The organism is Hydrogenibacillus sp. N12, from assembly GCF_019645935.1.
GTDB lineage: Bacteria > Bacillota > Bacilli > Thermicanales > DSM-22653 > Hydrogenibacillus > Hydrogenibacillus schlegelii.
The window spans coordinates 1,838,073-1,895,526 of sequence record NZ_CP080953.1 but is presented as its reverse complement, the minus strand read 5'-3'; the positions used below and the strand labels follow the sequence as shown (position 1 = coordinate 1,895,526).

Annotated in this window: 49 protein-coding genes and 1 pseudogene (2 of these 50 only partly in view); 39 read left to right on the top strand and 11 right to left on the bottom strand. The window is 67.9% G+C overall.

The window, feature by feature from the left end:
- From K2M58_RS08875 to K2M58_RS08860, 4 genes are all read right to left on the bottom strand, one after another.
- Positions 1-278, bottom strand: the 5' end (the start) of a protein-coding gene (locus K2M58_RS08875) for a b(o/a)3-type cytochrome-c oxidase subunit 1 (RefSeq protein ID WP_220677268.1). Its footprint begins 1,384 nt before the window's first position; 278 of the gene's 1,662 nt are visible here — the first part of the coding sequence; its start codon is at positions 276-278; the stop codon falls past the left edge of the window.
- The gene (locus K2M58_RS08870) at positions 275-739 is read right to left on the bottom strand and encodes a cytochrome c oxidase subunit II (protein WP_220677267.1); all 465 of its coding nucleotides are present in this window, start codon (positions 737-739) and stop codon (positions 275-277) included. Before K2M58_RS08870 ends, K2M58_RS08875 begins: the two co-directional genes overlap by 4 nt.
- Positions 740-810: 71 nt before the next feature.
- Positions 811-972 carry a DUF4366 domain-containing protein gene (locus tag K2M58_RS08865; RefSeq protein ID WP_220677266.1) on the bottom strand — a complete coding sequence of 54 codons (162 nt, stop codon included), beginning with the start codon at positions 970-972 and terminating at the stop codon, positions 811-813.
- Positions 973-1,264: 292 nt separating this feature from the next.
- A complete protein-coding gene (locus tag K2M58_RS08860; protein ID WP_220677265.1) occupies positions 1,265-1,924 on the bottom strand; it encodes a peroxiredoxin in 660 nt (219 codons plus the stop codon).
- Positions 1,925-2,204: 280 nt separating this feature from the next.
- Here K2M58_RS08860 and K2M58_RS08855 point away from each other — a divergent pair, with 280 nt between their 5' ends.
- The 5 genes from K2M58_RS08855 (at position 2,205) to K2M58_RS08835 (ending at position 10,182) form a co-directional block, all read left to right on the top strand.
- Entirely contained in the window at positions 2,205-2,633 is a 429-nt protein-coding gene (locus tag K2M58_RS08855; RefSeq protein ID WP_220677264.1) for a universal stress protein, read from the top strand.
- Positions 2,634-2,827: 194 nt separating this feature from the next.
- A complete protein-coding gene (gene polX, locus K2M58_RS08850) occupies positions 2,828-4,597 on the top strand; it encodes a DNA polymerase/3'-5' exonuclease PolX (protein ID WP_220677263.1) in 1,770 nt (589 codons plus the stop codon).
- 51 nt (positions 4,598-4,648) lie between these two features.
- The gene (locus K2M58_RS08845) at positions 4,649-7,051 is read left to right on the top strand and encodes an endonuclease MutS2 (protein ID WP_220677262.1); all 2,403 of its coding nucleotides are present in this window, start codon (positions 4,649-4,651) and stop codon (positions 7,049-7,051) included.
- 334 nt (positions 7,052-7,385) lie between these two features.
- Entirely contained in the window at positions 7,386-8,684 is a 1,299-nt protein-coding gene (locus tag K2M58_RS08840; protein ID WP_220677261.1) for a nucleotide sugar dehydrogenase, read from the top strand.
- Between the two features lie 13 nt (positions 8,685-8,697).
- Positions 8,698-10,182 (top strand): glycosyltransferase, encoded by a 1,485-nt coding sequence (locus K2M58_RS08835; protein ID WP_220678867.1) that lies wholly within the window; start codon positions 8,698-8,700, stop codon positions 10,180-10,182.
- On the opposite strand, the gene K2M58_RS08830 is transcribed toward K2M58_RS08835, so the two are convergent.
- On the bottom strand, positions 10,149-11,333 hold the full coding sequence (locus K2M58_RS08830) for a glycosyltransferase (protein WP_220677260.1): 1,185 nt from the start codon (positions 11,331-11,333) through the stop codon (positions 10,149-10,151). The genes K2M58_RS08835 and K2M58_RS08830 overlap by 34 nt on opposite strands.
- 87 nt (positions 11,334-11,420) lie before the next feature.
- On the opposite strand from K2M58_RS08830, the gene K2M58_RS08825 reads away from it, so the two are divergent.
- On the top strand, positions 11,421-11,705 hold the full coding sequence (locus tag K2M58_RS08825; protein ID WP_220677259.1) for a hypothetical protein: 285 nt from the start codon (positions 11,421-11,423) through the stop codon (positions 11,703-11,705).
- Between the two features lie 72 nt (positions 11,706-11,777).
- Here the strand turns inward: K2M58_RS08825 and K2M58_RS08820 are convergent, their stop codons facing one another.
- From K2M58_RS08820 to csaB, 3 genes are read right to left on the bottom strand one after another with little or no spacing between them, the layout of a single operon-like run.
- Positions 11,778-14,372 (bottom strand): hypothetical protein, encoded by a 2,595-nt coding sequence (locus K2M58_RS08820; protein ID WP_220677258.1) that lies wholly within the window; start codon positions 14,370-14,372, stop codon positions 11,778-11,780.
- Complete coding sequence (locus tag K2M58_RS08815; RefSeq protein WP_220677257.1) at positions 14,369-15,592, bottom strand: O-antigen ligase family protein; 1,224 nt, start codon at positions 15,590-15,592, stop codon at positions 14,369-14,371. The genes K2M58_RS08820 and K2M58_RS08815 overlap by 4 nt, the downstream gene beginning before the upstream one ends.
- Entirely contained in the window at positions 15,589-16,728 is a 1,140-nt protein-coding gene (gene csaB, locus K2M58_RS08810) for a polysaccharide pyruvyl transferase CsaB (RefSeq protein ID WP_220677256.1), read from the bottom strand. The genes K2M58_RS08815 and csaB overlap by 4 nt, the downstream gene beginning before the upstream one ends.
- Before the next feature lie 245 nt (positions 16,729-16,973).
- On the opposite strand from csaB, the gene K2M58_RS08805 reads away from it, so the two are divergent.
- The 4 genes from K2M58_RS08805 (at position 16,974) to K2M58_RS08790 (ending at position 21,554) form a co-directional block, all read left to right on the top strand.
- Entirely contained in the window at positions 16,974-18,881 is a 1,908-nt protein-coding gene (locus K2M58_RS08805) for a long-chain-fatty-acid--CoA ligase (RefSeq protein WP_220677255.1), read from the top strand.
- A gap of 242 nt (positions 18,882-19,123) precedes the next feature.
- Positions 19,124-19,813 carry a fatty acid metabolism transcriptional regulator FadR gene (locus K2M58_RS08800; protein WP_252393430.1) on the top strand — a complete coding sequence of 230 codons (690 nt, stop codon included), beginning with the start codon at positions 19,124-19,126 and terminating at the stop codon, positions 19,811-19,813.
- A complete protein-coding gene (locus K2M58_RS08795; protein WP_220677253.1) occupies positions 19,779-20,537 on the top strand; it encodes an electron transfer flavoprotein subunit beta/FixA family protein in 759 nt (252 codons plus the stop codon). The genes K2M58_RS08800 and K2M58_RS08795 overlap by 35 nt, the downstream gene beginning before the upstream one ends.
- A 42-nt stretch (positions 20,538-20,579) precedes the next feature.
- Entirely contained in the window at positions 20,580-21,554 is a 975-nt protein-coding gene (locus K2M58_RS08790; protein WP_220677252.1) for an electron transfer flavoprotein subunit alpha/FixB family protein, read from the top strand.
- Between the two features lie 195 nt (positions 21,555-21,749).
- Here K2M58_RS08790 and K2M58_RS08785 read toward each other — a convergent pair whose 3' ends face one another.
- The gene (locus K2M58_RS08785; protein ID WP_220677251.1) at positions 21,750-22,808 is read right to left on the bottom strand and encodes a DctP family TRAP transporter solute-binding subunit; all 1,059 of its coding nucleotides are present in this window, start codon (positions 22,806-22,808) and stop codon (positions 21,750-21,752) included.
- Between the two features lie 89 nt (positions 22,809-22,897).
- On the opposite strand from K2M58_RS08785, the gene K2M58_RS08780 reads away from it, so the two are divergent.
- The 16 genes from K2M58_RS08780 to acs all read left to right on the top strand — a co-directional run bounded on the left by K2M58_RS08780 (position 22,898) and on the right by acs (position 42,613).
- Positions 22,898-24,613: an ATP-binding protein gene (locus K2M58_RS08780; protein WP_220677250.1), complete on the top strand. Its 1,716-nt coding sequence runs from the start codon at positions 22,898-22,900 to the stop codon at positions 24,611-24,613.
- A gap of 134 nt (positions 24,614-24,747) precedes the next feature.
- On the top strand, positions 24,748-25,470 hold the full coding sequence (locus tag K2M58_RS08775) for a response regulator (RefSeq protein WP_220677249.1): 723 nt from the start codon (positions 24,748-24,750) through the stop codon (positions 25,468-25,470).
- 122 nt (positions 25,471-25,592) lie between these two features.
- Positions 25,593-26,855 carry an ABC transporter substrate-binding protein gene (locus K2M58_RS08770; protein WP_220677248.1) on the top strand — a complete coding sequence of 421 codons (1,263 nt, stop codon included), beginning with the start codon at positions 25,593-25,595 and terminating at the stop codon, positions 26,853-26,855.
- Between the two features lie 340 nt (positions 26,856-27,195).
- Complete coding sequence (locus K2M58_RS08765; RefSeq protein ID WP_220677247.1) at positions 27,196-28,089, top strand: branched-chain amino acid ABC transporter permease; 894 nt, start codon at positions 27,196-27,198, stop codon at positions 28,087-28,089.
- A 1-nt stretch (position 28,090) separates the two neighbouring features.
- The gene (locus K2M58_RS08760) at positions 28,091-29,038 is read left to right on the top strand and encodes a branched-chain amino acid ABC transporter permease (RefSeq protein WP_220677246.1); all 948 of its coding nucleotides are present in this window, start codon (positions 28,091-28,093) and stop codon (positions 29,036-29,038) included.
- Complete coding sequence (locus K2M58_RS08755; RefSeq protein WP_220677245.1) at positions 29,025-29,747, top strand: ABC transporter ATP-binding protein; 723 nt, start codon at positions 29,025-29,027, stop codon at positions 29,745-29,747. The genes K2M58_RS08760 and K2M58_RS08755 overlap by 14 nt, the downstream gene beginning before the upstream one ends.
- Positions 29,740-30,456, top strand: a complete 717-nt coding sequence (locus K2M58_RS08750; protein WP_220677244.1) for an ABC transporter ATP-binding protein — start codon at positions 29,740-29,742, stop codon at positions 30,454-30,456. The genes K2M58_RS08755 and K2M58_RS08750 overlap by 8 nt, the downstream gene beginning before the upstream one ends.
- A gap of 201 nt (positions 30,457-30,657) precedes the next feature.
- Positions 30,658-30,981, top strand: coding sequence for a thioredoxin (gene trxA / locus K2M58_RS08745; protein WP_220677243.1), 324 nt, complete (start codon positions 30,658-30,660; stop codon positions 30,979-30,981).
- Positions 30,982-31,342: 361 nt separating this feature from the next.
- Positions 31,343-31,606, top strand: coding sequence for a hypothetical protein (locus tag K2M58_RS08740; protein ID WP_220677242.1), 264 nt, complete (start codon positions 31,343-31,345; stop codon positions 31,604-31,606).
- 62 nt (positions 31,607-31,668) lie between these two features.
- Complete coding sequence (locus tag K2M58_RS08735; RefSeq protein WP_220677241.1) at positions 31,669-33,312, top strand: solute symporter family protein; 1,644 nt, start codon at positions 31,669-31,671, stop codon at positions 33,310-33,312.
- Positions 33,312-35,126: a histidine kinase gene (locus K2M58_RS08730; protein ID WP_220677240.1), complete on the top strand. Its 1,815-nt coding sequence runs from the start codon at positions 33,312-33,314 to the stop codon at positions 35,124-35,126. The genes K2M58_RS08735 and K2M58_RS08730 overlap by 1 nt, the downstream gene beginning before the upstream one ends.
- A 13-nt stretch (positions 35,127-35,139) precedes the next feature.
- Positions 35,140-35,874, top strand: a complete 735-nt coding sequence (locus K2M58_RS08725) for a LytR/AlgR family response regulator transcription factor (RefSeq protein ID WP_220677239.1) — start codon at positions 35,140-35,142, stop codon at positions 35,872-35,874.
- A 461-nt stretch (positions 35,875-36,335) separates the two neighbouring features.
- Positions 36,336-36,701 (top strand): DUF485 domain-containing protein, encoded by a 366-nt coding sequence (locus K2M58_RS08720; RefSeq protein ID WP_220677238.1) that lies wholly within the window; start codon positions 36,336-36,338, stop codon positions 36,699-36,701.
- Positions 36,702-36,705: 4 nt separating this feature from the next.
- Complete coding sequence (locus tag K2M58_RS08715) at positions 36,706-38,238, top strand: solute symporter family protein (protein ID WP_220677237.1); 1,533 nt, start codon at positions 36,706-36,708, stop codon at positions 38,236-38,238.
- A 235-nt stretch (positions 38,239-38,473) separates the two neighbouring features.
- Positions 38,474-40,453: an acetate--CoA ligase gene (locus tag K2M58_RS08710; RefSeq protein ID WP_220677236.1), complete on the top strand. Its 1,980-nt coding sequence runs from the start codon at positions 38,474-38,476 to the stop codon at positions 40,451-40,453.
- Between the two features lie 171 nt (positions 40,454-40,624).
- A complete protein-coding gene (acs, locus tag K2M58_RS08705) occupies positions 40,625-42,613 on the top strand; it encodes an acetate--CoA ligase (RefSeq protein WP_220677235.1) in 1,989 nt (662 codons plus the stop codon).
- A 186-nt stretch (positions 42,614-42,799) separates the two neighbouring features.
- Here the strand turns inward: acs and K2M58_RS08700 are convergent, their stop codons facing one another.
- Positions 42,800-44,146: an MFS transporter gene (locus K2M58_RS08700; RefSeq protein WP_252393429.1), complete on the bottom strand. Its 1,347-nt coding sequence runs from the start codon at positions 44,144-44,146 to the stop codon at positions 42,800-42,802.
- A 162-nt stretch (positions 44,147-44,308) separates the two neighbouring features.
- Between K2M58_RS08700 and uvrC the strand changes: the two genes are divergently transcribed.
- From uvrC to K2M58_RS08670, 6 genes are all read left to right on the top strand, one after another.
- On the top strand, positions 44,309-46,315 hold the full coding sequence (uvrC, locus tag K2M58_RS08695; RefSeq protein ID WP_354667511.1) for an excinuclease ABC subunit UvrC: 2,007 nt from the start codon (positions 44,309-44,311) through the stop codon (positions 46,313-46,315).
- A 54-nt stretch (positions 46,316-46,369) separates the two neighbouring features.
- Positions 46,370-47,809, top strand: a complete 1,440-nt coding sequence (locus tag K2M58_RS08690) for an aspartate kinase (RefSeq protein WP_220677234.1) — start codon at positions 46,370-46,372, stop codon at positions 47,807-47,809.
- A gap of 216 nt (positions 47,810-48,025) precedes the next feature.
- On the top strand, positions 48,026-48,643 hold the full coding sequence (locus tag K2M58_RS08685; RefSeq protein ID WP_220677233.1) for a succinate dehydrogenase cytochrome b558 subunit: 618 nt from the start codon (positions 48,026-48,028) through the stop codon (positions 48,641-48,643).
- Positions 48,644-48,660: 17 nt separating this feature from the next.
- The gene (gene sdhA, locus K2M58_RS08680; RefSeq protein ID WP_220677232.1) at positions 48,661-50,424 is read left to right on the top strand and encodes a succinate dehydrogenase flavoprotein subunit; all 1,764 of its coding nucleotides are present in this window, start codon (positions 48,661-48,663) and stop codon (positions 50,422-50,424) included.
- Entirely contained in the window at positions 50,421-51,167 is a 747-nt protein-coding gene (gene sdhB, locus K2M58_RS08675; protein ID WP_220677231.1) for a succinate dehydrogenase iron-sulfur subunit, read from the top strand. Before sdhA ends, sdhB begins: the two co-directional genes overlap by 4 nt.
- A 9-nt stretch (positions 51,168-51,176) precedes the next feature.
- Positions 51,177-51,875, top strand: coding sequence for an acyl-CoA thioesterase (locus K2M58_RS08670; protein ID WP_220677230.1), 699 nt, complete (start codon positions 51,177-51,179; stop codon positions 51,873-51,875).
- A gap of 63 nt (positions 51,876-51,938) precedes the next feature.
- Here the strand turns inward: K2M58_RS08670 and K2M58_RS08665 are convergent, their stop codons facing one another.
- Positions 51,939-52,196, bottom strand: a complete 258-nt coding sequence (locus K2M58_RS08665; protein ID WP_220678932.1) for a hypothetical protein — start codon at positions 52,194-52,196, stop codon at positions 51,939-51,941.
- A gap of 267 nt (positions 52,197-52,463) precedes the next feature.
- Here K2M58_RS08665 and K2M58_RS08660 point away from each other — a divergent pair, with 267 nt between their 5' ends.
- The 7 genes and pseudogenes from K2M58_RS08660 to K2M58_RS08630 all read left to right on the top strand — a co-directional run.
- Positions 52,464-52,688, top strand: a complete 225-nt coding sequence (locus tag K2M58_RS08660) for a helix-turn-helix domain-containing protein (protein WP_066197859.1) — start codon at positions 52,464-52,466, stop codon at positions 52,686-52,688.
- A 128-nt stretch (positions 52,689-52,816) separates the two neighbouring features.
- Positions 52,817-53,293 (top strand): annotated as a pseudogene (locus tag K2M58_RS08655) (MarR family transcriptional regulator); the annotation flags it as partial.
- A gap of 88 nt (positions 53,294-53,381) precedes the next feature.
- Complete coding sequence (murI, locus tag K2M58_RS08650) at positions 53,382-54,194, top strand: glutamate racemase (protein WP_066197857.1); 813 nt, start codon at positions 53,382-53,384, stop codon at positions 54,192-54,194.
- A gap of 89 nt (positions 54,195-54,283) precedes the next feature.
- Positions 54,284-55,351 carry a GerMN domain-containing protein gene (locus K2M58_RS08645; protein ID WP_220677229.1) on the top strand — a complete coding sequence of 356 codons (1,068 nt, stop codon included), beginning with the start codon at positions 54,284-54,286 and terminating at the stop codon, positions 55,349-55,351.
- Between the two features lie 80 nt (positions 55,352-55,431).
- Complete coding sequence (gene rph, locus K2M58_RS08640) at positions 55,432-56,220, top strand: ribonuclease PH (RefSeq protein ID WP_220677228.1); 789 nt, start codon at positions 55,432-55,434, stop codon at positions 56,218-56,220.
- Positions 56,221-56,355: 135 nt separating this feature from the next.
- Positions 56,356-56,970, top strand: coding sequence for an RdgB/HAM1 family non-canonical purine NTP pyrophosphatase (gene rdgB, locus K2M58_RS08635; RefSeq protein ID WP_220677227.1), 615 nt, complete (start codon positions 56,356-56,358; stop codon positions 56,968-56,970).
- A gap of 149 nt (positions 56,971-57,119) precedes the next feature.
- A protein-coding gene (locus K2M58_RS08630; protein ID WP_220677226.1) for a metallophosphoesterase family protein crosses the window boundary here: on the top strand, positions 57,120-57,454 show its 5' portion. The gene runs 280 nt beyond the window's last position; 335 of the gene's 615 nt are visible here — the first part of the coding sequence; its start codon is at positions 57,120-57,122; its stop codon lies off the right edge, out of view.

The window sequence follows — 57,454 nt, the reverse complement described above, 5'->3', positions numbered from 1 at the left end:
ACGAAGCGGCGGCCGCCGGGGGAGAGGTCGCCGAGCGTCCGGCCGTTTCCGGCGAGGAGATAGGCGAAGATGAAGTACGTCGTCGAAACGAGCGCCAGCAGCACGCCGTGGGCGGTCAGGACGGCATAGTAGCCAAGCCAGGGCGGGAGCGTCATCCAGCCGGCCCGGACGAACGCCTGCACGAGGCCGAAGAGCGCGCCGACGAAGACGGCGGCGAAGGCGACGGCGAGGTGCCGCCGGGCCCAGGCGTCGGCGATGGGGGAGCGGATGGGCGTCATCGGACGATCACCTCCGCCTGCATGAACTGATGCCCGACGCCGCAATACTCGTTGCACAGAACGAGGTAGCGGCCCGGCGCTTTAAACGTGTAGGTGGCTTCGTTCGCATAGCCGGGGATGAGCATCATGTTCACCGTCGTGCCGACGATGGTGAAGCTGTGGACGACGTCCTTCGTCACGGCGTGGAACGTCACCGGTTTGCCGACCGGCACCTCGATCCGGTTGGGGGCGTAGGAAAACGCCTGGCCGACAAGATAGACGTCGACCCGGTCTCCCCGGTCATAGACGCCGGGAGCGTTCCACGGGGCGATCGTGTCGATGAGCTCCGGGTCGACGGTGAGGACGCTCCCGGGCGGCGTGTGGCCGGAGGCAAAGGCTCGAAGGCCCAGCACGGCGAGAAACACCGCGAGCGTCCCGATGCCAAACGTGAGCCACCATTTTTCATACCGATGAACCGGCACGGTTTCCCCCCCTTTGGCGTGAACGCTTCGCCGGCGAGGTTCGCCGACGGGGTCGGAGCGCGGGGCCGCCTTCAGCTCCGGAGGAGAAACAGCCAGAAGGCGGCGCCCCAGCCGAGAACGATCAAGGTGCCCAAAAGGACGCTGAAGGCAAGGGTGGCGGGAAGGGGAGGCTCGGATTCGGCCGGCGGCCGGGGTCGGACCTTCGGCGCCGGAGGAAGATCGGTGCGTGGCATCGGCATCGCCCCTTGTGACGGTTTTCACGACTGGCACTTCGAGTATAGAGTTGGCAGGAAAAACCGTCAACATATTTTGTAATAAGGTTAATGATTTGTTGAAATTCCGCAGTTATTATCGGTTACGACCGTCAAAACAGGGAATACGGCCGGCGATCGGTCAACGAAAAGACACCGGTCGACGAAAAGACATAAGAAACAACGGCGAGGCGCCGCCGGACCGCGGACAGGCGGCGACCAAATGAAACGCCCGAAGGCCGATCGGCCTTCGGGCGCAGGCTCCCTTTTCGCGTCAGGCGTTTACGTTCTTTTTGCTCAGGTACCAGTCGACGATTTCGAGGTCTTTTTCCTGGACACGCTTCTCGGCGTCTTCGACCGTCCGCGGCGGCGGGACGATGACCGCCTGACCCGGCCGCCAGTTTGCCGGCGTCGGCGTGCCGTACTTGTCGGTCGTCTGCAGGGAGTCGATCAGGCGGAGGATTTCGTCCATGTTCCGCCCGGCGGACATCGGGTAGTAGATGATCGCCCGGATGACCTGCTCGGGGTCGATGAAGAAGACGGCCCGGACGGCTTCCGTCGAGCTCTGCTGCGGCATGATCATGCCGTAGGCATGGGCCACCTTCATATCCAGGTCGGCGATGATCGGGAATTCAATCTGCACGCCGGTCCGCTCTTTGATGTTGCGCACCCAGGCGATGTGGGAGTAGACGCTGTCGACGCTGAGACCGAGCAGCTCGACGTTCCGCTTCTTCAGTTCGGGGTAGATCTCCTGGAAGGCCATGAACTCCGTCGTGCACACCGGCGTAAAGTCGGCCGGGTGGGAGAAGAGGATGAGCCACTTGCCCTTGTAATCGTCGAGCGTCTTTTTGCCGTGGGTCGTCACCGCTTCGAAGTACGGCGCCTTGTCGCCGATCTTGGGCAGCGTCGTCTGAACCGCGGTCTGGTCGGTCATCCGCCTTCCGCCTCCTTCTTGATCCGATTTGGACGGCTTTTCGCTTTTTGGGCGAAAAGCCGTCGGGTCGCTTTGGGCAAGACCCAGACTAAGTATACCGCGATCGGCAGAGATTGACAACCCCGGCCCGTCCGGCCAGCGCCTGCGAATGGCTGCAATGGATTCAGGTTGCAAGTTGTGCCCTTGGCCGACCGGTCGAACCGGCGGTATGATTCAGGTAAAAGCATGTCCAGCCGAGCCGCCGGTCATGCTTCTGAGACAAAAGAAAGGAGCCGGAGGCATGTTTGAAAAAATCTTGCTGCCGTACGACGGGTCGTCGCACGCGAAGAAGGCCGTCGAGCTGGTGAAAAAGCTCTGTGCCGGCAGCGAATCCCGCTGCCGGGTGACGGTCATGTACGTCCTGGAGCCGTATACGCCGCCGCCGGAGGCGGCCGCCCTCGACGTCGACTGGGCCGGGGTGGCGGAGCGATCCGGCCAGGCGATCGTCGCCGATGCGGTTCAGGCGCTTCGGGAACAGGGCATCGCCGCCGATCCCTTCGTCGCCGTCGGCCACCCGGCGGAGGAAATCGTCGGCGAGGCAAAAAGGGGCGGCTACGAGCTCATCGTCATCGGCCGGCGGGGGCTCGGGCTCTTCGGCGAAATCGTCCTCGGGAGCGTAAGCCACAAGGTGCTCCACCTCGCGCCGTGTCCCGTGCTCATTGCGCAGTGAGGCGCCGGCTTAAAGCCGGTCGTCGGCCCGGCCCTTCGGCCGGCAGAGGCGTGCCGGCCGCTTTTTTATGTCGCTCTTTCGGTGTGCTATACTGGAACCGATCAGGCAGCCGCCGGCCGGGTTCGCGGCCGGTCTGCGGCGGGGACTCGGGGCGCGGACGGCGCGGTCGGCGGCGGGGGTTGAGAACGCTGGGGATGGACGTGACGAACCGGTTTGTCGCCCGCATCCTGGAGAAGATCGCCGATTACAGCGAGCTTCTCGGCGAAAACGAATTCAAAGTGCGGAGCTTTCGCCGGGCGGCCCAGACGATCGAAAGCCTGGAGGCGCCGGTCGGGGAACTCATGGACCGCGGCGAGGCGATCCCCGGCGTCGGCAAAGGGATCGCCGCCGTGATCCGGGAGGTGATCGAGACCGGCGAGTCGGAGCTTCTCAAGGCGCTCGAGGCGAAGGTGCCGAAGGTCCTCCTCCGGCTGCTCGCCGTCCCGGGCATCGGACCGAAGACGGTCGGCCGGCTTCTCCGGGAGCTCGGCATCGATTCGGAGGTGAAGCTCGAAGCGGCGATCCGGGAGCAGAAGATCCGGGCGCTTTCCGGCTTCGGCGCCAAGACGGAGCGGCGGATCGCCGAGGCGCTTCGGGCGGCCCGGGACCCGAACCCCCGGCATCCGCTGGCGGAGATGTGGCCGATTGCCCGGGAAATTTGCCGCCGGATCGAGCGGCTCCCCGGGGTCGAACGGTGCGAAGTGGCCGGCAGCCTCCGGCGGGTGATGGAGACGGTCAAGGACGTCGATCTCGCCGTCGCCACCCGCGTGCCCGAGCGGGTGGCGACGGCGATCCGGGACGCCTTCGGCCCGGAGCGGATCGAGGCGGCGGGGCCGGACAAGGTCGTCTTCATCTATGACTCCCTTTGGCCGATCCCGGTCGAGGTGCGGTTTTTCCGGCCGGAGGCGTTCGGGGCGGGACTTCTTTATCTCACCGGGTCGAAGGCTCACAACATCGCCCTCCGGCAGCGGGCCAAAGCGATGGAGCTCCGGCTCAGCGAATACGGCCTCGAGACGGAGGGAGCGGAGGCCGCCGGTGACGCCGGACCGTTCCCGGAGGAGGCGGACGTCTATACCCGCCTGGGCCTGCCGTGGATTCCGCCGGAACTCCGGGACACGGCGGAGGTCTTCCATCCGGAGCGGCTCGATCGGATCGGATCGCTCATCGGGCCGGAGGACGTTCAGGGCGACCTCCACATGCACACCCGGGCGAGCGACGGCGGCAACACGATCGAAGAGATGGCCCGGGCCGCCCGCGCCCGGGGCTACCGCTACATCGCCATCACCGACCATTCGGCGTCGCTCAAGGTCGCCGGCGGCCTTTCGCCCGAGCGGCTCCTTCAGCACGTCGAGGCGGTGCGAGAGGTCGAGGCGAAGCTTCAGGCGGAAGGCGGGGAGCCCTTTTACCTTCTCGCCGGAACGGAGATGGACATCCTGGCGGACGGAAGCCTCGATTACCCTGACGCGGTGCTCGAGCGGCTCGATCTCGTCATCGCGTCGGTTCACACCGCGTTCCGGCTGGACCGGGCGGCGATGACGGCCCGGATTCTCCGGGCGATCGAGCACCCGCTCGTCGATCTCATCGCCCATCCGACCGGCCGGCTGATCGGTCGGCGGGAAGGGTACGACGTCGACCTGGACGCGGTGATCGAGGCGGCGGTCCGGCACGGGAAGGCGCTGGAGCTGAACGCGAGCCTCTACCGGCTCGACCTGCCGGCGCCGGCCCTCGAGCAGGCGGTCCGGGCCGGCGCGTGGATCGCCATCGACACCGATGCCCACAGCGTCGGGGAGCTGGAGCAGATGCCGCTCGGCGTGCGCTACGCCCGAAAGGCGTACGTGCCGCGGGATCGGGTGCTCAATGCCCTGCCGCCGGAAGCGCTGCTGGCCTGGCTCGCCCGCCGTCGGGGCCGGCCGATCCGGCGGTAGGGCCGGTGCCGTCGGGACGGCTTCGGGCGCTCACGATCGGGAGGATGGGATGTGGACGCACGAACGTTTGTTCGGCTCGATTATCCGGAGGTCCTCGAGGCGCTGGCCCGTTCGGCGGCGACGCCCCTCGGGGCGCGGCTCGCCCGGCGGCTCAGGCCGGTGGGACGGGAAGACGTCGTCCGCCGGCGGCTTCAGGCGACCGACGAAGCGGTGACGTTCGTCCGCCGGTTCGGGCCGCCGGACTTTTCCGGCGTCGGCCCCGTCGCCGACGCCGTCCGGCGGGCGAAAAAAGGCGGTCTCCTCTATCCGGATGCCCTCTACCGGGTCCTTTCTTTTTTGCGCGGGATTCGGCGCGTGCGGACGGCGGTCCGGCGTCCGGACGGGGCGGAGGCGACCTATCCGGCCCTCGTGCGGCTTTCGGACCGGCTGGAGGCGCCGGCGGCGCTTTACGAGGCGCTCGCCGGGGCGATCGCCTCGGAGTCGGCGCTCAAAGACGAGGCATCGCCGAGGCTTCTGGAACTTAGGCGGCGCCTTCGGGCGATCGACGGGGAGATTCGGGAGACGCTCGAGCGGCTGATCCGCGATCCGGAGACGCGGGGCGCGCTTCAGGAGCCGGTGATCATGTTTCGCGGCGGCCGGCCGGTGCTTCCGGTCCGGGCGGACGCCAAAAACCGCGTCCGGGGGATCGTCCACGACGTGTCTTCGTCGGGCCAGACGCTTTTCATCGAGCCGGAGGCGATCGTCGCCCTCGCCAACGTCCGGCGCACCGTCGAACAGGAGGCGGCGGCGGAAGAAGAGCGCATCCTCCGGGCGCTCACGGAAGAGGTCGCTCAGGCGGCGGTGCCGCTTTTGGTCGCGGAAGCGCACGCAGCGGCGCTCGACCTTCTGTTTGCCAAAGCGGCGTACGCCCTCGCCCACGGCCATGCCCGGCCGAACCTCGGCCCGCCGGGCGGCCCGGTGGCGCTGTACGACGCCTATCACCCGCTTCTCGGCGACCGGGCGGTGAAAAACGACCTCCTCCTCGAGGCGGGCGTGCGCCTCCTCCTCATCACCGGGCCGAACACCGGCGGGAAGACGGTGACGCTGAAGACGATCGGCCTGGCCGCCCTTATGGCCCAGTCGGGGCTGTTTATCCCCGCCAGGGAGGGGAGCACGCTGCCGGTGTTCGACGGCGTCTTCGCCGATATCGGCGACGAGCAATCGATCGCCCAAAACTTGAGCACGTTTTCCTCCCACATGACGCAGATCGTCGCGATCCTCAAGCGGGCGACGGGAAAAAGCCTCGTCCTCCTCGACGAGATCGGCGCCGGGACGGACCCGGCGGAGGGGGTGGCCCTCGCTTCGGCGATCCTCGAGGCGCTCGCCGAGCGGGGCGCCCGGGTCGTGGCGACCACGCACTTCGGGGAGCTGAAGGCGCTGGCCGGGGAGCGGCCGTGGGCGATCAATGCCAGCATGGCCTTCGACCGGGAGACGCTCCGGCCGACGTATCGGTTGCTCCTCGGCGTGCCGGGGGCGAGCCACGCCCTCGAGATCGCCCGGCGCCTCGGCCTCGATGAGGCGATCGTCCGGCGGGCCGAGGCGCGGATCGGAGAGGCAGGACGACAGGCGGCGGCGGTCGCGGCGGAGCTCGCCGATCGGTTGCAGGCGCTCGAAGCAGAGCGCCGCCGCCTCGCGGCGGAGCGGGAAGCGCTCGAGGCAAAACGGCGCCGCCTGGAGGCGGAGCGGGAGCGGGAACGGCGGCTTTTGAGCGAGCGCTTGGCCGCCGCCTACGCCCGCTACCGGCGCCGGCTGGAGGAGGTCGTCCGGAAGGGCGAGGCCATCGCCCGGGAGCTCGAGGCCCTGCATCGGGAGGCGATCGCCGCGGGGCACGTGCCGCCGGCCGTCAAGCCGCACGAATGGATCGACCGCGTCGGGGCCCTCCGGCGGGCGGCGGCGGAGGCGAAGGCGGCGGCGGACGAAGCGGCGCCGAAGGAAGACCGGGCAAGGGGCGGCCGCAAGCCGGCGCCCCCGGGCGGCCGGCTGCTCCCGGGGTCGACGGTCCTCGTCCGCTCCCACGGCCTCAAGGGAACGCTCCTCGAGCTTCGCCCGGGCGGCGAAGCCGTCGTGCAGCTCGGGGTGATGAAGCTGACGCTGCCGGCGTCCGATCTGGTGCCGGTGGAGGGAGACAAGCCGCCGGCGCCGGCCGGCGGCGTTCGGGTGACGGTGGAACGCCGGGCGCCGTTTGAGGTGGACCTTCGGGGGATGACGGTGGAGGAGGCCCGGGAGGCCCTAGACGAGGTGCTCGATCGGGCGCTCCTCGAGGGGCGGGACCGGCTCGTCGTCATCCACGGCCTCGGCACCGGCGCCTTGAAGCGGGGCGTCGCCGAGTTCTTACGCCGTCATCCGGCGGTGAAGCGTTTCAGAAGCGGTGAAAAGGAAGAAGGCGGAAGCGGCGTCACGATCGTCGAACTGTAAGGCCCGAGGCGAGTTCCCGTCTCGGCGGCCTGGGCCGCCCCCTTTCGCCGGAAAGGGGGCGGTTCGGCGGCCGGGTACCGCTTCCGGCCGGGTGGGGGGATGCGGGATGGAATTCATCGCCCGGCTGTTTCTCGTGTTGTCGACGCTGTTTATGCTCGCCGGGATCGTGTACTGGCTTTTTTTTGCCCACGGCTGAGGGGAACGCCGAACCATCGCAGCAGCGAGGATCACCCCGGCCGGAGGCCCCTCGGCCCTTCGAGGCCCGATGGCCTTCCGGTCGGTCGGACAAGCGGGGAACGGATCCCCGACCGACGATGGCGAAGGGAGACGACGCATGGAACGACCGCTGAAAGTGGCCGTCATCGGCCTCGGCTATGTCGGGCTTCCGCTTGCGCTTCTGTACGCCAAAAACGGCGCCCGCGTGATCGGCATCGACGTCGCCTCAAGCCTCGTCGAGGCGCTCAATCGCGGCGAGAGCCGGAGCATCGAAAAAGACGGCGACCGGCCGCTTCCGGATCTGCTCCAGGAAATGCTCGCCCTCGGCCGCTTCCGGGCGACGACCGACTACGAAGAAGCCCGGGCCGCGGGCGTCGATCATTATATCGTCACCGTCGGCATACCGGTTCGGGGCGGAGAGCCGGACCTCCGGCCGTTCGAGGCGTCGGCCCGTATGCTCGGCCGGGTACTCAAGGCCGGCGACCTCGTCCTCGTCCGGAGCACCGTCGTCCCGGGCGCGACGGAAGAGGTGTTTCGGCCGATTCTCGAGGCGGAAAGCGGCCTCGTCGCCGGAGAGGATTTTGACCTCGCGTATTCGTCGGAGCGGATCGCCGAAGGTCGGGCGTTTGAAGAGTTCCGGACGATGCCCCTCGCCGTCGGCGCCCTCGGGGAGCGCGGGCTCGAGCGGGCGATCCGGCTGCTCCGGTTCGTCACCGAGGCGGAAATTTATCCATCTTCGATTAAAGTCGTCGAGACAGCGAAGTTATTCGAAAACATTCAGCGGGACGTCAACCTGGCGATGGTGCAGGAATTTGCCCGCTTCACCGAGCGGCTCGGCATCGACACGCTGGAGACGATCCGGATCGCCAACACCCACCGGCGGGTGAACCTCCTCATCCCGGGGCCAGGCGTCGGCGGATACTGCGTGCCGAACGCCTTTCACTACCTCCGGCCGAAGGCGGAAGCCCTGGGCGTCCGGCTCCCGCTTCTTGCGCTGGCGCGGCAGCTGAACGACGGCGTCCCGCGGGTGCTCGTCGACTGGGTGGAGGAGGAACTTCGGACCCGGGGCGGCGGTTTTTCCGGCCGCACGGTGGCCGTCTTGGGGCTGGCGATGAAAGATTACTCGAACGACGATCGGGAGAGCCCGGCCCTCGCCATCGCCGACCTCATCGCCGCCCGGGGGGCCGTCGTTCGGGCGTACGATCCCCTCGTCGAGGCGCCGGCGATGTACCGCGTCGGGTCGTGGACCGAGGCGGTCGACGGGGCGGACGTCGTCTTTTTCCTCGTCAAGCAGCGGGCCTTCGACGCCCTCGACTGGGCCGACGTCGGCCGGCGGATGAAGGCGGACGGCCTCATCTTTGACGCCAAAGGCGTCGTGCCGAAAGATCACCGGCCGCAGACGGTGCTCCGCCTGTGACGGAGGTCGGGCGATGACGGGAAGCGAACGGCCGCTCGGGGTTTTGATCATCTCCTACCTGTTTCCGCCGGTGGGCGGGGGCGGCGTGCCGCGGGCGCAGAAGCTCGTCAAGTATCTGCCCGACTTCGGCATCCGACCGGTTGTTCTCGCCGTCTGTCCGCCGCCGTATCTCCAGCGGGACGAAAGCCGGCTCAAAGACCTGCCGCGACACGTGCCGATCTACCGCGTCCCGCATCCCCGCTGGCATCTCGCGCTGAGCGGGCTCTTTCGCGGCGGCGCCGTCGGGAAGGCGGCGCCGGGCGGTCGACCCGAGGGGGGCGCGCCGGAGGGAGGGTCGGGCGGGAAACCGGAGGGGCGGACGCCGCCCGGCGCGGGGCGCCCGGCGGAGGCGGCGCCCGCCGACGGGTCGGCCGGCCCCGCTCTGCCCCGCTTCATTCGCCGATGGCTCCGGTCGGCGGCGATGAGCCTGCGGGAGGTGCTCTTTATCCCGGACGAGGAGATCGTCTGGGCTCGCCGGGCGGTCCGGGCCGGCCTTTCGGCGATCCGGACGCACCGGGTCGACGTCTTGTTTTCCACGTCGGGACCGGTGACGAACCACCTGGTCGCGCTCCTCATCCGGCGGAAGACGGGCCTTCCTTGGGTGGCGGATTTTCGGGACCCGTGGACGGACAACATGCACTTTACGGCGCTTCCGTGGCGGGCGGCCCTCGAGCGGGCGATGGAGCGGGCGGTCTTCCGGGCGGCGAGCCGGGTGACGACGGTGACGCAGGCGTTCCGGGAAGGCTTTCTGGCCCGCTATCCGGACGCCGCGATCGAGGTCATCTACAACGGGTTTGATCCGGAGGACGTCGTCCGGCTTCGGGCCGAGGCGGGGGACCTCCGGCCGCCGGACGGGGTTCTTCGCTTCGCCCATACGGGGATTTTTTATCCGAAGCGCCATCCCCGGGCGTTTTTCCAGGCCCTTCATGACCTCATCGCCGACGGCCGGCTCCGGGCGGAGGAGGTGCGCCTCGACTTCGCCGGCCGGTTCGATCCGCCGGGGCGGGACGACAACCGGCGGGCGGCCGAAGCCCTCGGCCTCGGGGACCTCATCGTCGACCACGGGGCGCTCCCGTACGGGGCGGCCCTCCGCCTCCTCGCCGCCTCGACGGTCCTCCTCCTCGTCGGCGATCTCGATCTTCGGGCGGGGCAATACATTCCGGGGAAGCTGTTCGACTACCTCGCCGTCGGCCGGCCGATCCTGGCGCTCCTTCGCCCCGGCGAGGCCGAGGCGATCGTCCGCCGGCTTCCCGGGGCGTATGTGGCTCCCCCGGACGACGGGGCGGCGATCCGGGCGGTCCTCGAACGTCTCGTCGACGACTGGCGGGCGGGGCGGCTCGCGGCGGGGATCGACGTGCTTCGGGAGCCGGCGTTCGAGCCGTACCGCCGGGATCGCCAAGCGGCGGCGTTTGCCGCGTTGTTCCGTCAGGTCGTCTCGGAGGCGAGCAGCCGTTCGTAAAACGCCCGGTGCCTCCGGCCGAACGCCGAGAGGGAAAACCGCTCGCCGACGAGCCGGAGGGCGGCGGCGATCCGGGCGGTCCGCACTTCCGGCGGCGCCGCCATGAGGCGCCGCATCGCCCCGGCGAGGGCCTCGGCGTCGCCCGGCGGGACGAGTTCCACCGGCGGCGGATCGCAGGCTCCGGCGAGGGCGCCGACGATCGCCGGGACGGCGGTGGAGACCGCCGGGAGGCCGGCGGCGAGGGCTTCGACGAGCGCCAGAGGAAAGCCGCCTTCCTGCCGGGAGGGAAGGACGAAGGCGTCGGCGGCGGCGAGGAGCTCCGGGACGTCGTCTCGATGTCCGAGCCAGCGGATCCGCCCGGCGAGGCCCCGGCGCTCGGCGGCGGCAGAAAGGGAAGATTTTAACGGGCCGGTCCCGATGACGAGGAGGTAGGCCGGTCGACCGGCCGGCGCGGTCGGATCGCCGATGAGGCGGGCGAAGGCGTCGAGGAGAACGTCCAGCCCTTTGACCGGCACGAGACGGGCCGTCACCGCCCAGACGAACGCGTCTTCCGGAAGGGAGAGGGGGGACCGGAGGGCTTTTTTTTGCCCGGGCGCCCGGAGGGTGCGCCGGGCCGCGGCGAACGGGGCGAGGTCGACGCCGTTTTCGATGACGGTGATCCGCTCCGGCGCCATTCCGTCGGCTTCGAGCGACCGGCGAAGGGCGTCGCTGACGGCGATGACGTGATCGACGAACGGCCGGCTCGCGTGTTCCATCGCCCAGGCGAGGACGAATTCCCGCCGCAGGGGATAATCATAGCGGAGAAAACTGTGGACGGTCGTGACGATGCGCGGCACGCCGACCCGGGCCGCCGCCAGCCGGGCAAAGAGGTTGGCCCGGACGCCGTGGGAGTGGACGACATCAGGCTTCAAGGCGGCAATGAGGGCGTGCACCCGGCGGTAGAGGGTGAGGTCGAAGCGGCCGGATTGGGCGAGGATGACCGGTTCGGCGCCGAGCTCCCGAAACGACTCGACGAGCCGCCCGGGGTAAAACGTCGCCAGCGAAAAGTCGACGTCCTCCCTGAGCGTCCGGTAGAGGGCGATGAGGTGCCGTTCGGCGCCGCCGAACTCGCCGCCGCCGATCACGTGCAGCACGCGCGGTCGCTTGGGCACGCCGTTCACTTCCTTCCGGATCAGGCGACTCCGGGGCCGGCTTACGGCCGGCGCCGGCCTTCGTGTATACTGAAGGCGGATGCGGACATGCTTGCTCCGCCCGCCAACCTTTCGGACGAGGTGATCAGGGTGGCCGCGATGGACGAAGAAAAAATGCCGATCGATGAGGTGCTTCGGGAGGAACTCCTTCGGCACCTCATCCGGACCGGGTATTTGCCGTTTCACTACGGCGGCAATCCGGAGCAGTTTTACCGGGCCCTGGAGCGGTTTCACCGGGATCAGGGGCTCGAGGCGCTTTATTCCGACCGGCAGTGGATCACGCTGAAGGCGCTGAACGTCCTCCGCTCGCTCCCCGATAACATCCGGAACTGAGGCCGCGGGCCTTTCTCCGATCGGCCGCCGTCGGTCCACCGGCGCTCGGGGCATCGGCGATGTCCCTATGCCCTATGGCGCGAGGTAACGTTCGATGTCTTCCGGCGGCCGGATCGCGATCGACGGGTCGCCGTAGTGGAAGAAGCGGAAAAACACTTCCTGCAGGGCGTAGCCGGCCCCGGGCACGGGAACGAGCCAGCGCCCTTCGATCTCGCCGATGCGGGCCGGGTCATCGAGAAGCTTCACCGTGATCGTCGCCGGGAGGGCGGCGAACGCCCGAAGGGCCGCATCGTCCGGAGCGATGCCGGCCAACCGGAAGAGCGTCTCCCCGTTCACCCGGATGCGGTAAACCTTCGCCGGAAGGCCCAGCACGTCGCCGTCCGGCAGCCGTTCGGCGGCGGCGAATTCCGGCATCAGGGCTTCGAGGGAGCGAAAGAGGGCCGGCGGGTCCGCCGGCGGAAGCGGAACCCATTCCGTCCGGGCCGTCCAGAGGTAGCGGACGTCGCCGGACTGGTAGTACCGGTACGGCGTTCCGGCGAGGCGCATGCCGCCGAAGAGGCGCTCCGGCCGGATGACGGCGCCGCTTACCATGCTCGTCGTTTTTCTTTTGTGGACGCTGTTTCGCGTATAGCCGACGACCTGAAACCGGTCCGCCCCTTCCCCTTCCGAGCCGGCGAGGGCCGCCCGGAAGGCGGCCCGGGCATCGACCGGCGCCCGGGCGGCCGGCGTCTCGGCCCCGGCGCCCTCGATCGGCGCCTCGGCTTCGGGCGCTCCGGTCGCCGGACTGGCCGCTCCGGCGCGGCCCTCTCCCGGCGCCTGCTCGGCGGAGAGGTCGAGGGCCGGCTCCCCGGCGCCGGGAAGGTCTGACGCCGGCGCCCCGCCGTCTGCCCCGGAGGCCGCCAGCGCTGGGAGGACTCCCGGCGGGCGGGCCGACGGGATGCTGCGGAGGGCGACGTGGAAGGCGGCGCCGGCCAGGAGAGCGGCGAAGAGGATCGCGGCCGAAAGGCCGACCGCCCCCGCCCGACGCCGGAAGGCGGGGTCGTCTCGCTCGTTCTGGTCGGGGGTGAGGTCCTGAGGGGCCCGGCCGTCCCTCAGGCGCCGGACGAGGAGCCCGACGGCGATGAGCCCCGTCGCGGCCGCGATCATCGCTCCGACGGGGAGAGGATGCGGCGTGAGGAGAACGAGCCGGTGGTTCGGATATTCGGTCGCCACGAGCCGCCACGTGCCGTTCGGGCCGGGAAGATAGCGGACGTTGATGAGCGAGGTCGGCGCCTGCCAGAGGCGGGCGAGCCGGCCGTTTTCGTAAACGTATTCGCCGAGGAGCCGCTGGGGGTAGCCGCTCAGGCGCCCCGGCGCGAGGGCGAGCAGCACCGCCTGCCCGCCGTCGTACCGGACGTCTTCAAAGCGAAAGAGCGGATCGGTCGCCTCAAACAAAAGCCGCCACGACCCGTCCGGCTCCGGCCGGACGATCTTGGCCCGCTCCGGGGAGTCGGTCGGAAACGACAGAAGAAGCGCCGGACCGTCGGAAAACTGAACCGGGATGACTTCAGAAGCATAAATATCCGGGACCGCCTCCGGCGACAGCCGGTGGCTCACCCGAGGCGCTCCTGCCTTCGGGAAGACGGCGATCTCCAGCGACCGCCCCTGAAGGACGAGGGCCGCCTCGCCGCCGAGGGAAAACCGCCCGACGACCGCCGTCGCGTCGGTCGGCAGGCGAAACGGCCGGCCGTCGAACGTCCCCTCCAGCGCCTCACCGGTCAGCCGGAGGCCGGCAAAAGGCCCGCCGACGTCCGTGGCGGCGATCGGCCGCCGGAGGTGAAGGGCGTCGAGGCGAAGCAGGGCGCCGAACGTCCGACCGAAGTCAAAAAGCGTCTCCGCCCACGCGTCCCGCGTCACGAGGGGGCGGAGCGTTCCGTCGTCCTCGACGGTGAAGAACGGATAGCCGGGGGAATCGTTCCGCAGCTTTTCGAACCACCGCACCACCTCAGCGTCCGGTACGGCGACCCGCCGGAACGTCCCGCCTTCGGTGTCAAAGGCGTAAACATAGAGCCGCTCCGGGGCGAGCCGGGCGAGGGAGAGGCGGGCCGCCTCCCCCTCCGGCCCCGCGCTTCCGCCCGCCTCCGCCGCTTCCTCCCCTTCCGGCGGCACCTCTTCCCGGTTGCCGAACGTGACCACCCGGCCGGGGTGGTCCGGATCGAGAAACAGCGGGAAGTAGTCGATCGTCCCGGCGCCGTAGAGGGCCGGCGTCCGGACCGGCGGCAAAAAGCGGCCGAGGAGCTTGGCGTCGGGCCGGTCGATCGCCGTCGACAGGGCGGCCGCCGCGGCGAGGGCGAGAAGGGCCGGCGCCGGTAGGCGGCCGGCGGCGCGGCCGACGAGGGCAGTGAGGCCGATCACGAGCGCCGCCAGGGCAACCCGGGCGGCGGCGGGATAAAGGCCGGTGGCCGCGAGGGCCCGGTCGGCGAACAGAACGAGGAAGGCGAAGGCGATCCCCCGCCGCCTCGCCCCGGCCGGGGCGAGGCCGAGGAGGCCGACGGTTCCGGCGGCGGCAACGGCGAGGCCGGCGAAGCCGTCCGTCCAGGCGAGGGGCAGGACGGCGAGGTGGTAGGCGGCGTAGACGGTGACGGCGAAAAGCAGCCAGCCGCCAAACGTGCGAAGCTCCCGGATCATCCCCGTCCCTCCTCCGGCCGGCCGGGCGAAAGCGCGAAGGCGAGCCCGGCGGCGAGCCAAAAATACGCGTTCATAAACGGCACTTCGAAGATATTTTCCACCGCATTGTGGAGGGCGACGGCGAGGTCGGCGGCCAGAAGGCCGAGAAGGAGCGCTCCCTCCGGCCGGCCGCGGGCGGCCTGCCACCGGGCGAACAGCGTCCGAAAGACGGCGACCATCAGCCAGACGAACAGAATGAGGCCCGGAAGGCCCATCTCGGCCATCGTCTTGAAGTAATAGCCGTCGACGTACGTCGTGCCGAAGAAACGGTTCCCGGTGGCGCCGCCGTAGTGGCCGATCCCCCGGCCGAAGAGGGGGTCGAAGCGCATCTGGTGAAAGCTCCCGAGCCAGCGGGCGATCCGGCCGTCCCGGGCGCTTTTTTCCCAGTACATCGGGGAGAGGAGCGCCTCCATCCGGCGCCGGATCGGCGGAAGGAGGGCGGCGAGGGCGATCAAACCGGCGGCGGCGGCGAGGGAAAGCCGCGGCCGGAAGAAGAAGAGGACGACGAGGGCGGCGAGGAAAAAGGCGAGCCAGGCGCCCCGGGAGCCGGAAAGGACGAGGGCGGCCGCCTCCAGCGCGGCGAAAAGAAGATAGACGAGAAGCGCCCGCTGCCGGCCTTCCGCCCGCGCCCGCCAGGCGAGGGCGAGGGTGAGAAAGAGGGCGTAGGCCATGTAGCTTCCGAGGACGTTCGGGCTCACGACGAAGGAAAACGCCCGGCGGCTCGTCGCCTCCGTCACGTCGGTCCATCCCGCCGGGGTGCGGACGCCGAGGGCGACCTGGGCGAGGCCGACGGCGCCGGCGAGGGCTCCGAGCCCGGCGAGAACGGCCATGATCCGCTCGACGTCGTCCCGGGTCTTCGGGAGCCACGCCCCGACGAAGAGGGCCAGCATATAAAAGTACACCGCCCGAAAGCCGTCAAACGTCGCGGCGAAGTTCGGAAGATCGATCCCAAGATGCAGCACGCCGAGGGCAAAAAACAGCCCGAGCGGTGCGGCGAGGGGTCGAAGCCGCCGGAGCCGCTCCCGGTCCGCCTGGAGCCAGGCGAGCACGAAGAGCAGGGCCAAAAGCCCCTTGTCCCAGAGTCCGGCCAGGCCCCCCAGGCCGAGGACCCGCCGGAGAAGGAAATCCGTCAGCGGAAACAGGGCGTACAGGCCGAGCAAAAAAAGCGAAAGGCGTTTCACCGTCGGGCCTCCTTCCCGGGGCGCCGCCGGGCGCGGGACCGGTAGGCGTCGTAGACGAGGTCGGCGCTCCGGCGGGCCGCGTCGACGACCGGCGGCACCCGGTCGGCGAGCGTCCGCCGGAGCGCCGGAAGATCGTTCATCGTCGCCTCAATCCGCTCCATCAAAGCGTCCGCCTGAAGCGCCTCGATCGAAAGCGGGGGCACAAGGCCGACGCTTTCGACGAAGCGGTCGATCTTCGGGTCGTACGAGAGCGGGACGAACGGGACGCCGTGGAGCGCGGCAAAGATCAGGGCGTGAAGCCGCATGCCGATGAGGAGATCCGCCTCGGCGATGACGCCGAAGATCGCCCGAAAATCGAGGGGCGTCCGGACGACGGCCGCCGGGCGGGTCATGGCCGCCCGAACCCGAAGCGCCGGCTCGACGTCCTGCGCCCGCTGCATGGCGATGAAGACGATCTCAAACCCCCGGTCGGCGACCCGATCGAGGGCGCGGGCGAGAGGGAGAAGATGCGCCGTCCGGTCTTTCCACGGACGGACGGAGACGACGGCGAGGGGCCGCTTCGGCGTCCGGCCGTGATCGGCGAGGACCGCCCGCCCCCGCTCCCGGTCGGCGATCGCCGGATCGATGGCCAGCGCCGGGTCGGCGGTGACGGCGATCGGTACGCCCCGGACGCCGGTTTTCTCAAGCTCCCGGGCGCTTTCGGCGTCCCGCATGATGATGAGGTCGACGCCGCTTAGGACCCGCCGGATGAAAAAACGGCTCGAGGCGTGGACGATCGGACCGAACCCCTGGCCGTAGTAGAACACCGGCTTGCCGAAGCGTTTGGCGAGTTCGGTGATGCCGAGATAGTACAAGGGGCTTCGCGGGCTCGTCCGATCTTGGAGCAGCGTCCCGCCGCCGACGACGACGAAGTCCGCCGCCCGGATCGCCCGGATGATCGGCCCCGGCCGCCAGCGGTTGACCGCCCGGATGCCGAACGTCCGGGCCGTCTCCTCCGGGGCGTTGGAGAGGACCGTCGCCTGAAGGCCCGGAAATTTCGTTTTCAGCGCTTGTAAGATCCCAAACAGCACCGCGTCGTCGCCGGCATTGTGAAAGCCGTAGTAGCCGACGATGAGGACGTGCGGATGAGCGTGCATGAAGGCCCGTGTCCTTTCCCGGCGCTCGCCGGCGCCGTCCTCCGATATCATAGCAGACGGACGGCGGCCGTCCAAGGACGATTCCGCGGCGGATCGACGCCCCGCCGATCCCGATAGGCTCCGGCGCGCTGCAGTTTATTGAATGGGCGCTCATTCATTTTCCTCTGGCGCTTGGCCCGGGGGTATGTTACAATGTTTTCACAAACGCCATCGCACGAGCGCGCAGGGGAAAGGGGAGAAGGCCGATGGCGGTTGAGACGCGACCGTGGCTTCGGCACTACCCGCCGGAAGTGCCGCCGTCCGTCGAGATTCCGGACGTGCCGCTCTATGATCCGCTTTTTGTAAGCGCTTCCCGATACCCGAACCGCGAGGCGATCGTCTTTCTCGGGAAGCGCATCCCGTACCGGGCGCTTCTTGGCGACGTCTATCGGTTCGCCAAGGTGCTTAAGGCCCGGGGCGTCGGCAAAGGCGACCGGGTGGCGATCATGCTGCCGAACTCGCCGCAGTACGTCATCGCCTATTATGCGACGCTCCTCCTCGGCGGCATCGTCGTCCAGACGAACCCGATGTCCGTCCCCCGGGAAATCGAGTTCTTCATGAACGACGCCGAAGCGTCGGTCCTCATCGCGCTTGACCTGCACGTGCCGCGGGTCGTCGAGGCGATCGACCGGACGCCCCTTCGGGCGGTCCTTTTCACCAGCCTGAAAGATTATCTTCCGTTTCCGAAAAATGTGCTGTATCCCGTTGTTGAGCGGCGAAAAGGCCGGCCGCTCCCGAAGGTGCCGGCGGATCCCCGGTTTTTCCGCTGGACGGAGGAAATGCGCCGCGTCGACGCGGCTCCGGTCCCGCCGGCGCCGGTCGACCCGCGGGAGGACGTCGCCCTGCTTCAGTACACCGGCGGCACGACCGGCGTGCCGAAAGGCGTCATGCTCACCCACCGGAACCTGATGGCGAACCTCGTCCAGGCCCGCCACTGGCTCTACAAGGCCCGGGAAGGCCGGGAGAAGGTCGTCGGGGCGCTCCCGTTTTTTCACGTTTACGGCATGACGACGGTCCTCAATCTCGGCGTCACCCTCGCGGCGACGATGCTCCTTTTCCCGCGCTTTGACGCGACGGAGGTGCTCCAGGCGATCCACAAGGAGCGGCCGACGCTCTTCCCCGGCGCGCCGACGATGTATATCGCCCTCATCAACCATCCCGACATCCGGAAGTACGACCTGTCGTCGATCGAAGCGGCGATCAGCGGCTCGGCGCCCCTTCCCCGCGAGGTGGAAAAGCGCTTCGAGGCGCTGACCGGCGGCCGCATCGTCGAAGGATACGGCCTGTCGGAGACGTCGCCGGTCACCCACGCCAACCCGATGTACACCTTCCGGAAACCCGGCTCGATCGGCCTCCCGTGGCCGGACACCGACGCGGCGATCCTCGATCTCAAGACGCGCCGGCCGCTTCCGCCGGGCGAGATCGGCGAAGTGGCGATCAAGGGCCCGCAGGTGATGAAAGGCTACTGGCGGCGGCCGGAGGAAACGGCGGCGGCCTTTCACGACGGGTGGTTCCTCACCGGCGACATCGGTCGGATGGACGAGGACGGCTTTTTCTACATCGTCGACCGGAAAAAAGATATGATCATCGCCGGCGGCTTCAACATCTACCCCCGAGAGGTCGAAGAGGTGCTTTTCGCCCATCCGGCGGTCCAGGAGGCGGCCGTCGTCGGCGTGCCGGACCCGTACCGGGGCGAGACGGTGAAGGCGATCGTCGTCCTCAAGGAAGGCGCCTCCGTCACGGAACAGGAGCTCGACGCCTACTGTCGTTCGAAGCTTGCCGCCTACAAAGTGCCGCGGATCTACGAGTTCCGGACGGAGCTCCCAAAGACGGCCGTCGGCAAGGTGCTCCGGCGGGTGCTCGCCGAAGAGGCCCGCGCCGGCCTCGCGAAAGAGCCGGCGCCGATCGGCACCGAGGCGAAGGAGCCGGAAACTCCGGTTCCGGTGGGCCCTTCGGGAACCGATGCGGCGGACGCTTTAGGCCCAGCGGAGAGCGGTGCGCCGGGCGCGGCGGCGCCGCCTCCCGACGGGCCGGCGGTCACGGACGGGATGACCGGCGTGGCCGAACGCCGGTCCGCCGACGGCCGGTCGACCGGCGGAAGACTCGACGCCTGAAGCCCGTTCGCCCGTCCGGCGGTTCGGGTCTCCCCGGCGCCGTCTTCGGCCGCTTTGGGTTTCGGTGCCACGGCCTTGAGCCGTAGCCCGAGACGATGTCGTTCGAGGTTCACCGGCGCTCGGTTGACATCCGGGCCGGTTGGGCGTACACTGAAAGAGAGTCAGTCGAGTGAATGCTCATTCATCCTAGAGTTCCTTTGGCGTCGAGGCGGGAGAATCCTTTTGCGTTGAGGAGGGACGCGGTGGCGCGGCGGAGCGGCGAGAAGGGGGAAAAATACGAAGCGATCTTAAACGCGGCGATCAAGGTTTTCGCCGAAGCCGGCTATCACGGCGCCCAGGTGTCCCGCATCGCCCGGGAAGCCGGAGTGGCCGACGGGACGATCTACCTGTACTTTTCCGGCAAGGCGGATCTTCTCGTCTCCGTCTTCCGATCGTACCTCATCCGGCACGTGGAACGCCTTCGGGCGGCCCTCGCCGAGGAGCCCGACGTGCCGGCGAAGCTTCGGCGGCTCGTCTGGGAGCATTTCCAGCCGCTCAGCGAGCACTATGAGCTCGCCGTCGTGACGCAGGTCGAGCTCCGGCAGGCGGATCCCGCCCTGCGAGGGCGGATCAACGAGATCCTCCGAAGCTACCTTGACGTCATCGACGGTCTCATCGAGGAGGGCAAGGCCGCCGGCATCTTTCGCCGGGACATCGAGACGCACCTCATGCGGAAGATGATCTTCGGCACCCTCGACGAGACGGTGACGTCGTGGGTGATGGCCCGGCGCCGGCGGGACCTGATGATGCTCGCCGATCCGGTGTTTCGCCTGCTTTATACCGGTCTGAAAGCGCCGGAGGCAGAGCCGGGCGGCGCAGAGCGGGACGAAAGAAGCGGGGCAGAGAGGAGGAGCCAGGATGAAGATCGTCGTCCTCATGAAGCAGACGTTTGACACGGAAGAAAAAGTCGTCGTCGAAGGGGGCCGGATCAAAGAAGACGGCGTCCAGTTCATCATCAACCCGTACGACGAGTACGCCGTCGAAGAAGCGATCCGGATCAAGGAAGCCGGGGAGGCGGAAGTCGTCGTCTTAAGCTACGGTCCGCCCCGGGTCGAAGAGGCGCTCCGGAAGGCCCTCGCCATGGGCGCGGATCGGGCGATCCTTGTCGAAGAGGAGGCGCCGCCGGTCGACGAGGCCTTCGTCGCCGACGTCCTCGCCCGGGTGGTGGAAAAAGAAGCGCCGGACCTCCTTCTGGCCGGCTATTTCTCCGTCGACAACGGCGGCGGCCAGGTGGCCCTCCGGGTCGCCGAACGGCTCGGCCTGAACCACATCGGCGCGGTGCTGAAGCTTTCCGTCGACGGCCGGAAGGTGCGGGCCGAACGGGACGCCGAAGGCGACGTGGAGATCGTCGAGGCAGAACTTCCGCTTCTGGTGACGGCCCAGCAGGGGCTGAACGACCCTCGCTATCCGTCGCTTCCGGGGATCATGAAGGCGAAGAAAAAGCCGCTGGAACGGATTTCGCCGGCCGATCTCGGCGTCGAGCGGGCAGAAAAAACCGCCGTCGTCGACCGGTTCGCGCCGCCGAAGCGGGAGGCCGGGAAGATCCTCGGCGGCACCGCGGAAGAGGCGGCCCGGGAGCTCGTCCGGCTGCTTCGGGAAGAGGCGAAGGTCGTCTGACGGCGTCGAGCGCAAACGACAACCGCGACGGGAGGGGAAAGCATGGCGGGGAAAGCCCTCGTCGTAGCAGAAGTCAAAGGCGGCGCCCTGCGGCAGGTGGCGCTGGAGGCGCTCACGGCGGGCCGGCGCTTTGAACCGTCGGAGGTGATCGCCGTCCTCCTCGGCGCCGGCGGCCTGGATGAGCCGGCCGCCGCCCTCGGCCGGCGGGGCGCCGACCGAATCGTCATCGTCGAGCACGAATCTCTTGGCGCGTACACGCCCGACGCGTATCTCCAGGCGCTTCTTCAGGTCGTCGAGCGGGAAGCGCCGGAGGTGATCGTCTTCGGTCACACGGCGATCGGCCGCGACGTGGCGCCCCGGCTCGCCGCCCGCCTCGGCGCCGGCATGGTGAGCGACGCCGTCGACGTGCGGTCCGAAGGCGGCGAAGTCCGGATCGTCCGGCCGATCTACGCCGGCAAGGCCTTTGAAGTGCGGACGTTTACCGACCGCCCGGCGGTCCTTTCGATCCGGCCGAACAACCTGCCGCTGCCGGACGAAGCCGCCGGCCGGACGGCGCCGGTCGAGCGGCTCGCCGTCGACCTCAAAGACCTCCGCTCGATCGTCCGGGAGGTCGTGAAAAAGACGGCCCAGGGCGTCGACCTTGCGGAAGCCCGCGTCGTCGTCGCCGGCGGCCGCGGCACGAAAGGAGAGGAAGGGTTCAGGCTGCTTCGGGAGCTCGCCGACGTTCTCGGCGGCGCCGTCGGCGCCTCCCGCGGGGCGTGCGACGCCGGCTACGCCGATTACGCCCTCCAGATCGGCCAGACGGGGAAGGTCGTCACGCCGGACCTCTACATCGCCGCCGGCATCTCCGGCGCCATCCAGCACCTCGCCGGCATGTCGGGGTCGAAGGTAATCGTCGCCATCAACAAAGATCCCGAGGCTCCGATCTTCCAGGTGGCGGACTACGGCATCGTCGGCGACCTGTTCGAGGTCGTGCCGATCCTGATCGAGGAATTCAAGAAGGTCAAGGTCTCATAACCGCGGTCCCGGAAGGAGGGCATAAGAGGCCGGATTCCCAAAGAAGCCGGATTCCAACAACGGCCGGAGCCAGGCTCCGGCCGCTTTTTTCGCCGATTTCGGTCGCCCGGTCTGGCTTTCCGGTCGGCTCCCTTCGCTTCGGGCCGTTCAGGGGCAGACGAGATCGGCCGCTCGGCGCGGAAGGGTCCGAGGCGATCAGCGGGGTTTGCGCGCTTCGACGAACGCCCGCAGGGGGGGCGGCATCCGGACCGCCACCTCGTCGTAGAGCGGCGCCACCGCCTGCTCCCAGGCGGTTCGCTCGTCGGCGGTGAGCCGGTGAATGCGGAGGCCCGAGGCGGCCATTTCCTTCAGCGCCCGGGCTTCGAGCTCCCGGATGAGGCGGAGCTCATAGGCACCGGCTTCCTCGAGGGCCTTCAGGAGGATGGCCCGATCGTCCGGCGAAAGGCGGCGCCAGAAGGCGTCGTTCACGAGGACGGGGTAGCCGAGGTAACCGTGATCGGACAGGGTGAGGTCCGTCTGGACGGTGTAAAACTTTTTGCTGTAAATGTTGGTCAGCGTGTTTTCTTCGCTGTTGACCATCCCTTTTTCCAGGAGAGGAAACGTCTGATTAAACGGCGCCGGCACCGTCCGGGCGCCGAGGAGCTCGAGGTAGCGGGCGATCGTCGAGCTTTGCATGCGGCGGAAGACGAGACCGCGGAAATCTTCCGGCAAGAGAACCGGTCGGACGTTCGTCGTGATCTGCTTCAGGCCGCTGTGCCAGAAGAGAAGCGTCCGAAGGCCGTCCCGCTCCGGCGCTTCCTTAAGGAGCGTCCCGAGGGGACCGTTCAGGACGGCGTTCAGATCGTCCAGATCCCGAAAGATAAAGGGGAGGTCCAGCACCTGCCATTCGATGTACCGATCGGTCCAGTTGGACGCGGCCGGTGCGATCAGGTCGACGTCTCCCCGTCGGAGGGCATCGAGCTCCGAGATGTCGGAAAAAAGCGCCCCGTTCGGGAACACTTCAACGCGGATCCGGCCGCCGCTCAGCTCGGCGGCGCGCCGGGCAAAATAGCGGGCCGCCTGACCCTTCGGCGTGTTTTCCGCGACGACGTGGCTCATGCGGAGCGTGAGGATCGCCTCGAGCCCTTCCTGCTCCGGATCGCGGTCGAGGGCTCCGGCGGGATCGATCCGCCCGAGGAAGATGAGAAGGAAAACGGTCAGGGTCAAAGGGACCAAAACGAAAGCGGCGCCGGTGGCGAGCGTCCGTAGGCGCATGCGATCCGCCTCGCCTTTCGTCGTATAGTCGTATAATAGATAGAACAAGCGGAGAACAAAGATGGAACCGCGCGGCAGGGGGATCGGCGTTGGAGCGACGGAACCGGCGGCCTTTTTCGCTCAAATGGGAAATCACGCTGTTTGCGACGCTGATCGTGCTCGTGACCCTGCTTGCCGCTTCTTCTATCTTAACGATTCGGGCGCACCGGATGGAAGAGGCGCGGCTTCGGGAGCAGGTGTCGATCGCCGCCCGGACGGCAGCGGCGCTTCCAAATGCCGCCGCTTGGGTCGAAGCCGGGGCGGTGGGGCCGCTTTCGGAGGCGATCGAGCGGATCCGGGTCGGCCACAAGGTCGACTACATCGTCGTCTACGATATGGCGCGCCGGCGCTTGGTCCACCCGAACCCGGCCCGCGTCGGGGAAAGACTGCCGCAAGGGGTCGATGACGCCGCCTTCGCCGAGCACATCTATACCAAAAAAGCCGTCGGTCCCCTCGGCATCTTCATTAAGGCGTACTTTCCCATCAAAAACGAACGGCTGGAACAGGTCGGCGTCATCGTCGCCGGGCGTCGGCTCCCTTCGATGGGGGAAGTCTTCTGGGCCGAGGTGCCAAACCTCCTGCCGGCCATCGCGTTGTCGCTCTTTTTGGGCGCCGTCGGCGCCTTCGGTCTCGCCCTTCGGGTGAAGCGGTCGCTCCTCGGCCTGGAGCCGCAGGAGATCGCCCGCATGTACAGCGAGCGGCTGGCGGCGTTCGACGCCATTCACGAAGGGGTCATCGCCATCGACCGGGAGGAGCGGATCACGATCCTGAACCGGGCGGTCCGGGCGATTCTCCACATCGAGGGCGATGTCGTGGGCCGGCCGATCCGTTCGGTCATTCCCGATACCCGGTTGCCGGAGGTCTTGAAAGAAGGTCGGGCGCTTTTGCAGCATCAGTTCCGACTCGGGACGAAGCACATTTTAAGCAACCGCGTGCCGATCGAGTTAAACGGCGAGATGATCGGCGCGCTGGCGGTCTTTGTCGACCGGACGGACGTCGTCGCCTTGGCGGAGATGCTGACCGGCGTCCAGGCGTACGCCGAGGCGCTCCGAGCGCTCGCCCACGAGCACAAAAACGTCCTTCACGCGGTCGCCGGGATGATCGAGCTCGGGCGGCCGGAAGAGGCCCTCCGCTACCTGGAAGGCATCCGGACGACGTACGACCGGTGGCTCGGCGTCACCACCCGCCTTCGGGTGCCGGCTTTGGCCGGACTCATCCTCGGGAAGATGGCCCGGGCCCGGGAAGCCAAGATCGACTTCGATCTCGATCCGGACACCCGGCTGGAGGAGCTTCCCGACGGCATTCCGGACGGCGATCTCGTGACGATCGTCGGAAATCTCCTTGAAAACAGCTTTGAAGCCTTTTACGCCGGCGGTCCGCCGCCCCGGCCGCCGCGGGTCATCCTCTACATCGGCGACGATCCGGCCGCGCTCGTCATCGCCGTCCGCGACAACGGTCCCGGAATCCCGCCGGAAATCCGGCCGCGGCTTTTTGAGCGGGGCACGAGCAGCAAGGGGGATCCGCACCGGGGGCTCGGCCTGTTTCTCGTGCAGGAGACGGTAGAACGCCTCGGCGGCCGGATCGACGTCGAAAGCGCCCCGGAAGAAGGGACCGAATTCGTCATCGTCCTGCCGAAGGCGCCGGCCGCCGGAGCGGTTTCGCCGCATTCCGGCCAGCGCCCGGCGGATTTCGTCGGGACGGCCGCCGCGGTGGGCGAGCGCCCCGACGCGGCGGGAAAAGGCGACGGGTCGGTGGCCTCCGGGTGAAAAGACGCGGAAGCGGAGAGGCGGCGTCAGGCGGACCGTCACGCTGACCGACCCAGGAGAAGTCGCCGTGACGCCGGCAATCTGCCGCGTTTCGGTCGCCGAATCTTCGGACGGAGGATGGGGGGGCCAGCGCCGTGAAAGCGCCTGCGGACGACGTCCGCGTGCTCATCGTCGAAGACGACCCGATGGTCGCCGAGGTGAACCGGCAGATGCTCGGCCGCCTTTCGGGCTTTCGCCTGGCCGGCATCGCCGGTGACGCCCGCACGGCCGAGCGCTTCCTCGCCGCGGCGGCGGTGGACCTCGTCCTTCTCGACCTCTACCTTCCTGGCGACGGGGGGCTTACGCTCTTCGAGGCAATCCGGCGCCGCGGCGGGTCGACGGATGTCATCGTCATCAGCGCCGCCAACGAGACGGAGGCCGTCCGGCGGGCGCTGGCCTTGGGCGCCGTCGACTACCTCATCAAGCCGTTTACGTTTGCCCGCTTTGCCGCGGCCCTTCGGCGCTACCGGGCTTTGCGCCGGCTGAAGGAGGTCGAGACGGTCGATCAGGCGACCCTCGACCGGCTCCGCTTCGCCCCTTGGGCCGCCGAGGCGGAGCTCGGCGCCGCGGCCGATCCGGCCGTCGAGCCGGACCTGCCGAAAGGCCTCAACGCCGAGACGCTTCGGCGGGTGCGGACCTATCTCGCCGGTGCCTCCGGTCCGGTCACGGCGGAAGACGTCGCCGACGGCATCGGCGCCTCCCGGGTGACCGCCCGCCGCTACCTCGATTACCTCGTCGAGCGGGGGGAGGTCGAGCTTGACTTCCGCTACGGCGCCATCGGCCGGCCGCGGCATCGCTATCGCCTTCGGTGGCCGTAAGAAATGACCAAAAGGGACCGAAATGATCAAAACCCCGCTTTCCTTCGCACGACTCGCTATAATGAAGGCGCCTTCGCAAAAGGCGCCTTCTCAATTTTTAAAAAACACAAGGGGGGAGTGCGATGCGCAGCATCGGACGGCGGTGGACGGCCGGGATCGTCCTCACGCTCACGGCGGCGCTCGTCCTCGGCGGATGCGGCGGCGCCGGCGGCAGCACGGCCGACGGCGGGAAAGCGGCCAATCAGGCGGGGCAGGGAGGCGAGCCGATCAAGGTCGGCGTCATTCTGCCGCTCACCGGCAGCGAAGCGATGTTCGGCGAGATGGAGAAAAATTCGATGCTCATGGCCTTCGACGAACTCAAAGAAAAAGGGAAGACGACGATCGGCGGCCGGCCGATCCAGCTCATCTTCGAGGACGACCAGTCGAAGCAGGATTCGGCCAAGGCGGCGGCGGAAAAGCTCATCAACCAGGACCGGGTGTCGGTCCTCACCGGCGGCTACGCCAGCGCCAACACGAACGTCATCGCCAGCACCGCCCAGGCCAACCGGATTCCGTTCCTCATCGTCACCGGTTCCGCCGACGACATCACCCGGCAGGGGTGGGAGTATGTCTTCCGGGGAACGGCGGCGCCGGCGAGCCACTACACCGGCGCGATGTGGGATTTTCTCGATCAGGTCGCCCGGCCGAAGACGGCGGCGGTCATTTATGAAAACACCGACTTCGGCACGAGTTCGGCGAAGGGGTTCCGGGAGAAGGCGAAAGAACGGGGCATCGAGATCGTGTTCGATCAGTCGTACGAAAAAGGCGCCCTGGACTTTAAGCCGCTCCTCAGCAACATGAAAAAGCAAAACCCGGACATCGTCTTCGCCGTCTCGTATGTGATGGACGCCGCCCTCATCGTGAAACAAATGCGAGAAGTCGACTTCAACCCGAAGCTCTTCATCGGCGGTGGGGCCGGGTACACGATGCCGGAGTTCAAGGAAAACGCCGGCAGTGCGGCCAATTTCGTCGCCTCGACGTCCCTCTGGGTGCCGAACGTCGCTTGGGAAGGGGCCCGGGCGTACTTCGACGCGTACAAGGAAAAATACGGCAAGGAGCCGGACTACCACGGCGCCCAGGCGTACGCCTCGATGATGGTCCTCATCGATGCGCTGAACCGCGCCGGCTCCGGCGATCCGGAGGCGATCAAACAGGCGCTCAAGGAGACGAAGCTCGACACGATCATGGGCCCGATCGCCTTCGAAGACTGGGACGGCTATACGAACCAGAACAAGCCGACGACGTATCTCGTCCAATGGCTTGGCGACAGCCTGGAGGTCGTCTGGCCGAAGGAGGCCGCTTCGGCGGACTACGTCTACCCGGCACCGGCGTGGAACGCCCGATAAGTTCGGGTCGGTCCCTTCCCATCGCCGGGTGCCGGCGGTGAAAAAGCGGCCGCTCGGGACGATTCTGCCGGCGACGCCGCTCGGCGCGGCGGTCGGCGCCGGTTGCGGGCGTCGAGCTTGAGAACGGTGGAGAAACGAAAGGTCCGGCGCCTCTTCTTGCGGGCGCCGGCCGGACCATGTCCGGCGACCGGTCGATCGTCGGACGCCGAAAGGGTTGAAAACGGCCGGCAGGCCGTCCGATGCGGCCTGCCGGAACGTTTTCGAAGGCCCGGCACGGCTTGCGTCCGGCACGGCTTTGCCTTGTGATGTTTTGACCTTTTGCGGCGAAAGGAGGGAGAGGGTGGCGGAATTCGTTCAGGCGCTCGTCTGGGGGCTTCTCCTCGGGGGCATGTACGCCCTCATTGCCATCGGCATGACGCTCATCATGGGCGTGATGAAAATCATCAACCTCGCTCACGGCGCCCTCGTCATGGTCGGCATGTACGTCGTCTACGCCCTGAACGACGCCTTCGGCCTCGATCCCTACGCGGGCCTCCTCGTCGCCATGCCGGTGCTGTTTGGGCTCGGCGTAGCGCTTCAGCGGGGGCTCATCAACCGGTTGCTGGAAGTCGATGCGATTCTGCCGGAAAACCAGATGCTCCTTACGGTCGGCATCTCCCTCGTCCTCACGGAACTGATCCGCCTCCTCTTTCATTCCGACTACCGGTCGGTGAAGACGCCGCTTGCGGAAAAGAGCCTCGCCGCCGGCCCGATTTCGGTGAGCGTGCCGATGCTCGTCGGCTTTTTGGCGGCGCTCGGGCTCGTGCTGATTTTGTCGTGGTTTTTGCGCCACACCGCCTACGGCCGGATGATCCGGGCGACGGCGGAAGACCGTCAGGCGGCGCTTTATATGGGCATCCCGACGAAACAGGTGACGGCGGTCACCTTCGGCCTCGGCGCGGCGCTCTCGGCGGCCGGCGGGGGGCTCCTTCTGCCGATCTTTTACCTCTACCCGGATATCGGGCACCTGTTTACCGCGAAGGCGTTCATCATCACCGTCCTCGGCGGAATGGGGAGCATCCTCGGGGCGTTTTTCGGCGGGCTCATCATCGGCGTGTTCGAATCGCTCGGGGCGACGTACGTGTCGATGGGGTACAAGGATCTGTTCGGCCTCGTCGTCTTTTTGCTCGTGCTCCTCTTTTTGCCCGGCGGCTTAAAAGGCCTCCGTCTGAGCCGGGCGAAACGGGAGGGATAAGATGAAACGGTCGGTCGGCCTTTTCGCGCTTGCGGCGGCGGCCCTCGTTTTTCCGCTCGTCGTCTCCCATCCGTATGTGCGGCACGTCTTCATCGTCATGCTCATCTGGGCGACCCTCGGCGTGGCCTGGAACATCCTCGGCGGCTACGCCGGCCAGGTGTCCCTCGGCCACGCGGCGTTTTTCGGCGTCGGGGCGTATACGGCGGGGCTCCTCGCGACCAAGGCCGGCGTCTCGCCATGGTGGGGGATGCTGCTCGGGCCGATCGTCGCGACCGCCATCGCGCTTCCCATCGGGGCGATCGCCTTTCGCTTGCGGGGGCCGTATTTTGCCCTCGGGACGCTCGCCCTGGGCGAAATGTTTTACATCGTCTTCAATAACTGGACGGAGGTGACGAACGGCGCCCGGGGGATCCTCCTCATGCCGGCGTTTACGGACAAGCTGCCGTATGCGTATCTGGCCCTCTTTATGCTCGCGCTTGCCCTCGCCACGAGCGAAGCGCTCCGGCGGTCGAAGGCGGGATTTTACTTCGTCGCCGTGCGGGAGGATGAGGACGCGGCGGCGGCCCTCGGCATTCCGACGGCTCGGGTGAAGATGCTGGCGCTCCTCGCAAGCGCGTTTTTGACCGGCCTGGCGGGGGCGTTTTACATGAATTATGTCAGTTTCATCGATCCGGCGACGGTGTTTTCCCTCTCCGACGTGTCGATCATGATCATCCTCGTCGTCATGCTCGGCGGGGTGGCGACGCTCTTCGGACCGGTCGTCGGGGCGGTCGTCTACATCGGCTTAAACGAGCTCCTCCGCTCGAGCCTCGGATCGGCGAACGCCCTCGTCTTCGGGCTTCTCGTCATTGCGGTCATCGTGTTTTTGCCGAACGGCCTGGTCGGTTCGGTTCATTTCCGGCGGCGGCCGGCGGCGGAGCGGGAGGGGGTCCGGCATGGCGCTGCTTGAGGTGAAAAACGTCTCGAAACGGTTCGGCGGCGTGGTGGCGGTCGACGACGTGAGCTTTTCGGTCGAGGAAGGCGAGATCTTGGCCCTCATCGGCCCGAACGGTTCGGGGAAAACGACGCTTTTTAATCTCATCACCGGCGTGTTCCGGCCGACGGCAGGGGAAATCGTCTTTCAAGGAGCGCGGATCGACGGGCTTCCGACGGATACGATCATTCGGCGGGGGATCGGCCGGACGTTTCAGATCGTTCGGCCGCTCCGGCGGATGACGGTGCTGGAAAATGTGATGGTCGGCGCCTTTTTGCATACCCGCCGGCGGGAGGTGGCCGAACGGCGGGCGCTCGAGGTGCTCGCGCTCACCGGACTTTATGAGCGGCGGCATGAAGAGGCCCGGACGCTTCCGATCGCCGGGCGGAAGCGGCTTGAAGTCGCTCGGGCGCTGGCGACGGAGCCGAAGCTTCTTCTCCTGGATGAGGTTGCCGCCGGGCTCAACCCGAAAGAGGTGGAAGCGGTGATGGCGCTCATCCGGACGCTGAAAGAAAGCGGGGTGACGATCCTCATGGTGGAGCACATCATGAAGGTCGTCCTCGGGGTCGCGACGCGGGCGCTGGCCCTGAACTTCGGCCGGACGATCGCGGCGGGGACGCCGGAGGAGGTCACCCGGCATCCGGACGTCGTCCGGGCGTACCTGGGGGAGCGGCGTCATGCGTGAGGCGCTCCTTGAGATCGCCGGCCTTTCCGCCGGGTATGGGGATGTGACCGTCCTCTGGGATGTCGACCTCGAGGTGAAATCCGGCGAGATCGTCGCCCTCGTCGGGGCGAACGGCGCCGGGAAGACGACGCTTTTAAACGCCGTCTCGGGCCTCGTCCGGCGGTTCCGGGGGACGATCCGGTTTTCGGGGCAGGACCTCGGGCGGCTTTCGCCGGATGCGATCGCCCGGCTCGGGATCGCCCACGTGCCGGAGGGGCGGCGCCTTTTCCCGGGGATGACGGTGCGGGAAAACCTCGACGTCGGGGCGATGACCCGGGAGGCGAGGGCGCACCTTGCCGAGTCCCTTGAGCGGGTGTATGCGCTCTTCCCGATTTTGAAAGAGCGTTCGGCGCAGGAGGCCGGGACGCTCTCCGGCGGCCAGCAGCAGATGCTCGCCATCGCCCGGGCGCTCATGAGCCGGCCGAAGCTCCTCATGATCGACGAGGCATCCCTCGGACTTGCGCCGAAGGTTGTCGACGATATTTATGCGGCGCTGGAGGCGATCCGGAAGGAAGGGCTCACGATGCTCATCGTCGAGCAAAACGTCGCCCTCGCCCTCGACGTCTGCCACCGGGCGTACGTGCTGGAAAACGGCCGCATCGCTCTCTCCGGCGACTGCCGGTCGCTTAAGGGCGATCCGCGGGTTCAGGCGGCGTATCTCGGCGGATGAGGCCAATTCGACCTGAATGAAAACGGCCGCCCGGTCCGGGCTTCGGACCGGGCGGTGTTCGTTGGCTTTCCGAATGAAATCTGCTATCATGAGGGGCGAGCGTGCCGGTGAAGGGCCGGGTGGGCGGCGGTCGCGGCGGGTCTGCGATGGAGCCGGCATGCCGGTCGAACGGACCATGCGAGGGGGAGGCGAGGAAAGGCCATGGCCATCAAACATACGACCGATGCCGATTTTGCCCGGGACGTGGAGCAGGCAGAGGGGCTTGTCATCGTCGACTTCTGGGCCGAGTGGTGCCACCCGTGCCGGATGATCGCGCCGATCCTCGAGCAGCTGGACGAGGAGTACGCCGGACGAATTCAGGTGGTCAAGCTCAACGTCGACGAAAACCCGGACACGCCGAGCCGCTTCGGCATCATGGGCATCCCGACGCTTTTATTCTTTAAAAATGGCGAGGTCGTCGAGCGAATCGTCGGCTTTCAGCCGAAGCCGAATTTCGTCCGGGCGATTGAAAAGCACCTCGCATGAGGGAAAGCCGGCTTCGGACCGGGCGCGGGGGGCTCGCGGCGCGGTTTTGTCGTTTCTGACGGCGCGGTGTGCCGATTGGGTGGGACGTCGGGTTGTCGTTTTCGTGGCCGGTCCCGAAGGCGGCGAGGACGTTGGCCTCGGCCGGAAGCCGGCATTCGGAAGCCGTGTGCGGCTTCCGGCGTCGAAGGTGTTAACGGAAAATTGAATCCAGTCCGGCGATCCGGCGGGCGGACGACCGGCGGTCTGGCGCCTTTGTGGCGGCTCATCGGCGCGAATTTTTTCGACCGGGAGCGGAGGTTCCGGCCGAGCGCGAATGTCTTCGGCCGCATGCGGAAGATCCGACCGGGTGAGGTGGGGGATATTGACGGAAGGGGGCTTAAGACGCCGGTTTTGGCGGCGGACGGCGCTGGGCGGCGCCTTTTCCGTGATCTACGGCGGGCTTCCGTGGACCGGCGGTCGCCTCGGCGCGGTGATCGGGGTGATGGTTCTCACCGTGGGACTTTTGGCGCTGGAGGCCGCGCTGAGCGGCCGGGAAGAGCGAGCGCTCGCCGCGGCGTTGCCGGAGCCGGCGTCCACAGGGCGGTTGCCGGCGCCGGATGGGAGCGGCGGATCTAGAACAGATTGAAGGTTGACGCAAATGACGATGTGGATGATGTCGGTTTCAGGAAGCAGGTCGACGGCAGAGAGATGATCGGCGTCGGTACGGGAATCGTCGGCGGGGAAGGGTCGGGCATGGCAAAGGGGTTCGTCTTAGAGGCGTTCGGCGCATCGGCCGCCCTCGGCGTCCCGGGCGAGGTGGCGACGACGTTCGGGCTCTTTTTGGCGATGCTGGCAAGCGCCCTCGTCATCACCCACTGGGCGGCGGAACGGCAGCCGACGACGCTTCGGTTTTTCACCGCCTCTCGGCGCCTTTCGGGGGCGCAAAACGGGCTGGCCATCGCCGGCGACTACATCAGCGCGGCGTCGTTTCTCGGCACGACCGGCGCGATCGCCCTCTACGGGCACCTGGGGCTTCTTTTTGCGGTGGGGTTTCTCGCATCGTACGTCGTCTTCGGCTTCTGGATCGCCGAGCCGGTGCACCGGCTGGGCCGGTATTCGCTCGGCGACGTCTTTGCCGCCCGTTTTCCGGGCCGGAGCCTCCGGTTCGCCGTCGCCGGGGTGCAGTTTGCCATTTCCTTTCTTTATCTCCTGCCGCAGCTCGTCGGGTCGGGCCTCCTTCTCCGGCTGCTCCTCGGCCTCGATTTTCGCGTCGGCGTCGTCGTCATCGGCCTCATCATGTCCGTTTACGTCGCCTACGGCGGGATGCTGGCGACGAGCTGGGTGCAGATTATAAAAACGATCCTCCTCCTCTTCGGCTCGCTCCTCATCGCCCTCATCGCGGTCGTCCGCCTGGGCGGGTGGGCGGCGCTTGCGGCGGCCGGCCGCTCGAGCCTGGAGCCGCTCGTTCCGCCGGCGGGACTTCCCCTCGACCCGCCGGCGCAGGCGGCGCTGTTGTTCGGTCTCTTGTTCGGGACGTCCGGCCTGCCGCACATCCTCCAGCGCATGCTGACGGTTTCGTCGGTGACGGCCGCCCGGCGATCGGTCGTGTGGGCGGCGGCGGTCATCGGGGTGTTTTACCTTCTGGCGCTCGTGATGGGGCTATCGGCGCGGGGCGTCCTTTCGCCGGCGGCGCTTTCCGCGCTGGCGGAAGAGGGGGGGAACCTCGTCGCCCCGGCGCTCGCCCGGGCGATCGGCGGCGTGTTTTTGTTCGCCTTTGTGGCGGCGCTGGCGTTTCAGACGATCCTCGCGGTGGTGACGGGGCTCGTCATTTCGGCGACGACGGCCCTCGTGCACGATCTGTACGATCATGTCTTGAAGGGCGGCGTGGCGGACGAGGCGGTCAAACTCCGCCTGGCCCGGGCGAGCGCCCTTGCCGTCGGCCTCGCGGCGACGGCGGCGTCCTTCGGCGTCGGCGGGGATAACGTCGCGGTGCTGATTTCGTATCTTTTCGTCATCGCCGCCTCGAGTCTTTTTCCGGCGCTCCTCCTTCTCCTGTACTGGCGGGGGCTTACGCCGGGCGGCGCCGTCCTCGGCCTTGTCGGCGGGTTCGTCCTGGCCGCCGTCGGGTCGGGTTTTGCCTACGGACATTCGTCCGGCGGGGTTTGGGTTCCTCCGGCGGCGATCGCCGCGGGCTTTCTCTTGACCGTCGTCGGAAGCCGCCTTTTTCCCGGCGGGGCGGCGGCTCCGTGGCCGGCGTTTTTCCGGGCGGCCCACGGGCTTTGGCCGTCGGGGAAAAACTCCGGCGGTGCGGCGGAAGCCAACTCGGCGTCGGACGGGAGGCGGTCCGGCTGATGCCGCTTTTTTGGGCGCTTCTCGAGCGGGCGGCGCTCCTTCTCCTCGTCGTCCTGATGGCGCTGGAGCTTCGACCGCTTCGGCCGCTGGCGGCGCCCGTCACCGGGCGACGGCTGCGGGCGCTGCAGGGGCTTCTCTTCGGTGCCTTCGGCGCTCTCGGGACGGCCTTCGGCCTCGTCTCGGTCGACGGCCGCTGGACGCCGGTCCCGCTTTTTCTCCATTCGCCGCTTCCGCCGGAGGCGTACGTCATCGACCTGGCGCCGATCCCGGTGGCGATCGGCGGGCTTCTCGGCGGCCCGGCGGTGGGGGGAGTTGCCGGCCTCGTCGCCGCCGGCGCCGCCCGCCTTCTCGTCGGCGCCGGTGCGGAACCGCTTCAGGCGGCCGACGTGGCCGCCGGCCTCGTCGCCGGGGGGCTTTCGGTTTTTTTCGGTGGGCCGCGGCTTATGGTGCCGGCGCGGGCCTTTTTTGTCGGCATGCTGCTTCCGATCGTGCAGGTCGGCGCCGTCCTCGTCGCCCGGGGGGACGCGCCCTCGGCGGTGCGGTGGGCCGACGAAGCCGGGCCACCCCTCGTCGGGGTCATGGGCGCGGCGCTCGCGGCCTTTTCGGCGATCATCCTGGGCGCTCAGCAGGCGCTCTGGCAGGCCTCCGCCCGGAAGATGCGGCAGGCGCTTTCGGTATTGGAAAAGACCTTGCGGCACGTCGCCGGGGCGGAGCCGGCGGCCTGGGCCGAGGACGTCGCCAGGCTGCTTGCGGGGGAGCTCGGCCTCGAGGGGGCGGCGGTGGCGGACGAACACCGGGTGCTGGCCAGCGCCGGCCGGCCGCCGGCAGGGCTTCAGGCCGGCTCGGCGCTCCGGCATCCGGCGGCGGAGGCGCTTTTTTCCCGCCGGGCGGTCGTCGACGGAGCGAACGTCTTCGTGCCGGTGGAGGCCGGCGAAAAGGCCATCGGCCTCCTCGTCCTCACCTTCGGCCGGCCGGAGGCGATCGGCCCGGTGGAGGAGGCCATCGCCCACGGCATCGGGAGCCTGCTGTCGAAACAGCTTTCGGCCCTGGAGGCGGAGCGGTACCGGACGCTCGCCCGGGAGGCGGAGCTCCGGGCGCTCCAGGCGCAGATTCACCCGCACTTTTTGTTCAATACGCTGACGATGATCCACGCCCTCATCCGCCGCGACCCGGAACGGGCCCGGCGGGCCGTCGTGGATCTCGCCCATGTCCTTCGCTACGTCCTCACCGCCGACGATCGGGAATGGGCGACCCTCGACGCGGAGCTCGACTTCGTGCGGGCGTACGCCGAGATCGTCCACGCCCGTTTTTCCGGTCGCATTCGCATCGAGGTTCGGGTGGAAGCCGGCGTCGATCCGACCGCGATCGTCCTGCCGCCGGTTGTCATCCAGCCGCTCGTGGAAAACGCCGTGCGGCACGGCCTCCGCGCGAAGGACGGCGGGGGGACGGTGTCGGTTCGGGCGATGCCGGAGCGGGGAGGGGTGCTGGTGGCGGTGGAGGATGATGGGGCCGGGTTTCCGCCGAAGCTCATCGCGGCGTGGAAAACAGCTGGCGAACCCGATCCGGCGGCGGCCGCCGAAGCGCCTTTCGCCGGGTCGGCCGGCGCCGGAGGCGGGGAAAAGGAGCGGCCCCTCGGCGCCGCCGGGACGGGGATCGGCCTCAAAAATGTCGACGCCCGGCTTCGGCGCCGGCTGGGACCGGTCTCCGGGCTCCGGCTCGAAAACCGGCCGGAGGGCGGGGCCGCGGTTCGCTTCTGGCTCCCCGCCGAAAGGCCGGACGCCCGCCCGCCGGAGACGCCGGCCGCACTGCGGTGAAAGGAGGGGGACGGTGAAGCTTCGGGCGATCGTGGCCGAGGATGAGCCCCTCGCCCGGGAGGAACTTTTGGAGGTGCTCGCCCGGGATCCGGAGGTGGTCGTCGTCGGCGAGGCGGAAGACGGCGAGACGCTGTTCGATCTCCTTTCCCGACATCGGCCGGACGCTCTCTTTCTCGACATCGAGATGCCCCGGCGCTCGGGAATTCAGGCGCTGGAGCGCTGGATCGCCCGGCACGGCGCCGAAGCGGCGCCTCTCGTCGTGTTTACGACAGCGTACGAGCGGTATGCCCTCGAGGCGTTTAACCTGGAGGCGGTCGATTATCTTTTAAAGCCGTACGACGCCGCCCGGGTCGAGCGGGCCCTCCGGCGACTGAAAGCGCGGCTTCGAGAGCGGGGAATGTCGTCGGCGCCGGCGGGAAAACTCCTCGTCGACGATGGGGAACGGTACGTCGTCCTCGATCCGAAGGAGATCCTCTACGCGGAGCGGAAAGAGCGGGAGATCGTGGTTCACACGCTTCGGGGACCAATCCGAAGCCGGATGGCGCTGGCCGAACTCGAGGAGCGGCTGCAGGGCGGGCCGTTTTTGCGCGTCCACCGGAGCTTTCTCCTCAACCTCGACTACGTCGACAGCATCGAGCCGTGGGCCAACGGCGCCTACACGGTGTACCTCAAAGACGCGAACCAAACCGCCATCCCGGTGAGCCGCGGCGCAGCCAAGGCGCTGTTCGATCGCCTCGGCCGGCGGTAGGGGGCTTCGGCCGGCGGCAGCGAGTGCTTCGCCCGCGGCGGAGGCGATTCGGCCGGCGGCAGCGAGTGCTTCGCCCGCGGCGGAGGCGATTCGGCCGGCGGCGTCGTTTGGGCAGCCCCGAAGGGGCCGCGTCCGCGGCGGCCGGATTCGGCCGGAAGCGGGGTGAACCGGCAGTTTCGTCCTCCAATCCGCATGTTCCCATCGAACGGAACGCTCCTCTTCGCGCGTGGAAAAATGCCGTTGGCGCGCATCAACGGACATTTCGCGCGCTTCATGTTCACAACCGTCGGTTTTTTTGCTATCCTCTGATTAACCCTTTCCAGGGGGAAAGCGCTTTCCAGCGCAGCGGTTGTCCGGTTTTCTCGCCAAATGTCGGCCCGGTGATCTCGCCCAAACCGGTGATCTCGCCCAAAAGAGAACCGGGCGAGCATGGAAAAAGAAAACCGAAAGGAGGCGCGCCGATGTCCGACCTCGATCTTGCGTTCGGTTCCTCCGGAAGGGCGCCGGCGGAGGCCGCCGAAGCCCGCTATCAGGCGATCGCCCGCTCGGACGGGTTTCGCACCCTCGTCCGGCGCAAGATGGCCTTCGTCTGGCCGGTGACGATTCTTTTTGTCGCGTTTTATCTTCTCCTCCCTCTGCTCGCCGGCTACGCCCGGCCGCTCATGGGATCGTTCGTCGTCGGACACGTGACGTTCGGCTACGCCTACGGCCTCATCTACTACGTCGTCGCCTGGGCGCTGGCGTACGTCTACGTCCGGGCGGCCCGCTCGTTCGACGCCCGGGCTCGGGAACTGGCCGGAAGCGACCGCGGACGGAAAGGGCGGTGAGCGGATGATCCAGCTCTTCGGCGTGGCGCTCTTCGTCGCCATCGTCGCCCTCACGATGTACATCACCTACTGGGCCTCCCGGCGGGTCCGGGGGACGAGCGAGTTTTACGCCGCCGGCCGGTCGCTCACCGGCTGGCAGAACGGCCTCGCCATTGCCGGTGACTACCTGAGCGCCGCCTCGTTTCTCGGCATCGCCGGCCTCGTCGCCTTGAACGGCTACGACGGCTTCATGTACGCCGTCGGCTGGCTCATGGGCTACGTCGTCGTCCTCTACCTCGTCGCCGAGCCGCTCCGGAACTCCGGCAAGTACACGCTGGCGGACGTTCTTTCCTACCGGCTTCAGCCGGTGCCGACGCGCCTGGCGGCGGCCCTCGTGACGCTGACGATCAGCACGTTTTACATGGTGGCGCAGATGGTCGGCGCCGGGGGGATCATCCAGCTTCTCGTCGGCATTCCGTACGAGTGGGCCGTCGTCATCATCGGCGTGCTCATGATCGTCTACGTCGTCTTCGGCGGGATGATCGCGACGAGCTGGGTGCAGATCGTCAAGGCGGTCCTCCTCATGGCCGGGACGATCCTCATCGTCCTCCTCGTCGGCGCCCGGTTCGGCTTCAACCCGTCGAACCTGTTTGCCGCCGTCGCCGAGCAGCACGGCGTCGAATTCCTCCAGCCCGGGAAGCTCTACAAAAACCCGATCGACCTCGTCTCCCTCGGCATCGCCCTCATCCTCGGCACGGCGGGTCTCCCGCACATCCTCATCCGCTTTTACACCGTGCCGACGGCCCAAGAGGCCCGGAAGTCGGTCGTCTGGGCGATGGCGATCATCGGCGTCTTCTACCTCCTCATCACGTTCGTCGGCTTCGGCGCCATGGTCCTCGTCGGGCCTGATCGCATCCGGGCGGCGGACAAGGGCGGCAACATGGCGGCGCCGCTTCTCGCCGAAGCCCTGGGCGGCGGCCCCGGGACGATCGGCGGGGAGCTTTTCATGAGCGCCATCGCCGCCATCTCGTTCGCGACGATCGTCGCCGTCGTCGCCGGCCTGGTGCTCGCCGCCTCCGGCGCCTTCGCCCACGACATCTACACGAACGTCATCAAGCGGGGCGCCGTCGACGAGCGGAAGCAGTTCGTCGTCGCCCGGGTGACCGCGCTCGTCGTCGGCGCGGTGGCGATCGCCATCGGCATCCTCGCCAAGGGGCAAAACGTCGCTTATCTCGTCGCCCTCGCCTTCGCCGTCGCCGCAAGCGCCAACCTGCCGGTGATCCTCTTTTCTCTTTACTGGAAGCGGTTCAACACCGCCGGCGCCGTAAGCGGCATGATCGTCGGCGCCGCGACGGCGGTGACGCTCGTCATGATCGGCCCCAGCGTCATGGGGAAAGATGCTCTCTTCCCGCTGGCGAACCCCGGCATCGTGAGCGTCCCGGTCGGGTTCCTCACCGCCTTTTTGGTGACGCTTCTTACGCCGGCGGAAGCGGACAAGGCGGCGAAGTTCGACGAGCTCGCCGTCCGAGCCCACACTGGCCTCGGCGCCGAGCAGTGAGGGAGGGAGCGCCTTCGCGCGTTTCCGCTTTCGCCTAGGCGCCCATTCTTGATCGGCGAGGCGCCCCGTCGGCCGACCCTTTCCCTCCGGCGAAGAGACGGGCGCGCCGGCGCCTTTTTTGCGAAGCCGTTCAACCCGATCGCCCGGATCCTTGCCCCGCCGCCCGCCGAGCGGCGGGGCCGGGCGTGAAGGAGGATGCCGACCGAGACCGACCTTATAGGGGGGACGACCTGCGATGCGCATCTTTCAGCCGGAACTCGAACGCCTGAAGCGGGAAGCCGAGCGGGATTTTGCCGCCTTCTGGGGCCGGATCGCCCGGGAGGAGGCGTTCTGGTTCAAACCGTTTGAACGGGCGTACGACGGCGCGCCGCCGTCGTTTCGCTGGTTCGTCGGCGGCGAGACGAACGTAAGCTACGCCGCCCTCGACGTCCACCTCGAGCGGGGCTGGGGCGGTCACGCCGCCCTGATCGGCCTGAACGAGCGGGGCGAGCGACGGGTTCTGACCTACAACGACCTCCACCGCCTCGTTCGGCGGATTGCCCGTGGGCTCCGGGCCCTCGGCGTGGAAAAAGGGGACCGGGTGGCGATCTACATGCCGACGATGCCGGAGGCGATCGCCGCCATGCTGGCCACGACCCGCATCGGGGCGATCCACGTCGTCGTCTTCGCCGGCTTCGGCGCCGGGGCGCTCCGGGACCGGATCGCCCTTTCGGGGGCGAAGGCGCTCCTCTACGCCGACCGGACGTTCCGCCGCGGGAAGACGGTCGACCTCGAAGCGATCGTCGCCGAGGCCTTAAGCGAGCCGCTGCCGGAGCTCAAGCGAGCGGTCGTCCTGCGACGGGAGGCGGCCGCGGGCCCCCGGTCGTACGGCGCCCTCCCGGCGGAGGCCGTCCTCGACTGGGAGGCGTTTCTTCAGGCGGGAGAAGAGGAAAGCGACGCGGCGACGCCGGTCGAAGCCAACGAGCCGGCGTTCATCCTCGCCACCTCCGGGACGACCGCCAAGCCGAAGCTCGTCGTCCACGCCCATGGACCGTATCAGGTCGGCGTCCGGGCGATGGCCAAGTGGATGTACGCCCTCCGGCCGACGGACATCTGGTGGTCGACATCGGACATCGGCTGGATCGTCGGCCACAGCTATATCGTCTATGGGCCGCTCTTTGTCGGCGCGACGACGCTCGCCTTCGAAGGGGCGCTCGATCACCCCGGCCCGGAGACGTTCTATCGCATCCTGGAGTCGGAGCGGGTGACGGGACTTTTCGTCGCGCCGACGCTCATCCGGATGCTGATGAAGTACGGCGCCGACGTCGCTCGCCGCTTTGACCGCACGTCGGTCGAGCGGGTGTTCAGCGCCGGCGAGACGCTGAACCCGCCGGCGTGGGCGTGGTTTCAGGACGAGGTGTTCGAAGGGCGGGTGCCGGTGATCGACCACTGGTGGCAGACCGAGACGGCGGCGCCGGTCATCGGGAACCCGTACGGCCTGGGACTGCTCCCGATCAAGCCCGGGTCCGCCGGCGTGCCGCTCCCCGGCATGGCGGTCCGCATCGTCGACGACACCGGCACGCCGCTTCCGGCCGGCCGGCAGGGAATTGTCGTCGTCGAGAAGCCCTTCCCGACCCTCACCGCCCGCCTGTGGGGCGAGCCGGAGCGATACGGCGAGTCGTACTGGCGCCGCATCCCGGGCGTCTACTACGCCGGCGACGCGGCGCACATCGATGAGGACGGCTACGTCTGGTTCGCCGGCCGGGCGGACGAGGTGCTGAACGTCGCCGGCCACCGCCTCGGCACCGTCGAGGTGGAATCGGCGCTCCTCCGCCATCCGGCGGTGGCGGAAGCCGGCGTCATCGGCCGGCCGGATCCCCTCCGGGGCGAGGTCATCGCCGCCTTTGTCGTGTTGAAAGGGGACGTTCAGCCGTCGCCGGCCCTCGAAGACGAGCTCCGGCAGACGGTTCGGCAGGCGCTCGGCCCCGTCGCCGTCGTCGGGGATCTGATCTTCGTGCCGATGCTGCCGAAGACCCGGAGCGGCAAGATCATGCGTCGGGTGCTCAAGGCGACGCTCCTCGGCCAGCCGCCGGGGGACATCTCGACCATCGAAGAGGAGGCGAGCGTCGCCGAGATCATGGAAGCGTGGCAAAAGCTCGCCGCTGCCCGAAGCGGCGCCGATGCCGGCGCCCCGCCGTCGGCGGGCGCGGCTTCGCCACCATTCGCGCAAGATTGAAACGCCCCGGTTCTTTCGCGTCTCGGTCGATTGTGTTAGACTGGATTTTACAAACGCGCCGGGGCCGGCGGCCCTGCGGCGGACCGGCCGCCCCCTGCGGTGGATCGGCGGCCGCCTGCGGCGGGCCGGCGGGCTCCGGGCTCATCCTTCACCGGCAAGGAGGGACGGACGATGACCGATCGCGAGGTGAAGGCGGCGGAAGGGTCGCTTTTGGAAAGCAAGCTCCGGGAAGAGCGCCGCTTTGAACCGCCGGCCGACTTCCGGGAGCGGGCGTGGGTCAAAGACCGGACGCCGTGGGAAGAAGCGGAACGGGATTTTGAGGGCTTCTGGGCGAAGCACGCCGAAGCGGAAGTCCATTGGTTCAAAAAATGGGATCGGGTCCTCGAGTGGAACCCGCCGTGGGCGAAGTGGTTCGTCGGCGGCGAGACGAACGCGAGCTACAATTGCGTCGACCGTCACGCCCTCGGCCCCCGGCGGACGAAGACGGCGATCCTCTGGGAAGGGGAGCCCGGCGACCGGCGCGCCCTCTCGTACGAAGACCTGCACCGGGAAGTGCAGAAGTTTGCCAACGTCCTGAAGGGCCTCGGCGTCCGGAAGGGCGACCGGGTGGCCATCTACATGGGCATGGTGCCGGAGCTCGTCATCGCCATGCTCGCCGCCGCCCGGATCGGCGCCACCCACACCGTCGTCTTCGGCGGCTTCAGCAGCCAGGCCCTCCGGGACCGGATCCAGGACGCTCAGGCGAAGGTCCTCATCACCCAGGACGGCGCCTGGCGGCGGGGGCAGGTCGTCCCCCTCAAGCAGTGGGCCGACGAAGCGCTGGTGGAGGCGCCCTCGGTCGAGAAGGTCGTCGTCCTGCGGCGGGTCGGCGACGCCGCCGGCGCTGCGATGGTCCCCGGCCGGGACGTCTGGTGGCACGAGGCGATGGCCGGGGCGGCGGCCGACTGCCCGGCGGAACCCCTCGACAGCGAGCATCCGCTTTTCATCCTTTATACATCCGGCACGACCGGCAAGCCGAAGGGCGTCCTCCACACGACCGGCGGCTACCTCGTCGGGACGACGTTGACGGCGAAATGGGTCTTCGATCTCAAGGACGACGACGTCTACTTCTGCGCCGCCGACATCGGCTGGATCACCGGTCACAGCTACATCGTCTACGGCCCGCTGTCGAACGGCGCGACGGTCGTCATCTACGAAGGGGCGCCGGACTGGCCGGACAAGGACCGCATCTGGGCGATCGTGGAAAAATACAAGGCGACGATCTTCTACACCTCGCCGACGTTCCTCCGGACGGCGATGCGCTGGGGGCCGGAGTACCCGAAGCGGCACGACCTTTCGAGCCTCCGCCTCCTCGGCACCGTCGGCGAGCCGATCAACCCCGAGGCGTGGATGTGGTATCACGAGCACATCGGCGGCGGTCGCACGCCGATCGTCGACACGTGGTGGCAGACCGAGACCGGCATGATCCTCATCGCGCCCCTTCCCGGTGTTCAGACGATGAAGCCGGGCTCGGCGACGGTGCCGCTTCCGGGCATCAAGGCCGACGTGGTCGACGAACAGGGCAACCCCGTCCCGCCGAACGTCGGCGGCTACCTCGTCATCGAGCGGCCCTGGCCGGCGATGTTCCGCACCCTCTGGGGCGACCCGGACCGGTACGTCAAGGCGTACTGGAGCCAGTTTCCCGGCCGATACCTCACCGGCGACGGCGCCCGGAAGGATGAAGACGGCTATTTCTGGATCACCGGCCGCGTCGACGACGTCGTCAACGTCGCCGGCCACCGGCTGTCGAACATCGAGCTCGAAAGCACCCTCGTCGCCCATCCGGCGGTCGCCGAGGCGGCGGTGATCGGCCGCTCCGACCCGATCAAGGGGCAGGCGCTTTCGGCCTTCGTCGTCCTCCGGGCCGGCGTCGAACCGAGCGACGCCCTCAAGGAGGAGCTTCGGCAGTGGGTCGGCGAGAAGATCGGCCCGATCGCCAAGCCGTCGGACGTCTTCTTTGCCGCCGACCTGCCGAAGACGCGCTCGGCGAAGATCATGCGGCGGCTGCTTCGGGACATCGCCGAAGGACGGGCCCTCGGCGATACGACGACCCTCACCGATCCGGCGGTCGTCGAGGAGCTCCGGCAGCGCTACATCGCCGAAGGGAAGGAGCAGGCCTGAAACCGCTCCGGATCGTGGCGAAAAGCGGGCGGCTCCCTCTTCAGGGCCGCCCGCTTTTTCGGTGCCTGCGTTTCCGGTTTCTACCGTCCAGTCGCCGGGGGGCCTGCGACCAGGCTGCCGGCCGGCCTTCCCGGCTTGAATTGTCTAAGGTGTTACCCGGTCGCGGCGTCGGCCGCGTTTTATCTCTTAGGCGTGCGGAACCTTGCCCGTCACGTGCCATCCGGCGATCTCTCGATCGCTCGGGAGAAGGAAAGCCAGCGCACCGAGAAGCGGAAGGACGCTTAAGGCTTGCATGCCGAGTGTGATGCCGAAATGCTCGATGAAGGCGCCGACGGCGATGGCGCCGACGGCACCCATGCCGAACGCAAGGCCGATGATAAGCCCCGACATGGCGCCGACGTGGCCGGGGAACAGCTCCTGGGCGTAGAGCACGCTAACCGAAAAGCTAGAGAGGACGATGAAGCCGAGGATCGGCATGACCGCCAGGGCAAGCGCCGGTCCCACATGGGGAAGAAGAAGGGCGAACGGGGATGCGCCCAGCATGGAAAAGACGAGCACCGTCTTTCGTCCGAAACGGTCGGCGAGCGGTCCGCCGAAGAGCGTCCCCAGCGCCCCGGCCGCCAGAAACAAAAAGAGGTAAAGCTGCGCGCGCTGGACCGGAAGTCCGCTCCGTTCGATCAGGTAAAAGGCATAAAAATTGCTCATCCCCACATGGTACCAGGACCGGAGGAAGACGAAAGCGACGAGGACGAGAAGGGCCCATCGGGCGCGAATGAGGAGGCGGTGGCGGCCGGCGTGCGGGGCGGCGGTCTCCGTTTTCCGGTCGCGTTCGGCCGGCCCCTGGTCGCCCGCGGGGGCGAAGGGGTGCGCCTTCGTGATCGTTTTGCGCCAGGCGGCGACGGCGAGCATGAGCCCGGCGGCGGCTGCCGCCGGGAGGGCGAAATAAAGCGCCGCCCGCTGTCCGAAAGGGACAAAGATCAGAGCGGAAAGAAGCGGGGCGAGGGACTGTCCGGCGTTTCCGCCGACCTGGAAGATCGATTGCCCGAGCCCCCGGCGCGGACCGCTCGCCAGATGGGCGACGCGCGATGCTTCCGGATGGAAGACGGCCGACCCCAGCCCCACGAGCAACACCGCAAGAAGCACGTGATGAAATTCATGGGCTAAGGCCAGGGTGACCATGCCGGCGAGGGAGAACAGCATGCCCGTCGGCAGCAAATAGACGAGCGGGCGGCGATCCGTTCCGAGGCCGATCACCGGCTGCAGCACCGAGGCCGTGGCGTACAGGGCGAAACTCACCCACCCGAGTTGAACGTAATCCAGGGCCAGGTTCTCCCGCAGGATGGGAAAAACGGCGGGAATCACGGCCTGCATCGAGTCGTTGAAAAGATGCGCCAGGCTGATCGCCAGAAGAATCCACAAAAACATCGCCGGATCGCGGCGTCCTTTTTCCCGGGCGGTCGCCGGTTTGGCGGGCGCCTTATCCTCCTCGGACGCCCCGGGAAAGGGGATTTTCCTTCCGACGGTCGCGCGCATGCGGCTCCCTCCTTCCCTCGGATCGGCGTCTGTTTTGTCGGTTGTAGCTGTTAGATTATATCAGAAAAACGGCGGTGGCGCGAAAACGGCGAACGGGGCGAAGGAGGTCGGGATCCTGCCGGCGAAGTCCGCCCCGGCCGATGTGCTACAATAGGGGAGAAGGTGATCGTCGTGAAGCTCAAAGAAAAGCTTTCCCTCCTCCCCGACGCGCCGGGTTGCTATCTGATGAAAGACAAAGACGGCCACGTTCTCTACGTCGGCAAGGCGAAATCGCTCAAAAACCGCGTCCGGTCGTACTTTACCGGCTCCCACGATGGGAAGACGGAGCGGCTCGTCCAGGAGATCGCCGATTTCGAGATCATCGTCACCCGGAGCGCCTTCGAGTCGCTCATTCTCGAGATGAACCTGATCAAGGAGCACCAGCCCCGCTACAACGTGCTCCTCAAGGACGATAAAAGCTACCCCTACATCAAGCTCACCAAGGAGCGGCACCCCCGCCTCGAGATCACCCGGCGGGTGAAAAAAGGAGACGGCCACTACTTCGGCCCCTATCCCGACGCCACCGCCGCTCGGGAGACGAAGCGCCTCCTCGACCGCCTCTATCCCCTCCGGAAGTGCCGGACGCTCCCGGCGAAGGCGTGTCTCTACTATCACCTCGGCCAGTGCCTCGCTCCGTGCATCCGGCCCGTCAAGCCGGAAGACTACGCCGCCATTGAGAAGGAGATCAAAGCGTTCCTCCGAGGCGGCCACGGCGACGTGAAAGAAAAGCTCGCCGCCGACATGCGCCGGGCGGCGGAAGCGTGGGACTTCGAGCGGGCGGCGGAGCTTCGGGACCTCATCCGGCGGATCGATGCCGTGATGGAAAAACAGTCCGTTCTCCTCCCGGACGCCGCCGACCGGGACATCTTCGGCTACGCGGAGAAAAACGGTCTCCTCTCCGTTCAGGTGCTGCACATGCGAGGGGGTCGACTCATCGAGCGGAAAAGCGACATCCGGCCTCTCTCCGTCCCGGCGGAAGAGGCGTTTTTCTCGTACGTCGCCCAGTTCTACGCCGCCTTCGACCGGGACAGCTGGCCGGACGAGATTCTCCTCCCGCCGGCCGCCGGTCCGGAAGGGGAGGCGGCGCTGGAGGCGCTCGAGGCTTTCCTCGAGCGGCGGGTGAAGATTCCGAAGCGAGGCGCCGGCCGGGACCTCGTCCGGATGGCGGAAAAAAACGCCGCCCTCGCCCTCGACGAGCACCTCGCCCTCCGGACCCGGGACGACGAAAAGCTTCGGAGCGCCCTCGCGGAGCTCGGCGCCGCCCTCGGCCTCCGGCCGCCGGAGCGGATCGAGGCGTTCGACATCGCCCACCTGGGCGGCGCCGACGCCGTCGGCGCGATGGTCGCCTTCGTCGGCGGCCGGCCCGACAAAACCGCCTACCGCAAATACCGCCTCAAAGAGGCCCGGGGCGGCGACGACCCCGGCGCCCTGCGGGAGGTCGTCCGCCGGCGCTTCATCCGGCTGCTCAAAGAAGGCGCGCCGCATCCCGATCTCGTCCTTGTCGACGGCGGCCGGGCGCAGGTCGAGGCGGCGGTCGACGTCCTCCGGCACGAACTCGGCCTTTCTCTGCCCGTCGCCGGCATGGTCAAGGACGAGCGGCATCGGACGGCCGGACTCCTTTTCGGCGATCCCCCGGCGCCGGTCGCCCTCCCGCGCTCCGGCGAGGCGTTCGTCCTCATCGCCCGCATCCAGGAAGAGGTGCACCGCTTCGCCCAGGCGTATCACCACGCCGTTCGCCGGTCGAGCGCCCTTGCATCGCTGCTCGACGGCGTGCCGGGGATCGGTCCGAAGCGAAAGCGCGCCCTCCTCACGCACTTCGGCTCCCTCCGGCGCCTTCGCGCGGCCGACCCGGAAGAGATCCGGCGCCTCATTGGCCGTCCGGCGGCGGAGGCGCTCCGGGAACGCCTGCAGGCGCTCGACGCCGACAGCGCGGCCTCGGGGGGGGCCCCGGAGGAGCGGCCCCGGCCGGATCGGCGCTCCGGCGCCGGAGCGGTGCCGGCGCCCTCCGGCGGTTTCGACGAATCCGGCATCGACGCCGAAGCCGGCGGGGAGATCGAGGCGGCGGTCGAATCGGCGGACGGCGGCGCCCGGGCGGCCGACCGCGTTGCCGAAGACCCCCCCCTCGGATAAAATGGGAACCATGAGCGCTTTAAAGAGACAAAGTCCTAAAGGGAGTGGAGGCCGGTGCGCATCGTGCAAAAATACGGCGGCTCTTCGGTCAAGGACGCCGACCGCATCCGAGCCGTCGCCGGGCGGATCGCCGCCCGCCACCGGGAGGGACACGAGCTCGCCGTCGTCGTCAGCGCCATGGGCCGGACGACCGACGATCTCATCGCCCTGGCCGAGGCGGTCGTCGGCGACCGACGGCGAGAACCGGCGTTTGCCCGGGAAATGGACATGCTCTTAAGCACCGGCGAGCAGGTGTCGATTGCCCTCCTCGCCATGGCCTTGAAGGCCCTCGGCGTGCCGGCGGTGTCCCTGACGGGCTGGCAGGCCGGCATCCTCACCGAGGCGGTTCATGAGCGGGCCCGCATCCGGGCCGTCGACGCGAAAAAGCTGCGCGCGCTTCTCGCCGAAAGGACGGTGGCGATCGTCGCCGGCTTTCAGGGCATCACCGCCGGCGGCGAGATCACGACCCTCGGCCGCGGCGGATCCGACACGACGGCGGTCGCCCTGGCGGTCGCCCTCGGCGCCGATCGGTGTGAAATCTATACCGACGTCCCCGGCGTCTACACGACCGACCCGCGGATCGAACCTCGGGCGCGGCTTCTTCCGACGGTGACGTACGACGAGATGCTCGAGCTGGCCCATCTCGGCGCCGGCGTCCTTCACCCGCGGTCGGTGGAGCTCGCCAAGCGCTATCAGATGCCGCTATTTGTCGGCTCATCGTATACGGACGAAGGGGGGACACTGATCGTGGAAACGCGTTCGACGCGTCCGGAGGACGTCCGCCATGAGCGGTCGACCGGCGCCGCCTCTTACGCTCAAGACCGTTCCGCTTCGACGGAGCTTAAGGCGAGGACGGCCGCGGAGGCGCCCGGCGCCTCGGATTCGACCGGCGCGCATCCGGGTGCTTCGAGTGAGAACGCCGGCGGCCTCGAAGACGACCGGGTCGTCAGCGGCGTCGCCCTCGACAAGGCGGTGGCGCGGCTCACCCTCGTCGGCCTCTCGCTCCGGCCGACGACGCTGGCCGATCTGTTTGAAGCGCTGGCGGCCGCCGGCGTCAACGTCGACATCATCATCCACACCACCCGGAACGACGGCACGACCGACGTCGCCTTTTCCGTCCAGGAGGACGACGTCGACCGGGCCCGGGCCGTCCTCGACGGCCTCCAGGCGACCCTCGGTCATGCGGCGGTCGAGGTCGAGGCGGACCTGGCCAAAGTGTCCATCGTCGGCGCCGGCATGGCCACCCGGCCCGGCGTCGCGGCGACGATGTTTCGCCTGCTCGCCGACGCCGGCATTCCGGTGAAGATGGTGAGCACCTCCGAGATCAAAGTGTCGGCGGTCATCCCCCGCGCCCTCGGGGCGGACGCCGTCCGAATGCTTCACGACGGCTTCGGCCTCGGCGAGGAGAACGGCCTCGGCCGGCTGGCCGCCCGGATCGCTGAGGCGGCGGAGTGAACAAGGTTTCAACGCTGTCGGCGGGTGCCGCTTTCGGGCCGTTTCCGGCCGGTCGGGGTGGCCAACCGTTGATGCGGGAGCGTTTTCTTGACCTTTTTTTGACCCGGCGGTACAATGAAAGCGGAAAAATGATCCGGAGTTTCACCTGTCAAACCACGCGTGCTTTTTTTCACAATATTGTCCCGGGTCGGTCCCGGCCGGAAGCGGAGGGATTCGATGGCAACCGTCTTACCGCGTTCCTTTGTCAGCCGCAGGCTGCATTCGCTCCTCGGCGTCATCCCGATCGGCGCCTTTTTGATCGAGCACCTCATCGCCAACTACTCGGCGGTCGGGGGGCCGGAAAAATTCGAGGCGACCGTGCGGTGGATCAACAGCCTGCCGTTCGTCCTCCTCATGGAGATCTTCTTCATCTATCTCCCGATCCTCTTTCACGCGGTCCTCGGCGTGGTCATCGCCTTTCAGCCGAAAAACACCCTGCCGAACTACGGCTATTTCCGGAACTGGATGTTCTATCTTCAGCGGCTCACCGGCCTCATCACCCTCATCTACATCGCCTGGCACGTCTGGGAGACGCGGGTTCAGGCGGCCCTCGGCCAGCCGGTGAACTTCGAGATGATGAAAAACATCCTCGACAACCCCGTCTCGATCGCCTTCTACATCATCGGCATCCTTTCGACGGTGTTCCATTTTTCGAACGGCCTCTGGTCGTTTGCCGTCAGCTGGGGTCTCGCCGTCGGCCCCCGGGCCCAGCGGCAGATGACCTACGTGTCGGCGATCGTGTTCGTCTTTCTGTCGTACGTCGGGCTCATGGCGCTCTTTGCGTTTATCGCGTGAGAGGGGAGTAGAGGCGGATGGCAAAGCAGACGCTCATCGTCGTCGGCGGCGGGCTGGCGGGGTTGATGGCGACGATCAAGGCCGCAGAAGCCGGCGTGCCGGTGAAGCTTTTTTCCGTCGTCAAGGTCCGGCGGTCCCACTCCGTCTGCGCCCAGGGCGGGATCAACGGCGCCGTCAACACCAAGGGCGAGGGCGACTCGCCGTGGCAGCATTTTTACGACACGATCTACGGCGGCGATTTTCTCGCCAACCAGCCGCCGGTCAAGGCGATGGCCGAGGCGGCGCCGGGGATCATCTACATGTTCGATCGGATGGGCGTCATGTTCAACCGGACGCCGGAAGGGCTCATCGACTTCCGACGCTTTGGCGGCACCCTCTATCACCGGACGGCGTACGCCGGGGCGACGACCGGGCAGCAGCTCCTGTACGCGCTGGACGAACAGGTGCGCCGGCATGAGGTCGCCGGCCTGGTGGAAAAGTACGAAGGGTGGGAGTTTCTCTCCCTCGTCCTGGACGAGGAAGGCGTCGCCCGGGGAATCGTGGCGCAAAACATGACGACGATGGAGATCCGGGCCTTCCCGGCGGATGCCGTCATCCTCGCCACCGGCGGGCCGGGGCTCATCTTCGGCAAATCGACCAACTCGATGATCAACACCGGAAGCGCCGCCTCGGCCGTCTACCAGCAGGGGGCGATCTATGCCAACGGCGAGTTCATCCAGGTGCATCCGACGGCCATCCCCGGCGACGACAAGCTCCGCCTGATGAGCGAATCGATCCGCGGCGAAGGAGGCCGGGTGTGGGTGTACAAGGACGGGAAGCCGTGGTATTTCCTCGAGGAAAAGTACCCGGCTTACGGCAACCTCGTGCCGCGGGATATCGCCACCCGGGAAATCTTCCACGTCGTCGTCGATCTGGGCCTCGGCATCAACGGAGAGCATATGGTGTACCTCGACGTTTCGCACATCCCGCCGGAGGTGCTCCGGGTGAAGCTCGGCGGGGTGCTCGAGATCTACGAAAAGTTCATGGGCGACGATCCGACCAAGGTGCCGATGAAGGTCTTCCCGGCGGTGCACTACTCCATGGGCGGCCTCTGGATCGACTACAACCACATGACGAACATCCCGGGCCTCTTTGCGGCCGGCGAGGTCGACTACCAGTATCACGGCGCCAACCGCCTCGGCGCCAATTCGCTGCTTTCGTCCGTCTTCGGCGGCATGGTCGCCGGTCCCAAGTCGGTCGAGTACATGCGGGGGCTCAAGAAATCCGCCCACGACCTCCCGAGCACGCTCTTCGAGGCGGCGGTGAAGCGGGAGGAAGAAAAGTATCGCCGCATCCTCGGCATGCGCGGCGGGAAGGAGAACGCCTACAAGCTGCACGAAGAGCTCGGGAAGTGGATGACGGAAAACGTCACCGTCGTCCGGTACAACGACCGGCTGAAGAAGACAGACGAGAAAATTCAGGAGCTCATGGAGCGCTGGCACGACATCAACCTCGACGACACGCTGGAGTGGAACAACCAGGGCGTTTTCTTCACGCGGCAGCTTTGGAACATGCTCGAGCTCGCCCGGGTGATCACGTTGGGCGCCCTGAACCGGAACGAAAGCCGCGGCGCCCACTACAAGCCGGAGTTCCCGGAGCGGAACGACAAAGAGTGGCTCAAGACGACGAAGGCGACGTGGACGCCGGACGGGCCGAAGTTCGACTACGAAGACGTCGACATCTCCCTCGTCAAGCCGGTGCCCCGACGGTATGACGTGGCCAAGGAGGCGACGAAGGCGTGAGCCGCAAGATCACCCTCATCGTGACGCGCCAGGACGGGCCGGATCAGCCGCCGTACAAAGAGACGTTCGTCATCGACTACCGGCCGAATATGAACGTCATCAGCGCGCTCATGGAGATCCGCAAAAACCCCGTCAACGCCAAGGGGGAGCGGGTCGCGCCCGTCGCCTGGGAGATGAGCTGCCTCGAGGAAGTGTGCGGCGCCTGCTCGATGGTCATCAACGGCAAGGCCCGGCAGGCGTGTTCGGCCCTCATCGATAAGCTCGGCGACACGATCACCCTCGAGCCGATGCGGACCTTCCCGGTCGTCCGGGACCTCATCGTCGACCGCAGCCGGATGTTCGAAGATCTGAAGAAGGTCAAGGCGTGGGTGCCGATCGACGGAACGTACGACATCGGCCCCGGGCCCCGGATGCCGGAAGTCGACCGGCAGATGGCCTACGAGCTTTCCCGCTGCATGATGTGCGGCGTCTGCCTCGAGGTCTGCCCGAACGTAAGTCCTCGGTCGAAGTTCATGGGCGCGGCGATCATGAACCAGGTCCGCCTTCACAACACCCATCCGACCGGCGCGATGCACAAGCACGAGCGCCTCGAGGCGATCATGGGGGAGGAGGGCCTGGAAGGCTGCGGCAACTCCCAGAACTGCGTCCAGGCGTGCCCGAAGGGGATTCCGCTCACGACGTCGATCGCCGCCCTCCGCTGGGAGACGACCCGGTACTCGATCAAAAAATGGATGTTCTCGTAAGGTGAAACGATGCGCCTCTCGTTCATCGCCGGCCCGGTCGACGCTTGGCTGGAGGGGTTTCGCTATTTCCGGCCGTTTCGCGTCCGCTTCGGCGAACTCGACGCCTTCGGTCACGTGAACAACGTCGTCTATTTTCGCTATTTCGAACAGGCCCGGATCGACTACTTCGGCCGCCTCGGCCTGTTTACCGATCTTTTTACCGGTCCTTCTTCCGGCCTCATCGTCGTCGCGCAGCAGGAAGCCCATTATCTGAAGCCGCTCTACTTCGGCGATGCGATCGACGTCGGCGTCCGGTGCGCCCGCCTCGGCCGGACGTCGCTCACCCTCGAATACGCCGTCCTCCGGCGACCCCGCCCCGACGGGGACGCCCGAGCCGGGACGGTTCAGGCCGCCGGCGAAGGCGGATCCGCGGCAGCCGGGCGGGGCGGGCCGGCGGCGCCGGACGCTCCGCCCCCGGCGGGCGAACGGAACCGGGCGAACGAGGCCGTCGACGATTCCGGGCCCGCGGAACCGGCCGGAGACGGCAGACGGTCGGCCGTCGACGCATCGGAGGACCGGCCTCGGCCGGAGCGCCTCGTCGCCGCCGGCCGGAGCGTCCTCGTCCACCTGGATCGGGAGCGTAAGGCGCCGGCGGCGCTCCCGGAGGCGGTGCGAGCGGTTCTGTCCGCCTTTGACCGTCCCGAGGGAGCGGACGAATGGGGATATTGAGGAAAAGCTCGGGATTCGTAAGCCGAAAAAAGCCGCCGTCAATCGGCGGCGTTTTTTATGGCTTTACGGGGCGTCGGACGCCGTCGCCTCACCGCCGTCCGCCGGCGGCGTTTCTCGTTCCAGCGGGCGGTGCTCGTCGATGAGGCCGTTTTCCGGGCTCACGATGCCGCCGCCCAGCCCTTCGTTGATCATCCGGTCGACATCGAGCCAGTAGGCGGCTTTTCCTTCCGGATTCAGGGCCGCTTCATCGCGGGTCGCCGCTTGTCGCACCCGGTCGGTCCGGCCCGTCGTCGGGTCGGGGATCGGGGTCGGTTCGGCCATGATCTTCCTCCTTCCGGCGCTTTTTGGCCAAAAGAGCCGGGGATCCGGCCTGTCGGAAGCGATCGTCGGGGCAGCGACCGGATGGGCCTCCGGGTGGGCCGGAAGACCGGTCGGGCTGCCCGATCGATCGGGCCGCCGACTGTAGTGTACCCCGTTTTGGCCTACACCACCGCCGAAGGCGAGACATAAGATAGTCTGACGCCAAGACCGTACGTCCGCGCGCCATGGCGCCGCCACGGTGCAGGGCGTGGCTAGGAGGGTGGCCAGGTGCAAGAGGCTGGGCGCAGGCGGTCGTCCGTGCTGACGAAGCGGGAGCGGGAAGTCTTTGAACTCCTCGTGCAGGATAAAACGACGAAAGAAATCGCCGAGCAGCTTTTCATCAGCGAAAAGACGGTCCGCAACCACATCTCGAACGTCATCCAGAAGCTCGGCGTCGCCGGCCGTTCTCAGGCCGTCATCGAACTGATCCGCATGGGGGAGCTCAAGATCTGACGCCGTCCCTTGACAGCCTTTTGGCGGTGCGGTTTACTTTAAGACAAGAACACCGCCGAAGAGGTCCCGACATGGCGCATTTCGATGCAACTTCCTCCTCTCGCGACGTGTCGCTTTCTTTCGACCGAATGGAAGCGTCGACCGGTCCGCCGCCGGAGCGGTCAACGTTGGACGCGCCGGTCGATCCGGCCGTTGCCGAGGTGGAGTGGCTCCTTCGTTACATCAGCGGCATCATCAAGCAGCGGGGGCGGGAGATCCTGCGGGATTTTCCGATCACCCCGCCGCAGTTTGTCGCCCTCCAGTGGCTGAAAGAACACGGCGACATGACGATCGGCGAACTGTCGGAAAAGATGTACCTCGCCAACAGCACGACGACGGACCTCGTCGACCGGATGGAAGCGAGCGGCCTCGTCCGCCGGGTGCGTTCGGCGACCGACCGCCGCGTCGTCTACATCCACCTGCTGGACAAAGGGCGGACGATCATCGACGCCGTGATCCGCGCCCGGCAGCGGTACCTCGCCGAGGTGCTCGCTTCCTTTGCGCCGGAGGACGTGGAGCGGCTCATCGCGCTTCTCGGCGCCCTGTACCGGCAGATGAAGGGCGAGCCGGTGTCGGATCGGAACCGGGAACGACGGGCATCCGGCGCCGCCGAAGGCGGCGAACGGTCGGATCAAGCGCGGGAGGAGGGGTCGGATGGATCGGCCGATCGGCATCCTTGATTCCGGCGTCGGCGGGCTCACCGTCGTCAAAGAAGTGCTGCGGCAGCTGCCGAACGAGCGCATCGTCTATATCGGGGACTCGGCGCGATGCCCCTACGGCTCCCGGCCGCGGGAGGAGATCGTGCGGTTCACGATGGAGATGGTGCGTTTTTTACTTAAATTTGATCCCAAGGCCCTCGTCATTGCCTGCAACACCGCGACGGCGGTGGCGCTCGATGCCGTCCGGGCGGCGGTTCCGGTGCCGGTGATCGGCGTCATCGACCCGGGAGCCCGGGCGGCGATTCGGGAGACGGCGGGCAGCCGGATCGGCGTAATCGGCACGGTGCAGACGATCGAAAGCGGCGCCTATGCGGCGGCGATCGGTCGGACCCGGCCGGACCTCACCGTCGTCGGCATCGCCACGCCGGAGCTCGTGCCGCTCATCGAACTAGGCTGGCCGAAGGAGGCGGCCCGGCCGGTGCTGGAGGCGTCGCTCGCGCCGGTGCGGGCGGCGGCGGTCGACACGCTCGTCCTCGGCTGCACCCACTATCCGCTCATCGCCGACTGGATTCAGGACGTCCTCGGCGACGGCGTGAAGCTCATCAGCTCGGCGACGGAGACGGCGGCGGAGCTCGCGGCGGTGCTTACGGAGGCGGGGCTTTTGCGCCGGGCGCCGGAGGTCCCGGTGGAAGAGCGCCTGCTTCTGTTTACGACCGGCGATGTGCCGGGCTTTCAGGCGATCGCCGAGCGGTGGCTCGGCCGGGCCGTCGCCATCCGGAGCGCCGTCTTGAACCCGGAACGGGTCTAGAACGACCCGGCATATCCGCCCGTCCCGGTCCGTATACATGAGCGTACGAGCCGAACAAGCGCCTTCAGGGCGCAAGGAGGGACGGACGGATGCGAAAGCGCGCGGTCGGCGGGCGGTGGATCGGGGGAACGCTGCTCGTCGTCCTCATTTTCGGACTCGGGATCGGCGGATGTGCCTGGGGAGCGAAGCCGTCGTCGGCCCCCATCGATCCGCCGCCGCTTCCCAAGGCGGACGTCCCGGAGGAGGGCCCCGATGGCGGGGCGGGGTCCCGGCCGACGGAGGCGCCTTCCGGATGGGTGAACGCCACGCTGTATGCCATCGATGCGCACGGATACGTGGTGCCGCTTACGGTCCGCCTCCCGCACGCGGAAGGGATCGCCCGGCAGGTGCTCCTCCACATGGTCGACGGCGGCCCGGGGACGGCGCTCCTTCCGGCCGGTTTTCGCCTGCCGCTTCCGAAGGGAACCCAGATGAGCGTCGACGTGCGGCCGGACGGAACGGCCGTCGTAGACTGGACCGGGGCGTTTGACCGCTACCGGCCGGAGGATGAGGTTCGGATCGTCCAGGCGGTGACGTGGGCGCTGACGGAGTTTCCGACGGTGCGAAAGGTCCGGTTCCTCCTGAGGGGGGAGTCGCTTCAGGCGATGCCGGTTGCGGGGCTTCCGCTGCCGGAGGCGCTCGACCGGTCGATCGGCCTCAACGTCGAGTTTTCACCGGCGGCCCGCCCCGGCGAGACGACCGCGGTGACGGTGTTCTTCGAGGGCGAGAGCGCCGACGGAACGTTTCGCTATTTTGTGCCGGTGACGCGGCTTGTCCCGCGAACGCATGATCCGGCGGCGGCGGCCCTGGAGGAGCTCATCCGCGGTCCGGCGCCGGGAAGCCCCCTCCTGCCGACGGTCGTGCCAGGCGCGGAGGTGCACCGGATCTCGGCGGACGGCGAGGCGGCCGTCGTGGACGTTGCTCCGGAACTGCTCGGGCCGGAGCCGAAGCGGACGGGGCTTCGGGCGGTGGAGGCGGCCGCCCTTTCGCTCCTCACGTCGGTCCCGCTCAAAGAGGTGCATTTCCTCGTCGACGGTCGACCGATTCGGCTCGGCGACGCCCTCGATCTGACGCAGCCGGTCACGCGGCCGAAGTCGATCAACCCCCTCGCGTTCTAAGCCGTTTGGGATTGCCGGCCGAGGCACGGTATAATGAAGGCATGCTCAAGATCGGCTCATCGGTGAAGCGAGGGATCGGATTGCGGGCAGACGGTCGGGCGTACGACGCGCTGAGACCGGTGACGATCGAAACGAGCGTCAATAAATACGCCGAAGGGTCGGCGCTCATCCGGGTCGGCGACACCGCGGTGCTGTGCACGGCGACGATCGAGGATAAGGTGCCGTCGTTCCTCCGCGGGAGCGGCCGCGGCTGGGTGACGGCGGAATACAGCATGCTGCCGCGGGCGACGGAAAGCCGGACGCCGCGGGAGGTGGCCAAGGGACGGCCGAGCGGCCGGACGATGGAGATTCAGCGGCTCATCGGCCGGGCGCTCCGATCGGTCGTCGAGCTGGAAGCGCTGGGCGAGCGGACGGTCATCGTCGACTGCGATGTGCTGCAGGCCGACGGGGGCACCCGAACGGCGGCGGTGACGGGGGGGTTTGTGGCGCTGGCGCAGGCGCTCGGGGAGATCGCCCGTCGAAAGCAGCTGGCGGCGCCGCCGCTTTATGATTTTGTCGCTGCGACGAGCGTCGGCCTCGTCGACGGGGAGCTGCTCCTTGATTTGACGTTTGCCGAGGACAGCCGCGCCGCCGTCGATCTGAACGTCGTCGGAACCGGCGCCGGGGCGTTTGTCGAGGTTCAAGGGACGGGAGAGGGCACGCCTTTTACGTACGAGCAGCTGATGGCGATGCTGGCGCTCGCCCACCGGGGGATCGAAACGCTCGTCGCGGCGCAAAAGCAGGCGCTCGGCCCCCTCGGCGAGCGGATCGCCGCCCGGGCGTTTGCCCGGTCCGCCGGGGCGGTCGTGCGGGCCCCGGACGGCGTTTAGCCTGCTTTCGCCGACCGCGAGCCGGTTCAGGGAGCGGTTCGCGGTGGTTCGGGGGCGCAGGACGCTTGAGGAAAGCGGCGCCCGGGCAGGAAGCGGAAGGTCCAAAAGAGCGGCGCGGCAAACGGGTGAGAGACGGTGGCAACGATCCTGCTTGCGACGCACAACCGGCACAAGGCGGAAGAACTGCAAGCGCTCCTCCTTCCCCACGGCATCCGCGTGCGGACGCTGGCGGAGTCGGCGGTGGACGTGGCGCTCCCCGAGACGGGCGCGACGTTTGTCGAAAATGCGCTGGAAAAGGCCCGGACGGCGGCCGCGGTGTTTCACCTGCCGACCCTCGCCGACGATTCGGGGCTGGAGGTGGCGGCGCTCGGGGGAGCGCCGGGGGTGCATTCGGCCCGCTTCGCCGGCGAGCCGCGGGACGATGCCCGGAACAACGCGAAGCTGTTACAGGCCCTGGAAGGGGTGGCCGACCGGCGGGCGCGGTTTGTGGCCGTGCTGGCGTTCGTCGCCCCCGTCGCCTCCGGCTGGCTGGAGCGGACGTTTACGGGGATGCTGGAAGGGGAGATCCTCCCGGCGCCCCGAGGGACGGGCGGATTCGGCTACGATCCGCTGTTTTACGTCCCGGCCCTCGGTCGCACGCTGGCGGAGCTGTCTCCGGATGAGAAAAACGCCGTCAGCCACCGCGGCCGGGCCCTCGCCGCCTTCGTCCGCTGGCTGGAGGCGGAAGGCCGAAGGCTTCTCGGATGGTGACGGCCTCGGGTTTTCCGGTTCCGTTGGGGAAAGGGGCGGCGTCTCTGTTCGGCGCGCTTCCGATGGCCATCCGGCGTCGGGCGGTCGGACGGGAACGGGCCTGCGCCGGCGGAAATCTTTTCCGGGCCGATCCCCGACCCCCAAAGGAGGTGACGGTCCGGTTCGAAGGCGCCCTGCCTGAAGGGCTTCCGGCAGCGTTGACGAACCGGGAAAGGATGGAGTTTCTCGTCATGAGCGACAGTCACGGCCTCGTCGAAGCGGTGGAGGCGGTCGTCCAGCGGCATCCCGGGGTCCGGGGCATCCACTGCGGCGACGTCGTCGCGCCGGTCGACCGACCGCCGTTTGCGGAGCTCCTCATCGTCGCCGGTAACCAAGACCGCGGCGCCGGGCTGCCGGCGCACCGCCTCCTGCGCTGGGAGGGGGAAGCGATCCTCGTCACCCACGGCCACCGGTTCGACGTTCAGGCGGATCTCTTGAAGCTCCG

What these genes read in the sequence shown, in the direction of transcription:
- K2M58_RS08760 (WP_220677246.1), top strand. Translation starts at nt 28,091, where the DNA reads ATGAAACGGTCGGTCGGCCTTTTCGCGCTTGCGGCGGCGGCCCTCGTT.
- K2M58_RS08735 (WP_220677241.1), top strand. Translation starts at nt 31,669, where the DNA reads ATGATCGGCGTCGGTACGGGAATCGTCGGCGGGGAAGGGTCGGGCATG.
- K2M58_RS08790 (WP_220677252.1), top strand. Translation starts at nt 20,580, where the DNA reads ATGGCGGGGAAAGCCCTCGTCGTAGCAGAAGTCAAAGGCGGCGCCCTG.
- K2M58_RS08700 (WP_252393429.1), bottom strand. Translation starts at nt 44,146, where the DNA reads ATGCGCGCGACCGTCGGAAGGAAAATCCCCTTTCCCGGGGCGTCCGAG.
- polX (WP_220677263.1), top strand. Translation starts at nt 2,828, where the DNA reads ATGGACGTGACGAACCGGTTTGTCGCCCGCATCCTGGAGAAGATCGCC.
- sdhA (WP_220677232.1), top strand. Translation starts at nt 48,661, where the DNA reads ATGGCAAAGCAGACGCTCATCGTCGTCGGCGGCGGGCTGGCGGGGTTG.
- K2M58_RS08750 (WP_220677244.1), top strand. Translation starts at nt 29,740, where the DNA reads ATGCGTGAGGCGCTCCTTGAGATCGCCGGCCTTTCCGCCGGGTATGGG.
- K2M58_RS08715 (WP_220677237.1), top strand. Translation starts at nt 36,706, where the DNA reads ATGATCCAGCTCTTCGGCGTGGCGCTCTTCGTCGCCATCGTCGCCCTC.
- acs (WP_220677235.1), top strand. Translation starts at nt 40,625, where the DNA reads ATGACCGATCGCGAGGTGAAGGCGGCGGAAGGGTCGCTTTTGGAAAGC.
- K2M58_RS08645 (WP_220677229.1), top strand. Translation starts at nt 54,284, where the DNA reads ATGCGAAAGCGCGCGGTCGGCGGGCGGTGGATCGGGGGAACGCTGCTC.
- K2M58_RS08795 (WP_220677253.1), top strand. Translation starts at nt 19,779, where the DNA reads ATGAAGATCGTCGTCCTCATGAAGCAGACGTTTGACACGGAAGAAAAA.
- K2M58_RS08665 (WP_220678932.1), bottom strand. Translation starts at nt 52,196, where the DNA reads ATGGCCGAACCGACCCCGATCCCCGACCCGACGACGGGCCGGACCGAC.
- K2M58_RS08730 (WP_220677240.1), top strand. Translation starts at nt 33,312, where the DNA reads ATGCCGCTTTTTTGGGCGCTTCTCGAGCGGGCGGCGCTCCTTCTCCTC.
- K2M58_RS08840 (WP_220677261.1), top strand. Translation starts at nt 7,386, where the DNA reads ATGGAACGACCGCTGAAAGTGGCCGTCATCGGCCTCGGCTATGTCGGG.
- csaB (WP_220677256.1), bottom strand. Translation starts at nt 16,728, where the DNA reads ATGCACGCTCATCCGCACGTCCTCATCGTCGGCTACTACGGCTTTCAC.
- K2M58_RS08770 (WP_220677248.1), top strand. Translation starts at nt 25,593, where the DNA reads ATGCGCAGCATCGGACGGCGGTGGACGGCCGGGATCGTCCTCACGCTC.
- K2M58_RS08835 (WP_220678867.1), top strand. Translation starts at nt 8,698, where the DNA reads ATGACGGGAAGCGAACGGCCGCTCGGGGTTTTGATCATCTCCTACCTG.
- K2M58_RS08820 (WP_220677258.1), bottom strand. Translation starts at nt 14,372, where the DNA reads ATGATCCGGGAGCTTCGCACGTTTGGCGGCTGGCTGCTTTTCGCCGTC.
- K2M58_RS08825 (WP_220677259.1), top strand. Translation starts at nt 11,421, where the DNA reads ATGCTTGCTCCGCCCGCCAACCTTTCGGACGAGGTGATCAGGGTGGCC.
- murI (WP_066197857.1), top strand. Translation starts at nt 53,382, where the DNA reads ATGGATCGGCCGATCGGCATCCTTGATTCCGGCGTCGGCGGGCTCACC.
- K2M58_RS08685 (WP_220677233.1), top strand. Translation starts at nt 48,026, where the DNA reads ATGGCAACCGTCTTACCGCGTTCCTTTGTCAGCCGCAGGCTGCATTCG.
- K2M58_RS08785 (WP_220677251.1), bottom strand. Translation starts at nt 22,808, where the DNA reads ATGCGCCTACGGACGCTCGCCACCGGCGCCGCTTTCGTTTTGGTCCCT.
- K2M58_RS08855 (WP_220677264.1), top strand. Translation starts at nt 2,205, where the DNA reads ATGTTTGAAAAAATCTTGCTGCCGTACGACGGGTCGTCGCACGCGAAG.
- K2M58_RS08755 (WP_220677245.1), top strand. Translation starts at nt 29,025, where the DNA reads ATGGCGCTGCTTGAGGTGAAAAACGTCTCGAAACGGTTCGGCGGCGTG.
- K2M58_RS08805 (WP_220677255.1), top strand. Translation starts at nt 16,974, where the DNA reads ATGGCGGTTGAGACGCGACCGTGGCTTCGGCACTACCCGCCGGAAGTG.
- K2M58_RS08710 (WP_220677236.1), top strand. Translation starts at nt 38,474, where the DNA reads ATGCGCATCTTTCAGCCGGAACTCGAACGCCTGAAGCGGGAAGCCGAG.
- K2M58_RS08720 (WP_220677238.1), top strand. Translation starts at nt 36,336, where the DNA reads ATGTCCGACCTCGATCTTGCGTTCGGTTCCTCCGGAAGGGCGCCGGCG.
- K2M58_RS08670 (WP_220677230.1), top strand. Translation starts at nt 51,177, where the DNA reads ATGCGCCTCTCGTTCATCGCCGGCCCGGTCGACGCTTGGCTGGAGGGG.
- K2M58_RS08860 (WP_220677265.1), bottom strand. Translation starts at nt 1,924, where the DNA reads ATGACCGACCAGACCGCGGTTCAGACGACGCTGCCCAAGATCGGCGAC.
- K2M58_RS08865 (WP_220677266.1), bottom strand. Translation starts at nt 972, where the DNA reads ATGCCACGCACCGATCTTCCTCCGGCGCCGAAGGTCCGACCCCGGCCG.
- trxA (WP_220677243.1), top strand. Translation starts at nt 30,658, where the DNA reads ATGGCCATCAAACATACGACCGATGCCGATTTTGCCCGGGACGTGGAG.